Source organism: Streptomyces sp. NPDC026500, from assembly GCF_055567635.1.
In genome coordinates, this window is record NZ_JBVHQB010000026.1 from 59694 (window position 1) to 115270 (window position 55577).

Annotated in this window: 54 protein-coding genes and 7 pseudogenes (1 of these 61 only partly in view); 40 read left to right on the forward strand and 21 right to left on the reverse strand. The window is 69.7% G+C overall.

Translation table 11 applies throughout. The annotated features are described in order from the left end of the window. Window positions 1–128: 128 nt before the first annotated feature. Both ACZ4N5_RS35245 and ACZ4N5_RS35250 read left to right on the forward strand, forming a co-directional pair. Window positions 129–416 (forward strand): nitroreductase family protein, encoded by a 288-nt coding sequence (locus ACZ4N5_RS35245; RefSeq protein ID WP_467761106.1) that lies wholly within the window; start codon window positions 129–131, stop codon window positions 414–416. Further along, entirely contained in the window at window positions 397–744 is a 348-nt protein-coding gene (locus ACZ4N5_RS35250) for a nitroreductase family protein (RefSeq protein WP_467761107.1), read from the forward strand. Before ACZ4N5_RS35245 ends, ACZ4N5_RS35250 begins: the two co-directional genes overlap by 20 nt. Before the next feature lie 784 nt (window positions 745–1528). Here the strand turns inward: ACZ4N5_RS35250 and ACZ4N5_RS35255 are convergent. Then, window positions 1529–1841 (reverse strand): annotated as a pseudogene (locus ACZ4N5_RS35255) (integrase core domain-containing protein); the annotation flags it as partial. A gap of 193 nt (window positions 1842–2034) precedes the next feature. On the opposite strand from ACZ4N5_RS35255, the gene ACZ4N5_RS35260 reads away from it, so the two are divergent. Then, window positions 2035–2601, forward strand: coding sequence for a hypothetical protein (locus ACZ4N5_RS35260; RefSeq protein ID WP_467761108.1), 567 nt, complete (start codon window positions 2035–2037; stop codon window positions 2599–2601). 155 nt (window positions 2602–2756) lie between these two features. Here ACZ4N5_RS35260 and ACZ4N5_RS35265 read toward each other — a convergent pair whose 3' ends face one another. Continuing rightward, a complete protein-coding gene (locus tag ACZ4N5_RS35265; protein WP_467761109.1) occupies window positions 2757–4526 on the reverse strand; it encodes a hypothetical protein in 1770 nt (589 codons plus the stop codon). Between the two features lie 89 nt (window positions 4527–4615). On the opposite strand from ACZ4N5_RS35265, the gene ACZ4N5_RS35270 reads away from it, so the two are divergent. Genes ACZ4N5_RS35270 through ACZ4N5_RS35280 form a run of 3 tightly spaced genes read left to right on the forward strand, consistent with a single transcriptional unit; the run spans window position 4616 to window position 9791 of the window. Beyond that, window positions 4616–6373 (forward strand): FHA domain-containing protein, encoded by a 1758-nt coding sequence (locus ACZ4N5_RS35270; protein WP_467761110.1) that lies wholly within the window; start codon window positions 4616–4618, stop codon window positions 6371–6373. Further along, the gene (locus tag ACZ4N5_RS35275; protein WP_467761111.1) at window positions 6370–7947 is read left to right on the forward strand and encodes a serine/threonine-protein kinase; all 1578 of its coding nucleotides are present in this window, start codon (window positions 6370–6372) and stop codon (window positions 7945–7947) included. Before ACZ4N5_RS35270 ends, ACZ4N5_RS35275 begins: the two co-directional genes overlap by 4 nt. 32 nt (window positions 7948–7979) lie before the next feature. Then, window positions 7980–9791 (forward strand): hypothetical protein, encoded by a 1812-nt coding sequence (locus ACZ4N5_RS35280; protein ID WP_467761112.1) that lies wholly within the window; start codon window positions 7980–7982, stop codon window positions 9789–9791. Window positions 9792–10133: 342 nt separating this feature from the next. Here ACZ4N5_RS35280 and ACZ4N5_RS35285 read toward each other — a convergent pair whose 3' ends face one another. The 6 genes from ACZ4N5_RS35285 to sqr all read right to left on the reverse strand — a co-directional run bounded on the left by ACZ4N5_RS35285 (window position 10134) and on the right by sqr (window position 15057). Then, the gene (locus ACZ4N5_RS35285; RefSeq protein ID WP_467761113.1) at window positions 10134–11105 is read right to left on the reverse strand and encodes an LLM class F420-dependent oxidoreductase; all 972 of its coding nucleotides are present in this window, start codon (window positions 11103–11105) and stop codon (window positions 10134–10136) included. A gap of 1077 nt (window positions 11106–12182) precedes the next feature. Next, on the reverse strand, window positions 12183–12296 hold the full coding sequence (locus ACZ4N5_RS35290; protein ID WP_467761114.1) for an SHOCT domain-containing protein: 114 nt from the start codon (window positions 12294–12296) through the stop codon (window positions 12183–12185). Window positions 12297–12599: 303 nt separating this feature from the next. Further along, a complete protein-coding gene (locus ACZ4N5_RS35295) occupies window positions 12600–12932 on the reverse strand; it encodes a PIG-L family deacetylase (protein ID WP_467761115.1) in 333 nt (110 codons plus the stop codon). A 1-nt stretch (window position 12933) separates the two neighbouring features. Next, the gene (locus ACZ4N5_RS35300) at window positions 12934–13407 is read right to left on the reverse strand and encodes a DsrE/DsrF/DrsH-like family protein (protein ID WP_327433549.1); all 474 of its coding nucleotides are present in this window, start codon (window positions 13405–13407) and stop codon (window positions 12934–12936) included. Between the two features lie 40 nt (window positions 13408–13447). Then, window positions 13448–13765: a TusE/DsrC/DsvC family sulfur relay protein gene (locus ACZ4N5_RS35305; RefSeq protein WP_467761116.1), complete on the reverse strand. Its 318-nt coding sequence runs from the start codon at window positions 13763–13765 to the stop codon at window positions 13448–13450. A 50-nt stretch (window positions 13766–13815) separates the two neighbouring features. Further along, window positions 13816–15057, reverse strand: coding sequence for a type III sulfide quinone reductase, selenoprotein subtype (gene sqr, locus ACZ4N5_RS35310; protein ID WP_467761117.1), 1242 nt, complete (start codon window positions 15055–15057; stop codon window positions 13816–13818). Between the two features lie 275 nt (window positions 15058–15332). Between sqr and ACZ4N5_RS35315 the strand changes: the two genes are divergently transcribed. From ACZ4N5_RS35315 to ACZ4N5_RS35360, 10 genes are all read left to right on the forward strand, one after another. Further along, on the forward strand, window positions 15333–15785 hold the full coding sequence (locus tag ACZ4N5_RS35315) for an OsmC family protein (protein ID WP_467761118.1): 453 nt from the start codon (window positions 15333–15335) through the stop codon (window positions 15783–15785). Next, window positions 15782–16135 carry a hypothetical protein gene (locus tag ACZ4N5_RS35320; RefSeq protein WP_467761119.1) on the forward strand — a complete coding sequence of 118 codons (354 nt, stop codon included), beginning with the start codon at window positions 15782–15784 and terminating at the stop codon, window positions 16133–16135. Before ACZ4N5_RS35315 ends, ACZ4N5_RS35320 begins: the two co-directional genes overlap by 4 nt. An 89-nt stretch (window positions 16136–16224) precedes the next feature. Further along, window positions 16225–16512, forward strand: a complete 288-nt coding sequence (locus ACZ4N5_RS35325; RefSeq protein ID WP_467761120.1) for a metal-sensitive transcriptional regulator — start codon at window positions 16225–16227, stop codon at window positions 16510–16512. Window positions 16513–16867: 355 nt separating this feature from the next. Next, window positions 16868–17272 carry a DUF302 domain-containing protein gene (locus ACZ4N5_RS35330; protein WP_467761121.1) on the forward strand — a complete coding sequence of 135 codons (405 nt, stop codon included), beginning with the start codon at window positions 16868–16870 and terminating at the stop codon, window positions 17270–17272. 785 nt (window positions 17273–18057) lie between these two features. Further along, window positions 18058–18264 carry a phosphatase PAP2 family protein gene (locus tag ACZ4N5_RS35335; protein ID WP_467761122.1) on the forward strand — a complete coding sequence of 69 codons (207 nt, stop codon included), beginning with the start codon at window positions 18058–18060 and terminating at the stop codon, window positions 18262–18264. A gap of 293 nt (window positions 18265–18557) precedes the next feature. Continuing rightward, window positions 18558–19916, forward strand: coding sequence for a rhodanese-like domain-containing protein (locus tag ACZ4N5_RS35340; protein ID WP_467761123.1), 1359 nt, complete (start codon window positions 18558–18560; stop codon window positions 19914–19916). A 47-nt stretch (window positions 19917–19963) separates the two neighbouring features. After that, window positions 19964–20329 carry a rhodanese-like domain-containing protein gene (locus ACZ4N5_RS35345; RefSeq protein WP_467761124.1) on the forward strand — a complete coding sequence of 122 codons (366 nt, stop codon included), beginning with the start codon at window positions 19964–19966 and terminating at the stop codon, window positions 20327–20329. Next, window positions 20326–21069 carry a sulfite exporter TauE/SafE family protein gene (locus ACZ4N5_RS35350; protein ID WP_467761125.1) on the forward strand — a complete coding sequence of 248 codons (744 nt, stop codon included), beginning with the start codon at window positions 20326–20328 and terminating at the stop codon, window positions 21067–21069. The genes ACZ4N5_RS35345 and ACZ4N5_RS35350 overlap by 4 nt, the downstream gene beginning before the upstream one ends. 190 nt (window positions 21070–21259) lie before the next feature. Further along, window positions 21260–21835 (forward strand): rhodanese-like domain-containing protein, encoded by a 576-nt coding sequence (locus ACZ4N5_RS35355; RefSeq protein WP_467761126.1) that lies wholly within the window; start codon window positions 21260–21262, stop codon window positions 21833–21835. Window positions 21836–22682: 847 nt separating this feature from the next. Further along, window positions 22683–23216, forward strand: a complete 534-nt coding sequence (locus tag ACZ4N5_RS35360; RefSeq protein ID WP_467761127.1) for a hypothetical protein — start codon at window positions 22683–22685, stop codon at window positions 23214–23216. Here the strand turns inward: ACZ4N5_RS35360 and ACZ4N5_RS35365 are convergent. Next, the gene (locus ACZ4N5_RS35365) at window positions 23167–24081 is read right to left on the reverse strand and encodes a universal stress protein (RefSeq protein WP_467761128.1); all 915 of its coding nucleotides are present in this window, start codon (window positions 24079–24081) and stop codon (window positions 23167–23169) included. The two genes, ACZ4N5_RS35360 and ACZ4N5_RS35365, sit on opposite strands and share 50 nt — an antisense overlap. 258 nt (window positions 24082–24339) lie before the next feature. On the opposite strand from ACZ4N5_RS35365, the gene ACZ4N5_RS35370 reads away from it, so the two are divergent. After that, complete coding sequence (locus tag ACZ4N5_RS35370; RefSeq protein ID WP_467761129.1) at window positions 24340–25158, forward strand: universal stress protein; 819 nt, start codon at window positions 24340–24342, stop codon at window positions 25156–25158. 331 nt (window positions 25159–25489) lie between these two features. On the opposite strand, the gene ACZ4N5_RS35375 is transcribed toward ACZ4N5_RS35370, so the two are convergent. Next, the gene (locus ACZ4N5_RS35375; RefSeq protein ID WP_467761130.1) at window positions 25490–26167 is read right to left on the reverse strand and encodes a CBS domain-containing protein; all 678 of its coding nucleotides are present in this window, start codon (window positions 26165–26167) and stop codon (window positions 25490–25492) included. Between the two features lie 24 nt (window positions 26168–26191). After that, on the reverse strand, window positions 26192–26593 hold the full coding sequence (locus tag ACZ4N5_RS35380; RefSeq protein ID WP_467761159.1) for a Crp/Fnr family transcriptional regulator: 402 nt from the start codon (window positions 26591–26593) through the stop codon (window positions 26192–26194). A 545-nt stretch (window positions 26594–27138) separates the two neighbouring features. Here ACZ4N5_RS35380 and ACZ4N5_RS35385 point away from each other — a divergent pair. The 5 genes and pseudogenes from ACZ4N5_RS35385 to ACZ4N5_RS35405 all read left to right on the forward strand — a co-directional run. Beyond that, window positions 27139–28209 (forward strand): zinc-dependent alcohol dehydrogenase family protein, encoded by a 1071-nt coding sequence (locus ACZ4N5_RS35385; RefSeq protein WP_467761131.1) that lies wholly within the window; start codon window positions 27139–27141, stop codon window positions 28207–28209. 807 nt (window positions 28210–29016) lie between these two features. Beyond that, window positions 29017–29886 carry a universal stress protein gene (locus ACZ4N5_RS35390; RefSeq protein ID WP_467761132.1) on the forward strand — a complete coding sequence of 290 codons (870 nt, stop codon included), beginning with the start codon at window positions 29017–29019 and terminating at the stop codon, window positions 29884–29886. A gap of 150 nt (window positions 29887–30036) precedes the next feature. Further along, window positions 30037–30951, forward strand: coding sequence for a P-type ATPase actuator domain-containing protein (locus ACZ4N5_RS35395; protein ID WP_467761133.1), 915 nt, complete (start codon window positions 30037–30039; stop codon window positions 30949–30951). Between the two features lie 367 nt (window positions 30952–31318). Then, window positions 31319–32044, forward strand: coding sequence for a hypothetical protein (locus ACZ4N5_RS35400; RefSeq protein WP_467761134.1), 726 nt, complete (start codon window positions 31319–31321; stop codon window positions 32042–32044). 156 nt (window positions 32045–32200) lie between these two features. Continuing rightward, window positions 32201–32679 (forward strand): annotated as a pseudogene (locus tag ACZ4N5_RS35405) (transposase); the annotation flags it as partial. Between the two features lie 2 nt (window positions 32680–32681). On the opposite strand, the pseudogene ACZ4N5_RS35410 reads toward ACZ4N5_RS35405, so the two are convergent. Further along, window positions 32682–32905, reverse strand: a pseudogene (locus tag ACZ4N5_RS35410) (helix-turn-helix domain-containing protein); the annotation flags it as partial. 83 nt (window positions 32906–32988) lie between these two features. Beyond that, window positions 32989–34167, reverse strand: coding sequence for a PP2C family protein-serine/threonine phosphatase (locus tag ACZ4N5_RS35415; RefSeq protein WP_467761135.1), 1179 nt, complete (start codon window positions 34165–34167; stop codon window positions 32989–32991). A gap of 1174 nt (window positions 34168–35341) precedes the next feature. Between ACZ4N5_RS35415 and ACZ4N5_RS35420 the strand changes: the two genes are divergently transcribed. From ACZ4N5_RS35420 to ACZ4N5_RS35430, 3 genes are read left to right on the forward strand one after another with little or no spacing between them, the layout of a single operon-like run. Beyond that, the gene (locus tag ACZ4N5_RS35420; RefSeq protein WP_467761162.1) at window positions 35342–35842 is read left to right on the forward strand and encodes a hypothetical protein; all 501 of its coding nucleotides are present in this window, start codon (window positions 35342–35344) and stop codon (window positions 35840–35842) included. After that, window positions 35764–36282, forward strand: coding sequence for an AMP-binding protein (locus tag ACZ4N5_RS35425; RefSeq protein ID WP_467761160.1), 519 nt, complete (start codon window positions 35764–35766; stop codon window positions 36280–36282). The genes ACZ4N5_RS35420 and ACZ4N5_RS35425 overlap by 79 nt, the downstream gene beginning before the upstream one ends. Next, window positions 36279–38699, forward strand: coding sequence for a SpoIIE family protein phosphatase (locus ACZ4N5_RS35430; RefSeq protein WP_467761136.1), 2421 nt, complete (start codon window positions 36279–36281; stop codon window positions 38697–38699). The genes ACZ4N5_RS35425 and ACZ4N5_RS35430 overlap by 4 nt, the downstream gene beginning before the upstream one ends. Before the next feature lie 232 nt (window positions 38700–38931). On the opposite strand, the gene ACZ4N5_RS35435 is transcribed toward ACZ4N5_RS35430, so the two are convergent. Continuing rightward, entirely contained in the window at window positions 38932–39162 is a 231-nt protein-coding gene (locus ACZ4N5_RS35435; RefSeq protein WP_467761163.1) for a hypothetical protein, read from the reverse strand. Between ACZ4N5_RS35435 and ACZ4N5_RS35440 the strand changes: the two are divergent. Next, window positions 39145–39405: pseudogene (locus ACZ4N5_RS35440) on the forward strand (IS3-like element ISRhosp5 family transposase); the annotation flags it as partial. The gene ACZ4N5_RS35435 and the pseudogene ACZ4N5_RS35440 sit on opposite strands and share 18 nt — an antisense overlap. A gap of 118 nt (window positions 39406–39523) precedes the next feature. Then, window positions 39524–39694: a hypothetical protein gene (locus tag ACZ4N5_RS35445; protein WP_467761164.1), complete on the forward strand. Its 171-nt coding sequence runs from the start codon at window positions 39524–39526 to the stop codon at window positions 39692–39694. A gap of 213 nt (window positions 39695–39907) precedes the next feature. Here ACZ4N5_RS35445 and ACZ4N5_RS35450 read toward each other — a convergent pair whose 3' ends face one another. Continuing rightward, window positions 39908–40792: a helix-turn-helix transcriptional regulator gene (locus tag ACZ4N5_RS35450; protein WP_467761137.1), complete on the reverse strand. Its 885-nt coding sequence runs from the start codon at window positions 40790–40792 to the stop codon at window positions 39908–39910. A gap of 212 nt (window positions 40793–41004) precedes the next feature. Here ACZ4N5_RS35450 and ACZ4N5_RS35455 point away from each other — a divergent pair, with 212 nt between their 5' ends. From ACZ4N5_RS35455 to ACZ4N5_RS35480, 6 genes and pseudogenes are all read left to right on the forward strand, one after another. Beyond that, window positions 41005–42021 (forward strand): zinc-dependent alcohol dehydrogenase family protein, encoded by a 1017-nt coding sequence (locus tag ACZ4N5_RS35455; protein ID WP_467761138.1) that lies wholly within the window; start codon window positions 41005–41007, stop codon window positions 42019–42021. A gap of 29 nt (window positions 42022–42050) precedes the next feature. Continuing rightward, a pseudogene (locus ACZ4N5_RS35460) lies at window positions 42051–42461 on the forward strand ((R)-mandelonitrile lyase). Between the two features lie 53 nt (window positions 42462–42514). Continuing rightward, window positions 42515–43180: an SDR family NAD(P)-dependent oxidoreductase gene (locus tag ACZ4N5_RS35465; RefSeq protein ID WP_467761139.1), complete on the forward strand. Its 666-nt coding sequence runs from the start codon at window positions 42515–42517 to the stop codon at window positions 43178–43180. 198 nt (window positions 43181–43378) lie between these two features. Next, entirely contained in the window at window positions 43379–43732 is a 354-nt protein-coding gene (locus ACZ4N5_RS35470) for a cyclophilin-like fold protein (protein ID WP_467761140.1), read from the forward strand. A gap of 26 nt (window positions 43733–43758) precedes the next feature. Then, window positions 43759–45015, forward strand: coding sequence for an MFS transporter (locus ACZ4N5_RS35475; protein ID WP_467761141.1), 1257 nt, complete (start codon window positions 43759–43761; stop codon window positions 45013–45015). A 79-nt stretch (window positions 45016–45094) separates the two neighbouring features. After that, a pseudogene (locus ACZ4N5_RS35480) lies at window positions 45095–45860 on the forward strand (SDR family NAD(P)-dependent oxidoreductase). Window positions 45861–45956: 96 nt separating this feature from the next. On the opposite strand, the gene ACZ4N5_RS35485 reads toward ACZ4N5_RS35480, so the two are convergent. Together ACZ4N5_RS35485 and ACZ4N5_RS35490 are read right to left on the reverse strand one after the other, a co-directional pair. After that, entirely contained in the window at window positions 45957–46535 is a 579-nt protein-coding gene (locus ACZ4N5_RS35485; protein ID WP_467761142.1) for a Mom family adenine methylcarbamoylation protein, read from the reverse strand. A gap of 286 nt (window positions 46536–46821) precedes the next feature. After that, a complete protein-coding gene (locus ACZ4N5_RS35490; RefSeq protein WP_467761143.1) occupies window positions 46822–47043 on the reverse strand; it encodes a hypothetical protein in 222 nt (73 codons plus the stop codon). 148 nt (window positions 47044–47191) lie between these two features. Between ACZ4N5_RS35490 and ACZ4N5_RS35495 the strand changes: the two genes are divergently transcribed. The 5 genes from ACZ4N5_RS35495 to ACZ4N5_RS35515 all read left to right on the forward strand — a co-directional run bounded on the left by ACZ4N5_RS35495 (window position 47192) and on the right by ACZ4N5_RS35515 (window position 50809). Next, entirely contained in the window at window positions 47192–48007 is an 816-nt protein-coding gene (locus tag ACZ4N5_RS35495; protein ID WP_467761144.1) for an oxidoreductase, read from the forward strand. Window positions 48008–48081: 74 nt separating this feature from the next. Further along, a complete protein-coding gene (locus ACZ4N5_RS35500) occupies window positions 48082–48759 on the forward strand; it encodes an alpha/beta hydrolase fold domain-containing protein (RefSeq protein WP_467761145.1) in 678 nt (225 codons plus the stop codon). After that, on the forward strand, window positions 48756–48992 hold the full coding sequence (locus ACZ4N5_RS35505; RefSeq protein WP_467761146.1) for an alpha/beta hydrolase: 237 nt from the start codon (window positions 48756–48758) through the stop codon (window positions 48990–48992). The genes ACZ4N5_RS35500 and ACZ4N5_RS35505 overlap by 4 nt, the downstream gene beginning before the upstream one ends. Window positions 48993–49065: 73 nt before the next feature. Continuing rightward, window positions 49066–50079: an NADP-dependent oxidoreductase gene (locus tag ACZ4N5_RS35510; protein WP_467761147.1), complete on the forward strand. Its 1014-nt coding sequence runs from the start codon at window positions 49066–49068 to the stop codon at window positions 50077–50079. 133 nt (window positions 50080–50212) lie between these two features. After that, on the forward strand, window positions 50213–50809 hold the full coding sequence (locus ACZ4N5_RS35515; protein WP_467761148.1) for a TetR/AcrR family transcriptional regulator: 597 nt from the start codon (window positions 50213–50215) through the stop codon (window positions 50807–50809). On the opposite strand, the gene ACZ4N5_RS35520 is transcribed toward ACZ4N5_RS35515, so the two are convergent. The 4 genes and pseudogenes from ACZ4N5_RS35520 to ACZ4N5_RS35535 form a co-directional block, all read right to left on the reverse strand. Next, a complete protein-coding gene (locus ACZ4N5_RS35520; RefSeq protein ID WP_467761149.1) occupies window positions 50810–51064 on the reverse strand; it encodes a hypothetical protein in 255 nt (84 codons plus the stop codon). It abuts the gene before it with no gap. 243 nt (window positions 51065–51307) lie between these two features. Further along, window positions 51308–52225, reverse strand: coding sequence for an NADP-dependent oxidoreductase (locus ACZ4N5_RS35525; RefSeq protein ID WP_467761161.1), 918 nt, complete (start codon window positions 52223–52225; stop codon window positions 51308–51310). Between the two features lie 821 nt (window positions 52226–53046). Next, a complete protein-coding gene (locus ACZ4N5_RS35530) occupies window positions 53047–53742 on the reverse strand; it encodes an IS3 family transposase (protein ID WP_467761150.1) in 696 nt (231 codons plus the stop codon). Continuing rightward, window positions 53685–54227 (reverse strand): annotated as a pseudogene (locus ACZ4N5_RS35535) (IS3 family transposase); the annotation flags it as partial. The gene ACZ4N5_RS35530 and the pseudogene ACZ4N5_RS35535, both read right to left, overlap by 58 nt. Before the next feature lie 309 nt (window positions 54228–54536). Here ACZ4N5_RS35535 and ACZ4N5_RS35540 point away from each other — a divergent pair. After that, window positions 54537–55028 carry a transposase gene (locus ACZ4N5_RS35540; RefSeq protein WP_467761151.1) on the forward strand — a complete coding sequence of 164 codons (492 nt, stop codon included), beginning with the start codon at window positions 54537–54539 and terminating at the stop codon, window positions 55026–55028. 259 nt (window positions 55029–55287) lie between these two features. Then, window positions 55288–55577: the 5' end (the start) of a transposase gene (locus ACZ4N5_RS35545; RefSeq protein WP_467761152.1), read on the forward strand. 685 nt of this gene lie beyond the right edge of the window; the window shows 290 of its 975 coding nt (coding positions 1–290); the start codon lies at window positions 55288–55290; its stop codon lies beyond the right edge, outside the window.

Consider the following 55577-nt stretch of genomic DNA (forward strand, 5'->3'; position numbering starts at 1 on the left):
GTTTACCCCTCGCGCCCGGGGGCCCCCGGGTCACCCAAACCCCCGACCCCACTGTGTGGGGCCGGGGCTCACACCCCCCCCCGCCACCACACCATCCGCACAACCGAAGCAAGAGAGAATCCGTGAGCATGACCGACCGCGAACCGCAGGCCCTCGATGTCCTCGACGACGCCGGACGAAAGGTGCTGTTCACCGAGGCCCGCACCGCGAACACCTTTGCCGAGGTGGCCGTTGCCGACGACGAACTCGCCATGATCTGGGAACTCGCCCGCTGGTCGCCGAGCGCCGCCAACGGCCAGCCTCTGCGCGTGCTCTTCGTGCGCACCCGCGAGGGCAAGGAGCGACTTGTCCGGCATCTCGACGAGGGCAACAGGGCCAACGCTCAGTGCGCCGGTCGTGGCGATCCTGGCGTATGACGTCGACTTCCACGAGCAGATGCCGACAGTCTTCCCGGCTCGCGGCGACATGCTGCGAGCGGCGTTCGCCGACCAGATCGACACGCGCGAGGGCATCGCGGGCTACAACTCGGCGCTACAGACCGGGGTCTTCCTGCTCGCGGTCCGCGCGGCGGGGCTCGCGGCCGGTCCCATGGCGGGCTTCGACAAGGCCGGCGTGGACGGGGAGTTCTTCGCCGGTACCAGCTGGCGCTCGCAACTGGTGGTCAACATAGGTCACCCCGGTGCCGACCCGTGGTTCCCGCGGCTGCCCCGCGTGCCCGTCGAGGACGCCGTCGCCTATGCCTGAGGGCACGGACACCCGCCCCTCAAGGGGTGGGTGGGGCCGGTCACCGGCCCCGGCCCGGAAACGACCCGAGTTCGCCCCGCCGGACGACCGCCGACATCGCCCGGAATGCCGCGCCGACCTCAGTCAAGCGGTAACCGGCTCTGTGACATGCCTTCTTGGGACGCCGCCCGCGAACCGGACCAGTGACCGGACTTCGGCGGAGGATTGAGCAGTGCGCTGCCGTTCGGAGTGGCCCTGGACGACGTTGTGAACGGCTGCGCGCACGGGCGGGTACGCCGTACGTTTGCCCCATGGACGCGCTCACCTGGATCTCGGCGGCCGTGGCGTTGGCCAGTGCCGCAACGACGGCGTTCTTGGGGTACGGCAGTAGCGGCGGATAGTCGCTGTAGAGCGGCTCAACTACATGAACCAGTACGGCGCACCGCTCGCCTGGGCGGCATTCGATTTGCAAAGCCGCCTGTACAACATCCTGTATGGCAGATACTGAGCCCTCTTCCTCACGCAGGGAACGGAGGAAGACGCGGAACTCGCCCGGCGCAGCACGGTGTTCGTCATCCGAGTACCTGGGCTGGGTCGAAATCCTCCGGCGTGAAGTGCAGTTTCTAGACCTCGGCAGCAGCGGCCCCAACCGCCGGGTCATGACGCAGCTGTCCCAGGTCGCTGAGACCTTCAACCGGTCCACCCGGCGCCGCGACGAACTGCGGCTGTTCCGCATCCAGCAGCGCGCCATCGGCAGCGTCATGATCCACCCGGACAGCGAGCCGGGCCGTCGACGCTGCCTGGACTACGCCGAGTTCTGTGACGCCCTCGATGACAATGACCGCTTCAGAGCAGCGGTGTGGTGTCGGCGTTCGTATTCGTCGGGGCTGAGGTGCCCGTTGGCGGAGTGTTCGGCGACGGGTGTTGTAGCGGGTCAGCCAGGCGAAGACGGTCCTGCGGCAGGTGTCGGCGTCACCGTAGTCGTGGGCGCCCTGGAGGGTCTCGCGTTTCAGGGACGCGTGGAAGCTTTCGCAGGCCGCGTTGTCGGCACTGGTGCCGACCGCGCCCGTCGACCGTGTGACCCCGAACTGGTCGCAAAGGCCGGCGAAGGCCCGGGATCCGTTATTGGGCCCCGTGGTCGAAGGGGATTCGGAAGGGCATGTAACAGGCAGGCGTATATACAACTCCCGGCCGCTGTCGTCGGGTTGCGGGCAGGCCACCAACGGCTCCGCCTCGCTCGCGGCCTCGCGAGGCAGGGCGAAGCTCCTAACGCTCATCACAACTCAGCCACATAATCTCCATGATGAACACATGGGGGTCATGATCGCGCTCATGAAACGCACCCTCACCGTCGCAGCCGCCGCCCTCCTCCTCGCCGGCCTCGCGGCCTGCGGCAGTACCAAGACAGACGCCAGCGGATCGTCTGCGAGACCCGAGGCCGCGAAGCCCAGCTCCACCGCGAGCAAGGCCGCCGAGAAGAGCAAGCCGCTGACCGCCCGCACCGCATTCGACAAGCTCTCCGCCGACGTCACCACTGCGAAGCTCACCGGCACCGTCACTGCCGAGAACGACCCGAACGACCTGCTCGGCCGACCCAACCAGTACACGTCGAAAGTCACCTTCACCGACAGCCGTATCTCCGCCGACGACGTGAGCGGCACCGAGAAGGGCGACGCCGACCGCGGCGGCTCGATCGAGGTGTTCGGCAATGCCGTAGACGCCAAGGCTCGCGCCCAATACATCCAGACGGTGACGAAGTCGATGCCTGCCCTGTCGGAATACGACTACGTCCATGGCGCCGTGCTGGTGCGTGTGTCGCACCACCTGACGCCGAAGCAAGCCGGGGACTACAAGTCGGCGACGGCCAACCTCGGCTGAGGCCCGGCGGGCAGTCGGCAGGCGCTCTGGACGATCCAGTACTACGTGCCAGACCCGCAGTACGGCCGGGCTCGGCGTCGTCGGCGACGTGGTCCAGCGCGCAGAATCATTCGACGCTGCCGCGCTGGTGCCGGGATGAGCACGTGCGCAGGTGCTCAGGCGTCGCTCAGGCCCTCGGCGTCGGCGACGTGCGTGGCATCATCGGCCGCGGCGTCCCCTCGGCCGGTGCAGCGGGCCGCCTGGACGGCCTCGCCAGTGGCCGTATCCGATCGGTGCGCGGTCGAGATGGCCGACCCTCCGGAGGCATATTCGCCCAGGGTGCGCTGCTCCGGCCTTGCGCGCGTCATGCCATGCCCCTTATAACCGTCCGTGCAGGCATCGGTGGGGATGGCCGGAAATGGCAGTTGCCGCCGGCCAGGGGGATCCTCAGCTCCGCCGGGATCAGACAGCAGCGTACGCAGACCCACGCAGACCCACGGAGACCCGAGGACATGACCGACAACGCCTTTCGCGATGCCATGACCCGCCTTGCCGTCGACCCCGCCTTCAGGGCCGAACTCGACGGTGACACCGAGGAGGTGGCCCGAAGACTCGGCCTGACACCCGCGCAGGTCGGCGAGCTCCGTGCCCTCCGCGTCGAGTCCGGCACCGCCGGGGGACCGGCCGCACTCGACCCGCGGCTGTCCAAGTCGTCCCTGTTCTTCGGGGGCGCGGCGCACGCGCTGGCGCACCATGACGTTCCGGATGTCCCGGCCGACCACGTGTCCGGTGACCACGCCTCCGTCGGCCACGCGCCCGACGTGGCTTTCCCCGCTGACGGCCACGAGGGTGCGGGCGGCTTCGACGTCTCCGCCACCGGCGCCCAGAGCCTGCTCGGCGGCGGGCTGGTCCAGGAGTCGCCGGTCGACGTGAGTGGCGGACTCGGTGAGTTCGGCGACTTCGGGGGGTTCGGGAACGAGGACGGAATGGACCTCGGCGGGCTCGGGGGGCATGTAGGTGGGGGTGCCGAGGGCGCCTCGGACGGCGGCTTGGGCGGCTTCGGCGGGTTCGGTGACGGTGGCTCCGACGGCGGGTTCGGTGCTGGCGGTGCCGGCGGCGGGTTCGGCGACGGTGGCTTCGGTATCGGCGGCGCCGATGGCGGTCTGGGCGGGTTCGGCGACGGTGGCTCCGGTACCGGCGGTGTCGGCGGCGGTCTCGGTGATGGCGGGTTCGGTGACGGCGGTGCCGGATCCGGTGGCGACCTCGGCGGGTTCGGCGACCTCGGGGGTCACGGCGGTGGCTTCGGTGGCGAGGGCGGCGGCGACGCCGGTCACTTCGGGCACGGCGGCATCTACGACCGCGGCGAGGGCGGTGACGGCGGCGGGGACAGCGGTGGCGGTGAGGGTGGCGGCGGAGACAGCGGTGGCAGCGGCGGTGGCGGCGACCAGGAGAACACCGGACGCCGGCCCGGCGGCGGTGAGGGCGGCGGTGGCGGCGGCGAAGGCGGCGGTGGCGGCGGTGAGGGCGGCGGCGGAGACAGCGGCGGCGGTGGCTCCTCCGGCGGCGAGGGCGGTGGCCACGGCGGATCCGGCGGCGGCGACGGCGGCGGGGATGGCGGGGGCGGCGAGGAGGGTGGCGGCCACGGTCACGACGGCGGCTCCGGCGGCGGGGGCGAAGGCGGCAGCGGCGGTGGCGGTGGCGGTGGCGACCAGGAGAACACCGGCCGACGCCCCGGCGGTGGTGGTGAACCCGGTGGCGGCGACGACGGCAGCGGTGGCGGCAGCCAGGAGAACACCGGACGTCGGCCCGGCGGCGGCGGAGAACCCGGCGGTGGCGACGGCGGCGGTGGCGAAGGTGGCGGTGGTGGCCGCGCGGGCATCCTCGGCGGCGCCGAGAGCGTACGCGGCGGTGTGAGCACCCCTGGCCTCGGCGGCATCGCCACCCACCTCTCGCCCTCCGCGCCCGGCACCGACACTGACGGCGGCTTCTCCGGCGGAACGTTCCTCAGCGGCTCCGGCGCGGGCTGAGCCGACGCATGCTCTGCCACGCCTGCCGCGTCCACGTGCGGCGCGACTTCCCGTACTGCCTGTACTGCGGCACACTCCGCCGCGGCGCGGCACCGACGTCGTACGCCGCGCCGCACCTGCGCGGCGTCGACGACCCCACCCTGCTGGTCCCGCTCACCGGCCCGGTCACCACACTGGGCCGGGGCGCGGACAGCGACGTCGTCCTGCCCGACGGCAGCGTGTCGCGCCGCCACGCCCGGATCGTCCGCACTGAATCGGGCTTCCGGATCGAGGACCTGGACTCGTTCAATGGCACGGCCGTCGCAGGCGTCGACCTGCACGGCGGCGCCGCCCACCTCGCCGACGGCACCGAGTTGTCCGTCGGCGACGTACGCCTGGTGTTCGAACAGCCCCGCGACGCCCACATCGGCCAGCGCACCCAGGTCGTGGGCACCCAGCTCACCCAACTCCCCACCGCAGGGCCGGAGGTGGCACCGGAGGCGAACGGCCCGCTCACCGCACGTCCCCGCCGCCGCTCCGGCTGGGCGCTCAAGCAGGTGCCCACCGACCGCGGCGAACCCCGCTGGGTGCTGAACAACACCCGCACCGGCGTGTATCTGGAGCTGGACGAGCGCGAGGTCTTCCTCTGGCACGCCGTCGACGGCGAGAACACCGTACGGGACCTGCTGTTCGCGTACGCCGACCGCTTCGGCGAGCTCGCCCTCCCGCGTATCGAGGCGGCGCTCGCCGCGTTCGCGAACGCGGGGCTGCTGCGCGGCCTGCCCGGCCGCACCGAGGAGACGGAACGGAAGGGCTGGCGCCGCGCGGGACGGGCCGTGTACCGGGCACTGCTGAAGCTGGAGATCTCGGTCCCCGGCCTCGACCGGGTCGTGACTCGCCTCTACCACGCCTTCGGCTGGCGCTTCTTCACCCGGACGGGCGTGACCCTGGTCTGGCTGTCGGTGATCGGCGGCCTCGCCGCGTTCTTCGCCGCGCAGGGCCGGCAGCACCTGCTGGACTTCGGCGGGGCGGGCGTCTGGGGCCCGGTGCTCCTCGCCGCCGGATACGTGTCCGCCCTGGTCGTCCACGAGCTGACGCACGCGCTGGCTGTGAAGTCGTACGGCCGCAAGGTCAGGCGCGGCGGGTTCCTGCTCATGATGGGCATGCCGTTCGCGTTCGTGGACACCAGCGACATGTGGTTCGGCACCCGCTGGTCACGCGTCGTCGTCGCGCTGTCCGGGCCGCTGTCGACGGCGGCACTGGCCGGCTGGTGCGCGGCCGGCGCGGCCTTCCTGCCCGCCGGACCGGCCTCGGCCGTCCTCTTCCACCTGGCCTTCGGCCTCTACCTGAACACGCTCTACAACTTCAACCCCCTGATGCCGCTGGACGGTTACCAGGCCCTGACCGACGCACTGCGCGTGCCGCGGCTGCGCGAGGAGGCGAGCGCGTACTTCCGCAAGGGGCTCTGGCAGGACCTGCGCGCGGGCAGCCGGCCCGGCCCACGGCAGGCTGGCATGGCCGCGTACGGCCTCGCGGTCGTCGCCGGTACGTACGGCTTCCTCGTTCTCGCCCTGCTGGCCTGGCGCTCCCGGATCGGCGACCTGCTGGACGGGTGGCTGTCCCCGCCGTGGACCACGGTGATCGAGGCGGTCGTGGTCGGCCTGGTGGCCTTCCCCGTGTGGTCCGCGCCGGTGCGGTGGCTGACGCGCCGTGTGCGCCGCCGCCGTGACGCGAAGGGTGCGGCGCCGGTGCCGACGGTGGGCGCGGCCGTGGAGGGGGCGGCATGACGCAGGGTCCGGGAAGGGCCGAGGGCGGCGAGTGGGCCGTCCCCGGCTACGAACCTGTACGCATGCTCGGCGAGGGCGCCGGCGGACGGGTCGTACTGGCACGGCACACCCCGACCGGCGTGCCCGTCGCGATCAAGTATCTGAGCGAACGCCTGCGCGGCGACCGGGAGTTCCTCACCGGATTCCGCGCGGAGGCCAGGCTGCTGGGTGGGCTGCGGCACCCGTGCGTGGTGCGGCTGTACGAGTACGTCGAGGCGCGCGGCGGTGCCGCCATCGTGATGGAGGCGGTGGACGGCGTCAGCCTCCGCCGGCTGCTGCGCAGGCACGGGACGACCGGCCCCGAGGCCGCCCTGGTCCTGCTCAAGGGCTCGCTGCTGGGTCTTGGCGCGGCCCACGCGGCCGGGGTGGTGCACCGCGACTACAAGCCGGAGAACGTGCTGGTCCGCGCCGACGGCACGAGCGCGCTCGCCGACTTCGGCATCGCCGTACGCACCGGACGCGAGACCGAGGCCGCCGGCACGCCCGCATACATGGCGCCCGAGCAGTGGCAGGGCGAGCCGGCGGGACCGGCGGGCGACGTGTACGCCGCTGCGGTCGTGTTCCACGAGTGCCTGACCGGGCGCCGCCCGTTCACCGGCGACGACGTGACCGCGCTGCGCCTGCAGCACCTGCGGGCCCCCGTCCCCCTGGACGACGTACCCGACCCGGTACGCGGGCTGCTGCGCAGGGGACTGGCCAAGGACCCGGCGGACCGGCCGGGCATCGAGGCGTTCCTAGCCGAGCTGGAACGATCCGCCACCGACGGGTACGGCGCCGACTGGGAGGAGCGCGGCCGCCGCAGACTCGCCGAACTCACCGCGCTGTTGGCCTTGTTGTTCCCGTTCACCGCGACGCTGACGCTCGACGCGCCGGCCCGCGCCCTGACCCTGCTGGGGCGGGTGAAGCGCAGCGGATGGAAGGCCGCCGCCGGGGCGGCCGCGCTGGCGGTCGTGGCGGGCGGGGCGACATCCGTGGCGGCCCGTCCGCACGACACGGCGACCACGGTGGCCAGTTCGGTGCCGTCGGGGACCAACTTGACCACGCCACCCGCCACTTCGTCCTCCGATTCGCCGACTGCCGTCCCGAGCACGGCCGACGGCACGCCCTCGGCCACCCCCTCGGCCACCCCGGAGAGCCCGTCGGCCTCGCCCACGACCTCCGGGAGTACGGCCCCGCCGGCGGAGCCGCCCACACCGACGACCGCGCCCCCGGCCTCGCCCACACCCGGCACGGTCACGATCACCATCGGTTCCTGGCAGCGAGGGCAGACCCCGGGGACGCTGATCGCCGACGTCACCGTCGACACCACCGGGACCGGGCCCGTGACCGTCACGGCGGACTACTACGTCGACACGCCCGCCGATTCCTATGGAAACCGGACCAAGGTGCTGTCCGGCGGCACGCATTACCCCGTGACCTTCGAGGCGGACTTCTCCAACCACCCGTGCCGGGGCACCTGGATGGTCACGCTCACCACCACTCCGGCCGCCGCGAACGGACCGCAGACAGCCTCCCTGGACGCTCCGCCGTGCTGAGCGGCGACGAGCGACGGCGAGAACGGATCGACATGACGACAACCACCACGGTCGCCGGGCGCCCCCTGTCGGGCTGGACGCGGGACGCACGCCACGGCACCTGGCACGCGCTGCTCCCGGGCCGGTCCGGCGAGTCCGAGCTCGGCGCGCTGCGCATCGACCGTGCCCTGCTCGCACCGGAGGGCACGCGTGAGCGGCTCGCGGCGGCCGTGCTGGCCGTCGCGAAGCTCCGGCTGCCCGGGGTGCTCGGCACGGTCGACCTCGTCGCGGAGGCCGGGGAGGTGTGGCTGATCACCGCCCGGCCACCGGCTCCCACCCTCACGGACCTGCTGGCCCGCGGGGGCAGGGGCCCCGACGCGGGCAGCGCGGCCAGTGTCCTGAACGAGACCGCGCAGAGCCTGCTCGCCCTGCACGCGGCCGGCCTCGCCCACGGGGGGCTGGACGCGGACACCGTCGTCCTCGCCCCGGACGGCGTCGCCCTGCTCGCCGAGGCCGCGCTGGGCACGGTGCTGGGCGACACGCCGGACTCCGCGCGCCGCGAGGCCGACATCGCGGCCTGGGCCGGCCTGTCCCGCACCCTCGGCGAGGCCTGGGCGGCCACCGGCACCCCCGCGGCCGCCCTGTTCGCGCACTGTTCCGCCACCGCCGGTTCCGAGGGACTCGCGGCGGCCCGAGCAGCACTGGTCGCCGGGCGCGCGGCGCTACCGGCGGGCTTCCTGCGCCGTACGGAACTCCGCGCGGCGGTGGCCGCGGCGAACCCGGCGATCACCACGACACCGACGGCGGACGAGACGGGGGCGGACGCCCAGCGCGTGCGCCCCCAGGAGGGGGGATGCGAAGCCGCCGGTTTCGAGACCGCCGGTTCCGAGGCCGACGGTTTCGAAGCCGCTGGTTTCGAAGCCGATGGTTTTGAAGCCGCTGGTTTCGAAGCCTCCGGTTGCGACGTCGCTGGTTTTGAAGCCGCAGAGTCCGAGGGCGCGGAGTCCGAGGGCGCGGGTGCCGTGGACACGGGTTCCGAGGGCGCGGGTGCCGTGGACACGGGTTCCGAAGGCGCAGGCCCCGGGGACGTGGTCCCGGAAGTGGACAGGCCCAGGCACGCCGTGCCGGACGAGCAGCTCACCATGCCCAGCCGCACCCGCTCCGCCCCGCACCAGCCTCGCTTCGTCCCGCACCAGTCCCGCTCCGCCCCGAACCAGCCCCACCGCACTGCCTCGGACGACAAGGCCACGGCCTCGGATGACCAGGCCACCCTTCTCGGCAAACGCAACCGCACCCCCGCCGGACCTCTGACAGCGACCCCCACCGAGGCAACGACGCCACCCCCGGCCGGCGAAGACGACGGCGAGATCCTCCTGCGCTTCGGCCCCGGCGTCCCCGTCGAGGCCCAGGACGTCCTCCGCGCCCAGTGGCGCACCGCACCCGTACCACCTCACCGCCGCCCCCACCGTCGAAGATGGCGTGCCTGGATCGCCACGACCGCCTTCCTGACCGCCGCGGCCGTTCTCCTCTGGCTGCTGTTGCGCCCGTCCCCCGCCCCGACGGTCACCGCTGTCGAAGTCCGGGCGCCCGCAGGGCGGTTGCACTGCGGACAGACCGCCGATCTGGTCGGCGTCGTGACCACCGACGGCCGCGGCGGCCCGGTGACGTACCACTGGCTGCGCAGCGACGGCCACGACTCCGGCGAGCTGGTCCACATGGCCCGCCGGGGCGACCGCATGGTCACCGTGCACCTCCGCTGGACGGTCCGCGGCCCCGGCAGCTTCCGGGGAACCGCCCGCCTGCGGATCGCGCACCAGAGCAAGCCGACCGAGGCGGAAGGGACCTTCAGCTACGCGTGCTCCTGACTGACCCGGCCACCGCCTCGACAGCCGGACCAGCGGCGAGCAGCGTCGCGAGCGCCGCGTCCTCATAGGTGAACGGGGTGCGGCCCGGGGACGCTGTCCTCGCCAATACTGTTGGCGCCCTGGCGGCCACCACGGCGTTGACCGTGGCGTCGTGTGGTCGATCTCCTGGAAGCCGCGGGCGTCAGGCCGGGCGAGGCATCAGCGGTGCCAGTACTTGACGCCGCAGGTGGCCGCGGATGGCACGCGAGGAATACGGCCAGAACGGCAGGGGCCGGGTCCGTGGTCTGCCCTGGCCAGTGCGGGGCACCGTCTCGAAAGCAGGGGAGGCTGGGTGAATGGACGTCAGGTCAGATGCGGCATGACTTCGGTGGCGAAGAGCCGCATCGAGTCCAGCTGGGTGGCCTCGTGGAAGTAGAGGACGAAGTACTCGATTCCCGCGTCCACGAGGGCGCCGAAGGTCTCCACCAACTGCTTGGGTGTGCCCACGGCATTGTGTTCCGCGAGCTCTGCGCGGGTTTGCCCTTTCAGGTGGGGGGCGGTCATCCTCGTGATCCCGGCCTCGTCGGGGGCGACGAACACGGACAGCGTGGCCGTGCGCAGGATGTCGTCGTAGGCGCGGCCGACGTCGGCGCAGTGGCGCGCGAGCACGTCGAGCTTGTGGCGGTAGAACTGCGGATCGGTGTGGTCGGTCAGGTTGCAGGCGTCCGCGTACTGCGCGACCAGGCGCAGGGTGACCTTCTCGCCGCTGCCGCCGATCAGCAGCGGGATGTGCGGCTGCTGCACGCCGGTGGGCACGTTGACGGCGTCGCGGACCTGGTAGTAGCGGCCTTCCAGGGTGCTGCGCGGGGACCGCAGCATGGAGGTGACCACCTGGGCGGCCTCGCCGAGGCGGCGCAGCCGCTCGCCGGTGGTGGGGTAGGGCGCGGGATAGCCGTAGGCCTCGTACTCGCGCTGGTCCCAACCGGCACCGAGGCCGAGCAGGGCACGGCCGCCGCTGGCGGCGTCCAGGGTCGCCGCCATCTTGGCCAGCAGGGCCGGGTTTCGGTAGCTGTTGCAGGTCACCAGTTGTCCGAGGCGGACCCGGCGGGTCTCGCGGGCGAGTGCGGCAAGGCTGGTCCAGCACTCGAACACGGTCTCCTCTTCCGCTTGGACCGGCTGGAGGTGGTCGTACAGCCAGACCGAGTCGAAGCCGAGCTCCTCCGCCTCACGGGCGACAGCGACCAACGCCTCGAACTGCTCGACCGGGTCGGCGAGATGGCCGAGATCCAGCCGCCAGCCCTGCGGCACCACCGCGCCCCAACGGATTTCCGACATGCCCGCACACCCTCTCGCCCGTATCCGCCACGGTCCTGTCGGCACCACGGGGGAGGAAACTGACACGACCGTCGAGGCTAGCCCGCGCTCAGCACCCCTGCAAGTTCTTGCAGCAAGTGCATGTAACGTTGCCCCGTCGCTCCACTGGTGTGATCCCCGCGGAGGCGACACCCCGTGACTCCGACCCGGCGCGAGAGTTGCAGCAGGCCGGTGCGACGTTCAACCAGCTTTTGGACTCGGCTGACGCTGACGACTTGCCTGCCGGAGCAGCGGAAGCCGTTGGACCAATGAGCAGTTGCTCTACCACATGCTGTTCGGCTACATCGTCGTGTAGGCGCTGCTGCTCCTGGTGCGTCTATTTGGTCAAGGACCTGATGACCCTCGAAGACGTGTACCGCTATCCCACTCAGCACTTTGACTTCCACCGCGACCAACTCACCTTGGGCACCCCGTCCTGACCCGCACCGCAGGGTTGTGGGCTGCACGACCGCGTGCCGTGGCCGATCGCACGCTGCGGCCGTGAAGGCACTGAATCAGTCCTGGCAGCCTGCAGCTTGATGCCGCCTCGGCTTCCGCGAATGCGGGTGCGGGATCGGCGGTGGTCTCTGCTGGTGTGCAGTAGGCGCTGCCCCGCCGCCCACACGGTGCACCCGGACGTCACACCTTTCTGCCGAACAGCCGGGTGATGTCGTAGACGAAGGAGCAGCCCGATCAGTGTGATCAGCGTGGCGATCACGGCGGCCGCGGCGCTCACCTCTCGCCTGCGCTTGGGCGGTCAGGGCCAGCTCGGTCCGGTGTGGTGGTCGTGCTTGTGCAGCGGGTCCTCGTTCCTGTCGGCGCGGTGCTGATCGTGGCTGCCGTACATGTCTTGGCCAAGGACGCTGCGCATCGTGAGGAACACCATCAGTGGCCAGGTGGCGGCGAGGTCGAGCCATGGGGATCCAAGCGATGATCGAGGACCCGGACGCCGACGACGTCGATCGCGGCGGCGAGGGCCTACATGCCGCAATTGCGCTGGTCCATCATCGGCCTCCTTCGGCCGAGGGCATCGGCCGCAACCGGCGCGGTCAGCGGGCTTCAGGGTTTGGTGAGAGGTTCGGCGCGCAGTGCGTTCAGGCGGCGCTGGTAGTCGTCCTCGTCGATCTCGCCGCGGGCCAGCCGCTCACGAAGGATGTCCTCGGCGGAGGCCATGGCCGGAGCGTGGGTGTGCTCTTGGGGCCGGTTGAGGTTGCGGAAGAGAAGCACGGCGACTGTGATGATCAGCGCCCAGAAGAGGATGCTCGACGACCCGGCACTCGGTCGGCTCCCGCCCGGTGAAGGATGTGCCGAACTCGGTGTTCAGCCGGTCCGCCACGTCCTGCGGCAGGGGCCAGGCCAGGGCAGTGATACCGGACGGGCGGGCGGCGAGCAGGGCGGCGTCGGTGGCTCGCCGTTCGTCCCGGTGTCCCGTGACGCCCCCCCGTGTCGCACACGAGTAGGTGGCTCGGATGCTCCTCACGGATCAGGCGAATCACCTGCTCGATGAGTCGGTGCGGCGGGACGTCGTCCAGACCGCCGTCCGGGTGCTCGGCCAGTTTCCACGGGCTGGACGCCCAATTCCCTTGCGATGCAGGCGAGTTCGTCCGAGCGGACTTTATGCAGGTCGCCGGGTCTGCCGTGCAGGGTGGACGCCTTGCCGTGGGTGAAGCAGAGCACCGCTGTGGGTACGCCGCCGTCGGACAGCAGGGTGAGGAGGCCGCCCAGCCCGAACGACTCGTCGTCGGGATGGGCGTCCACCGCCAGCACGCGCCGTACTCCGTCCGGCAGGCCGGGGAGGGTGCCGGCCATCTCAGGTGTAGATGATCTGGCCGCCGGCCGCGCGCTCGTAGAACTCGCCGACCGTGATGATGCCCTGGACCTGCTCGACGAGGTCGTCCTTGTCGAGTTCGAAGAGGTCCACCGACGCCTTGCAGGCGTAGATGCCCGCGCCGGTGTCCGAGATCATCTCGATGAACTCGGGGATCGGCGGGATGTCGAGCTTGTCCATCTTGCGTTCCATGTAGCGGGTGATCAGGTCGGGCACTCCCGGCATGCCGCCCAGCAGGGTGGGCAGGTGCAGGCCGGGGTTGCCGACGGTGGCCAGCTTGATGTGCTCCCAGCGCTTCTTCGTGATGGCGTCGAGGCCGAAGAAGGTGAAGAACAGGTCGGCATCGATGCCTTCGGCGCGGGCGCCGTTGGCCATGATCAGGGCCGGGTAGATCCCTTCCAGGGATCCCTTGGAGACGATGATCGAGACCTTCTCGATCGTGGCGGTTACGGCCATGACGGCACGCTCCTCGATGGCAGGGACGATGGCTGGGATGTCAGATGCAGCCGCGCGGCTTGGGGATGCCGGCGATCTTCGCGGCGGTCTTCGCCGGGCCCTTGGGGAAGAGCTGGTAGAGCTCCTTGACGCTCACGCCGGAGGTCTTGCCGAGGACGCGAACGGTGGGGCCGGTGCCCTTTTCCGCGTATTGGGCGCGCATGAAGCGGATGACCGTCCAGTGCTGGTCGGTCAGCGTCTCGATGCCTGCCTCGCGGGCGATCTGCTCGGCCATGGGTTCGGTCCACTGCGCGGGGTCGGTGAAGAAGCCGTCGTCGTCGACGGGGACGGCTGTCTCGCCGTAGGTGGCGGTGGGCATGGCTGCGTTCTCCTTCATTCAGACGTTCAGACGTTCAGACGTTCAGACGTTCAGGCGTGGACGTGGTGCTTGCCGCGATCGGGCATCGCCGAGTCGATGCCGGGCAGTTCCCGGCCGGGCAGGAGGCTGTGCCAGTACAGCCACTCGAAGGCGAGCTTGCCGAGGTGGTTGGCGTGCGACTCCTTCAGCAGCGGCAGTCCGACGGCGGCCGGGAAGTGACCCGGCAGCGGTTCGGTGTCGTAGTTGAAGTCGATCAGCAGCGCCTTGTGGAAGCCGGTCTCGACGAAACAGTTGGTGTGTCCGTCGAAGGTGGCGTCCAGCGGCTGTCCGGCCAGGAAGCGGCCGATGTTGTGGGTGAGCGTCTCCCCGGCGAAGTGCGCCACCGAGCCGGCCTTGGACGCCGGCAGTCCGGCCGCGTCGCCGATCGCGAACACCTCCGGACGCTTGGGGTGTTGGAGGGTGTGCTGGTCGACGGGGATGAAGCCCAGTTCGTCACCGAGGCCCGGGGAGCGGCCGACGTACGATGCGCCGCCGTGCAGCGGCACGACCACTGCCAGGTCGAACGGGACTTCGCGCGCGTCGTACGAGACCAGTCGGCCGCCTTGGCCGTCGACCTCTCCGAGCGTGAACTCGGTGACCAGTTCGATGCCCTTCTGCTCCAGCAGCCCGCCGAGCGCCTTCGCCGCGACCGGCTTGGTGAAGGCGCCGTCCAGTGGGGTGACATAGGTCAGCTCGACCCGGTCACGGATGCCGCGCCGCCGGAAGTACCAGTCGGCCAGGAAGGCGAACTCCAGTGGCGCCACGGGGCATTTGACCGGCAGATCGGCCACGTTCACCACGACGCGCCCGCGCTCGAAGCGCTCAAGGGCGTGGTGCAGTCCGACGGCTCCGGGCAGGTCGTAGAAGGTGAAGACCTTCTCGCCCCAGCCGGGGCCGATCAGCCCCTCGGTCTCCTCCGGGAGGAGTGCGGCTCCTGTGGCTACCACGAGGACGTCGTAGGTCAGCCGTATGCCGCCGCCGAGGTACACCGTCCGCGCGTCCAGGTCGACCCGCTCGATCTTCGCCCGCTTGTAGTCGACGGCGGTGTTCAGCTGGCGCGGGCGGGACCGGACGAGGTGGTGCGGCTCAGCCATGCCGAAGGGGACGAACAGCAGGCCGGGCTGGTAGACGTGGTCGTCGTCCTGGTCCACGACGGTGATCCGGCATGCGCGCTCGTCGTACATGCGGCGCAGCCGGTTGGCGGCCAGCGTGCCCGCGGTGCCGCCTCCGAGTATCACGATGTGTGTGCCCATGTCCCCACTGTCGTAGGGGAGATGAGGCCCGGGCATGGGCCACTGGTCCCACGCCGGTACCCACCCGGGTATATCTTCGCTCCGCCTCTCCGGCCCCGCACGCTGCACGCCTGCCACGTATGCACCGAAAAAATACCCACTAGGGTATACCTTCTAGGTGGTCGGTGCGAGGGCCGAACGGGCCCCGTCTCACCCCGTCGGCCTCTCGATCAGTGGTGCGGTTCGCGGTCGACTGGAACTGGCAGCAGTCGACGCCGAAGAGAAAGGGCCCGGCCATGACCGGCACCGCACCCCAGGCCATCACCCCGAACCAACCGCCGCAGGCGGAGGCGCACCGCTTCGAGGTCACTCACGTCGACCGCGACATCTACACCGTGGACATCCGCGGCCATCACTTCCAGGTCGACCAGCCTCTCGAAGCCGGCGGCTCGGACATCGCGCCCACTCCCACCGAGTTGTTCGCCGCCTCCCTGGCCACCTGCGTCGCCTTCTACGCGGGCCGTTTCCTCCACCGCCACAGCCTGGACCAGGCCGGACTGCGCGTCCGTACGGAATTCACTATGGCCACCGACCGCCCTGCCCGGGTGGGCTCCTTGCACGTCACGATCATTCCGCCGCCCGGGCTGACCGAGCAGCGCCGCGCGGCCCTGCTCGCCGTGGCCTCGCGCTGCACGGTCCACAACACCCTGCACCAGCCACCCGAGATCGACATCAAGCTCGCGTCATGAGCACGCCGATCGCCGCACCTGTGACACCGCTCGTGGACCGCATCCGCCGCGGCCTGATCGGCGATGACGAAGTACTGGAGGGCCCCTACGGGCCGCGTCGTCTCGTCTACGCCGACTACACCGCCTCCGGCCGTTCCCTCGGTGCCACTTCCATGGGCGCCCCGAAGCCCGGGGTTCAGCCGTTGCGCAGAGCGGCGAAATGCGGCGCCCCAGGCGTCGGTGACGAGGACGCGGCGCTCGCGAGTCTGTCGCGACTCGGGCAGGGCGCGGCGGGAGCACCCACGTCCATGGCGCCGAGTTCACGGAGCGAGTGCGTGCCCTGCAAGGCATCAATGGCGGCAGGTGACTGAGCCGGCCTCGGCCCGTGTGGTTATTCACGGTCGACGCCGTCCCGAAACGGGACGTACAGTACCCCTAGGGGTATTTTCGAGGAGTGATCGTGGAACTGGAACTCGCGGGTGCGGACCTTAAGGCCGTACTGAACCGGCTGCGCCGCGCGCAGGGTCAGATCTCCGGCGTGATCCGGATGATCGAAGAGGGGCGCGACTGCGAGGAAGTCGTCACGCAGCTCGCCGCCGCCTCACGCGCACTCGATCGGGCGGGATTCGCGATCATCGCTACCGGCCTGCAGCAGTGCGTGGCGGACATCGACTCCGGTCGGCAGAACGGTGAGGACTCGGTCGTCATGCGCGCCCGGCTGGAGAAGCTGTTCCTGTCGCTGGCGTAAGAGTTCATTCCGCTGAGGCCGCAACAGGCCAGCGGCGACCAGCATGAACCCGGCGACCGCCGGCAGCCACAGCGCGAAGATCCGGCGACGCGTAGACCTGGAGGTCTTCGAGGACGCACGCCGGACGTTCCACCGGCCGACGATCACGACCGTGCCGACTCCGCCACCGGGCGCACGCCTCACGACATTGGCTCCCCGTGAAGAACTTCCTCGGGGCCAATGGCCGTGACACCGATCCACGGACTCCCGGAGAAATCCACATCGGGCCGGAACGACCTGAAAGCACCTGCCGAGCACCTGCTGATGAAGGGCGTCTCGTCCCGCGCCCTGCGAGCCGAAGAGAAGGACCGACGCCATGCGCTACGACCGCACAGTGCACCTCGACACCGACTTCGCCACTACCGTCGCCCGCACCCGCGACGCCCTCGCGGAGCAGGGGTTCGGGATCCTCACAGAGATCGACGTCACCGCGACCCTCAAGGCGAAGCTCGACCAGGACATGGAGGACTACGTCATCCTCGGCGCCTGCAACCCACCCCTCGCGCATCGCGCCCTGGAGCCCGACCGCTCGATCGGCCTGCTGCTCCCGTGCAATGTGGTCGTCCGCAGGGACGGCGACCGTACGGCCGTCCAGGCCCTCGACCCGAACACCATGGTCGCTCTCAGCGAACTCGAGGCTCTGCGCCCCGTCGCCGAGGAGGCCGCCCGTCGCCTCGATGCCGCCCTCGCGTCACTTACCGCAGCCGATACCGACAGCTGAGATCCCTGGACGAGTAGAGACCCTGCTTTTCGCTGCCACCTCGGCCACCGGGCGAATCGTCGATGAACCTGACGCACCTTGAACGTCCCGGTCCACCTGACAGCGTGGGTGACCAGGTGCCACAAGACACCTGTGAGCAGCACCAGGCGATTTGGGCGCGGCGGCCGGGGGCATCAGCTGAAGTCATCGACGCGGCAGCGGTGACCGACAGCCGCAGAAACGCCCCTCACCACCCGAATCACGCCTCAGCGCCTGTCCCGGGCGCCAGCGGCGTACACGACGGGTCGGCTCTTCTCCGCGGCAGAAGGGCTTGATCACACGTACTGGCCTACACCGCCGGCAGGGCCTGGATCGAGGCGCTGCGCATCGACCACGCCAACCACTTCCTGGGTCTGCGCCTGAACGACTACGTCTCCCTCGCGCCGTTCACCGGGGCGCTGGAGTACCTGATCGCCACCCGCCGCCCTCGCCCGAGCGACAACGCTCCGTACCCCGGCGCGGTGGGGGGGCGACGAAGCCATGCCGCCGGTCGCGACCGGCGTTTCTGGCCGCGAGAGAGCCTGACCGCGGCTCCGGGGACCGACATATCCACGCTCCAGCCAGCGCCTCTTCCCGAAACCGGCGCCTCGACCCCCGCTGCCGCCTCCCCGCGGCGCCCCTGGACAGGCCCCGGCCGTGGGCAGAGCCGGCCTGCACCGGCCCGCTGAGTGGGCCGACACCCCCACCCGCAACGCAGCGCCCGCCCACCGCGCCGCCGCCCTCCGCTGCGTGCACTTCAGGCCGTCTTGGCTTTGGCATTCTTGGCCCGCCGCACCTGGGCGTGGGTGCTGAGCGTCTGGTATCCGATCGCGGCCTTCGCCGTCATCCCGGCCACCGCGAACCACTTCGTCGCCGATGCCGTCGCGGGGATCGGCAGCCTGGCGGTCGGCTTCTTCGTCCAGGTGCTGCTCACTGGACTCCCCGTCTGCCCTGCGCCGCTCCGGCATGCCTGAACGGTCGGCCAAGCCTTGACCCAGCGTCTCCATGGGCCCACAGCTCGGCCACGGCCGTCCGGCCGGCCCACAGGTCGGGGCGGGCGTCACGGCCTGACAGCCCGGTGACCGCGGCGGCATCGGCCTCCTGAGCGGCCATTGCTGGAATTGCGAGACCTTGCCGCGCAGGCGAAGCGGCCCGCAGTCGACGGCCGGACCGAGGCCGAAACCCGGACCGGAATATACCCCCGGGGGTACCAATGTTAGAGTGCATATACCCCGGGGGGTACATTCAGCGGGAAGGAAGCATCTCCGTGTTCTTCATCGACACCATTGAGCTCGAGGGCCTGGGCAACCGCAGCTACCTGGCCGGCGGCACGCAGACGGCCGTGGCGGTGGACCCGCCGCGCGATGTCGACCAGGTACTGGCGGCCGCCGCGCGCCGGGGGGTACGGATCTCGCACGTGGTGGAGACGCACATCCACAACGACTACGTCACCGGCGGTCTGGAACTGGCGCGGGTCACGGGCGCCTCCTACCTGGTGCCCGCCGGGGCGCGCGTGTCGTTCACGCGGGTCCCGGTGACCGACGGCGACACCGTCACCGTCGATGGCGAGCTGGAGCTTCGGGCGGTCGCCACCCCGGGCCACACTCCCCACCACACCTCCTACGTCCTGCAGGACCAGGGGCAGCCGGTGGCCGCCTTCACCGGCGGCTCCCTGCTCATCGGCACGGTGGGCCGTCCTGACCTGGTCGAGCCACGTCTGACCGAAGGGCTGGCTCGCGCTCAGCATGCCTCCGCACATCGCCTGGCGGCCGAACTGCCGGACGAGACGTCCGTGCTGCCCACGCACGGCTTCGGCAGCTTCTGTTCCTCGGCGCAGGCCGAGGGGGACGCCACCACGATCGGCAAGGAGAAGGCGGTCAACGCGGCTCTGACGACGGACGTGGACTCGTTCGTCGCGCAGCTCCTCGCGGACCTTGACGCCGTCCCCGCCTACTACACGTACATGGGGCCGGCCAACGCCGCCGGTCCCGCGCCCGTGGACCTGACCCCTCCGGCTGTCGCGGACGCCGACGAGATCGCCGTGCGACTCGCGGCCGGTGAGTGGGTCGTCGACCTGCGCAACCGGGTCGCGTTCGCGGAGGGCCACGTCGCCGGGTCGTTCAACTTCGAGGCAGACGGCAAGATCGCAACGTATCTGGCCTGGATGATCCCGTGGGGCAAGCCGGTGACGCTCCTCGCCGAGTCTCCGGAACAACTGGCCGCCGCGCAGCGGGAACTGGTCCGGGTCGGTATCGACCGCCCCGCGGCCGCCGCCACCGGCACGCCGCAGCAGTGGACAGCCGAGGGCGACGCGCTCGCATCCTTCCCCCGCTCCACGTTCGCCGGTCTGGCCGAGCGGGGCACGGACGGCATCGTCGTCCTGGACGTGCGGCGCGAATCCGAACGGGCCGCCAGTCACATTGAGGGCTCTGTGCACATTCCGATCCACCAGCTGCACAAGAGGCTCGGCGAGGTACCGGCCGGCACCGTCTGGGTGCACTGCGCCGGCGGCATGCGCGCTGGTATCGCCGCCTCGCTGCTGGACGCGTCCGGCCGTGCCGTGGTGGCGGTCGACGACGGCTTCGACAACGCCGAGGCCGCCGGACTGGCCATCGGCACCGGCTGACCGCAGCCGACTGGCCCGTACCCGAGAACTCTTCGAGAGGTTGTGTGATGTTCCTTTTCCGTCGCGGCGCGAACCGCGTCACCGTGGACGAGGCCCACCGGCGCACCCAGGGTGCCAACGCCCCGGCTGTCCTGCTGGACGTGCGCGAGCAGACCGAGTGGAACGTCGGACACGCACCCGGCGCCATCCACGCGCCGCTGTCCCGGCTGGCTGCGGGGGCGGACCTGCCGAGCGTGGCCCAGGCGAGGCCGCTGGTGGTGATCTGCCGCAGTGGGCGGCGCTCACAGCAGGCCGCCGAACTACTGGCTCAGCGCGGCTCCGACGCCGTCGACGTCAAGGGCGGTATGCAGGCGTGGGCCGCCGCCGGACACGCCGTCATCGACAAGCACGGGAACGACGGCTCGATAGCATGACCGCCCTGATCCTCGCGCTCGTCGCCGGCGGCGTCATCGGCCTGGCCCTGGGCGGACTCGGCGGAGGCGGCAGCGTCCTCGCCGTCCCCGCCCTGATCTACCTGCTCGACTTCACCCCGGCGCAGGCGACGACGGCCAGCCTCATCATCGTCACCCTCACGTCCGTCACAGCACTCGCCGGGCACGCCCGGGACGGCAACGTGGCCTGGCGCACGGGGCTGCTCTTCGCCGCGGCCGGCATCGTGCCCGCGGTGATCGCCGGAGCCGCCGCCGGCCACCTGCCCAACGCCATGCTGACCGTCGCCTTCGCCCTCATCGCGGCACTCGCCGCCCTGCGCATGCTGCGCCCCGCGCATAACGAGCCATCCGGCCCGGTGAACCCCCGCAAGGCCGCGGCAGCCGGCGCCGGGCTCGGCGCGGTCACCGGATTCCTGGGCGTGGGCGGCGGCTTCCTGGCAGTACCGGCGCTGGTCGGCGTGCTCCGACTGACCATGCGCCGGGCGGTCGGCACCAGCCTCCTGGTCATCACGATCAACTCAATGGCAGCCCTCACCGCACGGGCCGGCTCCGGCACGCACCTGGACTGGGCCGTCATCGCACCGTTCACCGCGGCAGCGATCCTGGGCGCCTGGGACGGCAAACGCCTTTCGAAAAAGCTCAAGGGCCAGACACTTCAGCGGGTCTTCGCCTACGTGCTCCTCGCGGTCGCCCTCTTCATGCTGGTCGATGTGCTCGTCTGACCCGCCCACGGTCACAGGCCCCAAACACCCCGAAGACCCGCCGCCGCGCCCGGTGCAGCCCCTCGGCACCGATCGACAGCACTCCCCACCGGGTGACCGGGTTCCACGACCACCGCGTCCTCACCCACACCCCATCGGCACGAGAAGTCCTCCGTCCAAGACACCCCAACGCACAAGGATGACAACAACCATGACCACCCCCACCACCCTCGACCCCCGCCAGGCCCGCGCCCGCCTGCACGAACTCACCATCATCGACGTCCGCACCCCCGGCGAGTACGCCGGCGGCCACATCTCCGGCGCCCTGAACGTCCCCCTGGACCAACTCGACCGCGCGCTTCCCGACCTCCGCACCGCCGCCCAGACCGGTGAAGTCCTCGTCGTCTGCGCCTCCGGCGCCCGCTCCGAGAACGCCTGCCGGATGCTCGCGGAGAACGGCATCCACACTGCCACGCTCACCGGCGGCACCGGCGCCTGGGCCGCCCAGGGCCACGACCTGCACCGCCCCGAGGGCAACCAGAAGGCGACCTGGGGCATGGAGCGCCAGGTCCGCCTCACCGCCGGCTCCGTCGTCCTGCTCGGCCTGGCCCTGGGCGAGTTCGTCCACCCGGCCTTCCGGCTGCTGTCAGCCGGCATCGCCGGCGGCCTGGTCTTCTCCGCCGTGACCAACAGCTGTGGCATGGCCGCAATGCTCGCCAAGCTTCCCCACAACCGGCCCCGCAAGGCCGACCTCGACGCGACGCTGGCCCGCCTGCGCAACAGCTGACGCGGGCAGGGCTGCGACCACTCCCGAATGTGTTCGTACCGACCCTGGTACGGATCACAGCCGCCCAGACCACACTATTCAAGGCGGCGGTCACGGTGATCGAGAGAGCCTCTCAACCACCTTTCAGCCGCTATGAGTTCAGCGACCTCACACTCCACGCTCATGGGTCTGACGGACGGCTCCGTCAGGCGTGGAGGGGCGGGAACACCGTAGTTGACGAAGGTCCGACCGAAATCGGGCGGGCCTTCGTTTGCCTTTGTGGCCAGCTGCCTGACCCCCTCGCCAGTCCCGCTACGGCCGCCGCACTGGCACTGTGCGCCGAAACTGCACCCACGATGCTTATGAGCGGATACCTCAGATTTTCGGCGTGCCGGCCGTCTCTCCGCTGGCGTCCCTCGCCCTCGGCACGACGGTACGGCCCGGTCATTACAGCCCGTCAATTCGTCGATCGGAAATCAAGTCGTCGTCAAAGCCAGCCGCCAAGTGCGATCAGCCCGTGGTGCACCGACGGCTCAACGAAGGGATTGGGCCGGAGTGAGGGCCCGTACGCCAGCTCCGTCATGTCTATGCGCATGGCGTACGCCGGTTGTCGAGGAGCCGAAGGCCGACGATCCAATCAGCGGCCTCGCTGACGGCGTACTCGCGGCGCAGAGACCAATCCGCGGCATAGACGGCGGCCACCACCCGAAGTGAAGCCGCGGATCCGGTGACGACGTCGACCAGGTGCACCTGCCCAACTCCACCGCACGGTCGGCGGTGTCGGTGTAGAAGGCTGCCGACTCCGTGACCGCGATCTCCGCACGCTCCGACCGAGGACTGTCGGATGCGCCTGGCAGGATGCCGGGCCATGAGCCCGACACCAGAGATGACGCAGAAGACCCTGACCGAACGCGGCTTCCGCGGCTTCATGCCGTTCCGTGAACTGCCCGACAGCAACGTCCCCACCGGGGACGGAATCTACGTGGTGCTCCGCACGGACACCTCGCCCCCGTTGTTCCTCCCCACCAGCCCTGCCGGGCACCTCAAGGGCCGCGACCCGTCCGTGACGGTCGATAAGCTCGGCAATGCCTGGGTAGACGGGGCAACGGTCGTGTACATCGGCAAGGCCGCGGGCCAGGACGGATTGAATCAGCGGCTTGCCGACTACCGCCGCCACGGCACCGGTCTGCCGGCCGGACACTGGGGCGGCCGCTACATCTGGCAGCTGGTCGACTCGGACGCACTGCTGGTCGCCTGGCGACTGATGACCGAGGACGACGCGGGTGAGGCTGAGCAGGACTTGATCGACGAGTTCAAAGAACTCCACGGAGGAGCTCTGCCCTTCGCCAACCTCAGAAACAACTCCCGAAAGGGTCCGGAGACGGACACCAACATCGACTGACCCCGGTCACCCTGCACCACCCAAGGGCCGCGCGTCGACACCGGCCGCAGCTCTGTCGCGTGCACGCCGGGGCGTGGTGGCTGCGTCGGCCCACGATCAGGAGTTCGGCGCGCTCGGCGGCTGCTACGACGACCCTGGCGGGGCTTTCGAGGCGGATGTCCTCCGTCACGGCCACGCCCGGAAACTTCTCGCGCCAGGGGCGGAGTGCCTGGCTCAGATGCTTCTGCGAGTCCTGGATGATCTCCTGGGTCATGGTGTGGTCCACGCCCCACGGGGCGTACGCGTGGATCGGGACGCCGCGGCCGTGGACGGCGCGGAGGGGTACGCCCCCAGCTGCTGCGGTGGTGAAGGCGAATTCGAGCAGGTCGTCGCACGGGCCGTGCAGTTTCAGCCCCATCACCACTTCGCCTGCTGCACCTGACTGAGGCGTCGAGGGCCGTTCTGCACGCTTGTCTGCTCGTACGAGGACCACGGGCCCCTCGGCGCTTGCCACGACGGACATGCCGATGTCACCGAGGAAGTAGCTCTCCACAGAAGTCAGGCCGCGCGAGCCGAGCACGAGTATCTCCGACTCGGACGCCGCTTGGATCAGTGCGTCCTGCGCGTCGTCGGCGACGAGGTTGCCGACGACGGTGAGGCCCGGGTGGTGCGCCTGGAGTTCCGTCTGGGCGTTGTGCATGAGCCGCTTCGCCCAGTAGTTCTGGTCGATTTCCGAGGGGACGGCGGTCGGTTCCGGTGCCAGCAGGGGCCACGCGTGCAGCAGGCGCAGGGTGAGCTTGCGCCGCTGGGCTTCGTCGGCGGCCCAGTGGGCAGCGGCGAGGCTCTCGGGTGAGCCGTCGAGGCCCACGGTGAGGACTCGTTCCATGGCGACTGTCTCCGTCTCGTACGAAGCTGGAAGGACGGTGAGTGTGGCCGCTGTCCGGACTGCTGCGGTCTCGGTGAGTCTTTGGCCGTGCGAGAGCGGGCTGTGGGACGTAACCGGAGCAGCGCATGAGCATCTGTGTCGGCGCGTCGAGCACGGCGCTTCTCCCTTGAGGAGTACCCCAGATCGCCTCGCAGCGCATGTGGCCCCGGGACGCGGTGAAGGGACGGACATGAAGTCCGGCATGAGGAGGCGGAAGCAATGGCGGTTCCCCTGGTGGTCGGCATCGACGGGTCCGAGGCGAGTCTGGAGGCGGTGGACTGGGCCGCGGACGAGGCGGCCCGGCACGAGGTGCCGCTCCGTCTCCTGCACGCGGCCCCTGCGGACGACGACGCGTCAGACCTGGTCGCCGCAGCCTCGGAGCGCGCCGGCAAGAGTGCTCCTGCGGTACAGCTGTCGAGTGTGGTGCTCTCCGAGGACGCGGCGTCTGCGCTGGTCGGCGAAGGACGCAACGCCCTCGCTCTGGTGGTCGGGTCCAGAGGGCTCGGAGGTCTCACCGGGCTGCTCCTCGGATCGGTCGGCCTGGCTGTGGCGGCCCGTGCCGACTGCCCGGTCGTCGTCGTACGTGGCGGGGTCGAGCACCGCCACAGCCGGTTCGGGTGCGTCGTCGTCGGAGTCGAGGCCGGGGAAGGCAGCGGTACGGCCGTGGAGTTCGCGTTCCGTGAGGCACACTTGCGGCGCTGTCGGCTCCTGGCGGTGCACGCCTGGAGCGTCCCCGTGGGGAACCCCGGGCCTCCGGCCCTGTCCGGCTACGCTCTCAAAGCCCTCGACCGCCCGCCTGCCCAGGTTCTGGCCGACGCCCTGCACCGCTCCGAACAACGGTATCCGGACGTGCCGGTGAGCAGCGAAGTGGTCGAGGGCCCGGCACGACGGGCGCTCCTGGATGCCGCGTCCGCTGCTGATCTGCTGGTTGTCGGAGCCCGCAGACGACAGGGGCACGTCGGTCTTCAGCTGGGCCTGGTCAACCATGCGGTGCTGCACCACGCGCCGTGTCCGATCGCGGTCGTTCCGCAGATATGACCAGGCGGAGCCCTGAGGGGCCGGTGGTCTGTCGGCGAGGGCCTTTGGCCCTGTGGACCGAGATCGGCCGCCATGGGAACGTGGCGAGGGAAGCAGCCGTGGTGGGGGACGCACCACGCAACGGCTGAAGGCCAGACCATGAGCGCACAGGATTCGCCGCACACGCCCGGCCCTCTCAGCCGCACCGAAGAGCACCCGCCCAAGGGCACGAACCTGTACGGGGCACCGCATTACTTCGGTCGAGAGGCGAGTGAGAACCTGCTCGACCGTGCAGTGACTCGCGCCGACGCAGACCCCCGTTCGACCCTTGTCGCTGGGCCGCACTGCCGACTCAGCGCGCGTCCCGTGGCCCGGCCGGAGTTGCGGACTCGCCGGTGAGTTGGGGCTCGACGTCCACGACGCCCTCCACGGCGCGCACGAGGCGCACGGCGACCGAGATGAGCGAGGTGTCGCGGATGTGTCCGCGGAGGGTGACGACTCCCTCGTGCACGTTCACGTGGATGGCGTGGCTAAAGGCCGGGAAGAGGTACGACACCACGGTGCGGCGGACCTCCTCCTCGATGTCCTCGTCCGGCCGAAGGAAGACCTTCAGCAGGTCTGCACGGCTGACGATGCCCTGCAGCATGCCGATGTCGTCGACCACGGGCAGACGTTTGACGTGCCGGACGGCCATGATCCTGGCTGCCTGGGCCAGGGTGGCGTCAGGGTGGACCGTGATGGCGGGGGCGCTCATGAGTTCTTCTGCCGTTGCTGACCCAGCCTTGGCGACGTCGGACAGACGCCGACGTTGTTCGACGAGGCTCGGGTCGCTGTCACGGAACTCCTCCTTGGGCAGCAGGTCGGCTTCGGAGACGACACCGATCACGCGGCCTTCGCCCTCAAGGACGGGCATGGCGCTGACCTTCCACTGCTCCATGATTCGGACCATCTCTTTGAAGGGCGCGTCACGTCCGACAGACACGACCGTCTGAGTCATCACATCGCTCACGATGTGCGGGGTCTGCGGCACTGCGAAGCACCTCGTCTCGCCTTGTCAGGGAACCTCGCCCGCACCGTGGGGCGCGTACAGGTCGAGCAATTGCACCCGGGCTGACCTGAGTCGGCGCGCGAGCACGCCGGAGACATACGTACACAGCTCGTGATCCAGCCCCGGGTCGTTTGCGCACATCTCACGAACTGGCGACGCGTCGAACTCGTAGGCACGCACCGGGCTGTTGGCCTCGGCCCCCAGATGCCAGTGATGGGGAGGGACCAGCCAGGACCAGCCCAGCAGCCTTCCGGCACCGAGGGTCTCGAGGATCGCTGCCTGCCTGCCAGGCACTTGAAGGTCGAGAGCGACCGTGCCCGTGTGGATGATCCAGAAGCGGTCGGCCTTGCCGCCCTCGTTGAAGATACGCTCGCCTGCCGCGAACGACACCTCACGAGCGAGCGCCATGAGCTGTTCGCGATGCTCCTTGGTCAGGGTGCCGAAAACGCCGGTCCTCGCAACCACGATGGTCGTCCCTTCTCCGTGACCTCGAAGTGGAGAGGGGCTCCTGTCCGGTCACGGACGTCTCATCACGCGGCCGATGCGAAAGGCATGGCGGGGGTGGGACCCAGCGGCGTCTGCTCCCGGCCGCATGACTCCACCATCGCCGCAAACCGGCGTGGCGCAACCCGGGCGGAGGCACTCCGACGCTCGAAGCGCGTGTCGCGGTGGGGCCAGGGCGGTGCGACGGTCGTGATGCACGGTGCGGTGGGTCGCTCGGCCCGAAGGGCCCCGCCCGCTCAGGCGATGGGGATCGGCCTGCCCCTGCGGACGGCGGCCGTCAGGGGCAGGCTGGAAAGACGAGCTCACTCCGTTCGAAGGCGGCCGCCCAAGTGGCGTCCCACCACCATCGACGTCGGTGGTTCCGAGGGGCAGCGGGTGTCCGCGCGTAAGGGACCCGGTCGCTGTTGGACCCCGCGACCAGCACCTGGAAGGTGCAGGAAGGGATCGTCATGAAAGCACTCGTGTTCCACGGCTCCGGCGAGTCCGCCTGGGAGGAGACCGAGGATCCCGGCCTCCAGCAGGCGACAGACGCGATCGTCCGGGTCGACGCCGTGACCATCTGCGGGACCGACCTGCACATCCTCAAGGGTGATGTGCCGGAGGTACGCCCCGGCACGGTGCTCGGGCATGAAGCTGTCGGCGAGGTCGTCGAGGTGGGCAGTGACGTGCGCAGTGTCCGCCCCGGCGACCGCGTCCTGGTCTCGTGCATCACGGCGTGCGGCCGCTGCCGATTCTGCCGGGAAGGGGCATACGGACAGTGTCGCGGTGGCGGAGGCTGGATCCTCGGCCATCTGATCAACGGGACCCAGGCCGAGTACGTCCGTGTGCCGCACGCGGACCTGTCCGTGTACCCGCTTCCCGGTGCGGTGGACAGCAAGGACGCCGTCCTGCTGGCCGACATCTTCCCCACCGCCTACGAGGTGGGTGTGTTGAACGGACGGGTACGGCCCGGAGACACCGTCGTCGTGGTCGGAGCGGGACCCATCGGGCTCGCCGTGATCGCCACCGCCCGGCTGTACACGCCCGAGAAGGTTATTGCCGTGGACCTCGCGCCGTCCCGGCTGGAGGCCGCGAAGCGTCTCGGCGCCGATGCCGTGGCCGTCGCGGGTGAAGAAGCCGAGCAGCTGGTCGCCGACCTCACCGAAGGGCTCGGAGCCGATGTGGTCATCGAAGCGGTCGGGGTGCCGGAGAGTTTCGAGACGTGCACGCGCATGGTGCGGCCTGGCGGGCATGTGGCCAACGTCGGCGTGCACGGCAAGCCCGCGACGCTGCACCTCGAAGACTTGTGGATCAAGAACGTGACGATTACCACCGGCCTGGTCGACACGCACTCCACTCCCATGCTGCTGCGCATGCTGGCCGCTGGCCGTCTTCCTGCGGCGTCCATGGTCACTCACACTTTCCCGCTGGACCGTATGGAAGAGGCGTACGACGTCTTCTCACGGGCCGGCGACACCGGTGCGCTCAAGGTAGTTCTCGGCGGGGAGCAGCACGATGCCCTGACGATCCGGGCGTCATGACAGGAGGAAATGGTGGCCTGCGGCCGTGCGCTGCGGCGGCACTGCCCCGCGACTGCGCGACGGCCTTGCACGGGCCGATCTGGCGGCGGAGCGGAGCGAGGACGCGGTCCGGCGGCGGTGGGCCGCCGGGCACGTGCTCGCCGCCGGTGTTTCCCGCCGCACCGGGCCTTTCTGAGAACCGGTGGCTCAGCCCGGGGGTCCCACGGCTGTCACGGGAACGCCGCGTGGATCTCCTACTCGGTGGCGGTGTGGGAGACCAGGAGGGACTAATCTCCCCTCGGATTGTGAACGTCGCTGTGGGGACGGTCGCTTGTCCGTCCACCCTGGCGTCGTACGCACCTCGATGTCAGCCGACACCGACGAGTCGTTCGCCTCCAGACAGCCCATCCCGCGTTACGGGGAGCCGGACGAGGTTGCCGAGGTTGCCCGCATGGCGTGTTCATCGTCGCCGAAGCCACCTGCTCGACGGGCACCGAGTTCGTCCCGGACGGCGGCGCGACCACCGGCACTCCGGCTGTTCTGCCGCCGCCCGCTGACGAGGTCGCTGGGCTCCGCCGGCCCGGCCGCGTGGGGCGGCGTGCGAGCCGATCCAGGGAAAGAATGGCATGGGGCAGGCCACATGCAGAACCTTCGGCCCCTGCACAGAGGCTTGCTGGCCCTGGCCCTCGTGTGGCCGCGACGACAGCGTGAACGGCGCGCCCCGTCCAAGCGTGTCACCGGACGGGGCATGGCCGAGGGCATTACGGCGATGCCGAGCCCACTCGTTGCAGGGCGTTGCCCACGACGGCATGAGGTGCAGGAGGAGCCATGAAGGACACCGCTGTAAGCAATGAGGTGATCGTCGGGATCGATCCGCGCCAGCAGTCCGTTCCGGCGCTCGCCTGGGCGGTCGACGAGGCTGTCCGTAGGAGGTTGCCCCTCCGTCTGGTCGTGGCGGTACCGCCCCTGCCCGGCGGGCACCACATCGACGCACCGTGGCGTCGCACGATGCTCCGGGTCGAGGGCGAAGGCGCGCTTGCCGAGGCAGTCGCCACGGTACAGGCGCTGCATGCGGAAGTGCCCCTGGCGACGGAACTGCTCGACGGGATGCCATCGGTGATGCTCTGCCAGAAGGCGGCGCAGGCCCGGATGGTCGTCGTCGGTTCCCGTCGGCTCAGTCGACCGGAGGAGCTCTTCAGCGCGGGCTCGGTGGCCGTTCCGGTCAGTGCCCAGGCGGACTGCCCGGTCGTTGTGGTCAGGGAGCCGGAGCACGCGGGGGAGCGGCATCCCCATCTCGTGGTGGGTGTTGACGGCAGCGAATCCTCCAGGGCCGCCGTGGAGTTCGCTGTAGAGGAGGCAGCGCTGCATGGCGCTGCGCTGCGCGCCGTGTGGGTGTGGCGGCGGCCGGTGGTGTCCTTCGGCGACGAAGGGGTGGGGCTTGAGGAACGGCAGCGGATCCTGTCCGAGACCGTAGCGGGATGGGCGGACCAGTACCCGGATGTGGAGATCACCCGTGAGGTACTGCGCGGCCATCCGGTGGAGGAACTGGCTCTCGCTTCGGTCGGCGCCCTTGTGGTCGTTGTCGGCAGGCATGGGCGCGGGGGGTACTCCGGGATGAGGCTGGGGTCGGTGGTTCACGGCCTGCTGCACCGGGCGGAGTGCCCGGTGATCACCGTGCCGGAGTCCCGGCATGGCTGAGCCGGGACTCGGGCCGTCGAGTGAACCGAAGCCGGACGGGAGAAGCCGCGTCACCTGCCCGGACCGACACCGCTCCGGCGTCGGGCGCCGGTGATCGGGCTCAGCCATGAGGAGGCGGCGCGTCGCCTGACTAGGTACGGTCCCAACGAAGTGACCGCCGAACGCGCTGTTCCTCTGTACCCACGCGTGGTGGCGCAGCTCCACGATCCGCTGATCATGGTGCTGCTCGCGGCCGTCGCCCTGACCCTGGCGATCGGCGATCACGCCGACTCCGTCGTGATCGCACTCGTCATCGTGGCGAATACGACCGTGGGCGTGGTGCAGGAGATCAGAGCCGATCAGGCGGTCGCAGCGCTGTCGGCAGCGAGCGCGCGTGTGCTCCGTGACGCGGCCGGGACGGAGGTGCCGTCCTCGGCGGTGGTGCCGGGCGACGTCCTGTTGCTCGGCGAGGGCGACATCGTGCCTGCCGACGCCCGGCTCACGGACGCGTCGTCGCTTCTGATCGACGAGTCCATGCTGACCGCCGAGTCCGTGCCCGTCGACAAGGCTGTGCCGTCCCGCGGGCCGGATTCCTCCGGGCAACCGGAATTGGATTCCTCAGGGCCCCAGCAGGACACTGCGGCGTTGCGCGCCGGCACGATCGTGGTCCGCGGCAGAGGTGTGGCACTGGCGACGGCCACCGGGAAGGCCGGCGCGCTCGGAAGAATCGCCGAACTGCTGGACACGCGTCCCCAGACCACACCGCTGCAACACCGGCTGGCCGCACTGGGGCGGGTCCTCGCACTGGTCACGCTCGCATTGTGTCTGCTGGTCTTCGTCCTGGGGCTCGTCCGGGCCACCGCCCCGGGGAGGATGGCCGTGACGGCGATCAGTCTTGCTGTGGCCGCCGTACCCGAGTCGCTGCCAGCCGTAGTCACCCTGGCTCTGGCCCTCGGCGCACGTCGCATGGCCGTCCGGCATGCGCTGGTGCGCCGCTTGCCGGCGGTGGAGACTCTGGGATCGGTGAGCGGCTATCTTGCCGCGCGTGCAGGCGGGCGCGGGCAAAGGCGGTGGTCGTCGACGTGAGGGCGGTGCGGTGAGGCGCTGCGAGCCGGCGGTGAGGGATTGACGCCGATCGGATCCATGAAGTCGGCAGGTCAGCGGGCCGGGCTCGCTCGTGACGGTTGGGGCGCTGACGGAGTCGTGGCCGGTGGGCGCCGGGACCGCACGTTCATGTCGGCCGTGTCCGCCCTACTCCAACTGGAAGCGGTGGGCGGTGGTGGCGTCGCGGGCGAGATCGCGGTGACATTTCCCCACGGGAGACGTGTCGCTTCCTACTTCGCATGGGTGTGGGCGAGGCACGCGATCTCGTTTCCACCGAACGAGTGTTGGTGTTTGCCTTGGAGGGCGTGCCCCGCTGCCCTTGGTGCGAGACGAGGTGCAAGCTACTGGCATGCCCGATGACGAGGCGCAACTCACCCCTCCGGAGCCACTGCTGCAGGTGATCGCCAACCTCTCGCGGTTCCATCGAGAGCATGAGGAGTACTACTCGCAAGCGCCTTTGCAGCAGGCGGGCGAGCTCCAGGCGCGGTCTCGGGCGCTGAAGTCACTGGCCGACCGGTGGAGCGTGGTCGAGGCCGGTGAGCAGACGTCGCCGATCGCGTTCGCCGGCACGGAGGACCTGAATGCGCCAGGGCTCGTAGCGGAGTCGGGAATCCTCTTCATGGAAGGGGAGGGCGAACCTGCCGAACTCCAGAGGCTGAAGCGCCAAGTCGCCCTGCTCGCCGATGAGACCCAGCAGGGCGGTGACTGGCTGGCCCAGGCGATGGAGCAGGCTTGGGGCATGGCGGGAAACTTGGCTGCCTATCCGGTCCTTGCCGACCTGCTGGGAGAGCGGCACCGGATCATCGCCAATGACTGGCAGTCGGCGGGCCTGCAGGCTCTGGTCGCGCGGCTGCTGCGCCGGGCCCTGGACCTGCTGGCCCAGGTCGACTTCTCGCCAGCAGCACTTCGGGCCGATCTGCGAGGCGAGCGGAAGGCCCCTCCCTACCTCTATTCGGCTTCCGAGCTGCTCGACAGGGCTGCCGACCTGATGGCGGAATCAGCGATTCTTGTGCATGAGAACGAGAGGCGCTGGCGCGTGTTCCGTGCCCGAGTTCGCGAGATGCAATCCGAGTAGCCTGGCGACCGCGGTACTGCCATTCGCCAGCTTTGGAACTGTGACGTTTCGCAAGCAGGGGTCTGATGCATGTTTGGGTGACATCTTGACCTGCCCCAGGTCCTGGGTTCCAGTTCTGGTGGCTAACTGACAGTCCTTCACGGAAGGCTGGCAGTCATGCCTCGCCCTTATCCTCAGGAGTTCCGGGCACGTGCCATCGCGCTGGTGCGGGCAGGAAAAGAACAGAAGCAGACCGCCGTTGACCTCGGCATCCATCCGGTCACGTTGTCGAAGTGGTTGCGCCAGGACGACATCGACAACTGCCAGCGCCCTGGCAGGGTCTCGGAGAAGTCCGCAGAGCTGCGAGCAGCGCGGCGACGAATCCGCGAGCTGGAAACCGAGCTCGAGGTCGTCCGCAAGGCCGCCAAGTTCCTCGGCGAGGACAAGCCGGCCCCAAAAGGCTCTACCCGGTGATCGACCGTCTCGTCGATGCCGGGGCACCGGTCGACCGATGCTGCCGGATCCTCGGGGTCGCCCGGCAGAACTACTACAAACACAAGCGCACCCCGACCACACCGCGGCAGCTGCGACGGGAGTGGCTGACCGGGCTGATCTGGGAGGTCCACGTCGCCTCACGCGGCACCTACGGCTACCGCCCACTCAGCTTGGGCAGTGAGACCGGTCCGGCGGACCGCAGCCCTCCGCGTCGGCGTCGCGCCAGGCCCGGCGCCGGCGCTGCACCGAGCACACACTCACCCGTAAGTCCTTGGCGACCTCGACATTGGATGCGCCGACCGCGAATCGCTCGGCGGCCTCCATCCGGATGCGCTCGCGAAACGCCTGCCGTGCAGGCGTCAGCCCATGACCCTGCGGATATCTCACACAACCGGCATACCGCGAAGATCATACGTCGTCAGCCCCCGGCGACAACACGCCTCAAAGGTCAGTAACTGCAGTTTCGCAGCTCACAGCGGCCTCTGTCCTACGTCCGCCCGATCGGATGGCGGCTCCGGTTCGCCGTTGAGCCGGTCCACGAGAAGCATCGCCACATCGTCCGCCAAGTCACCGTCGGTGTGACGGACCAATGCCTGGTGCAGATGTTCCAGGAACTCCGGCGGGGGGGTGCTGGAGCGTATCCCCTCCATAGCCTCCGGCAGAGCGAAGAATTCGCTGTCGCGGTTTCGAGCCTCTATCACGCCGTCGGTGTACAGGAGCAGACGGTCACCGGGGAGGAACGAATAGCTCTCAGCCTCGGGGGGAGAGCCCGTGAGGAGGTCCTCCATTCCGAGAGGTGGCATCGGCGAGGTTGGCATCAGCGTCGTTGCCTTGCCCTGGTGCAGTAGCAGTGGCGGGGGATGCCCACGGTTGACCAGCTGCACCACGGGTGCGTCAGGCACCTGTGCGATGAGCGCCGTGACGAACCCTTCCAGTAGAACTTCCTGATCGTACGCGCCCGGCACGGCGACTTCCCGTCGCAGCGCGGCCGCACAGTGGTTCATGACCTCCACCAACTCGTCCTCGTAGTGCACGGCTTCCCGGAACGCGCCCAAGGCCACCGCGACGGCTCGCACCGCGGCAAGCCCCTTGCCGCGGACGTCCCCCACGATCATCCGGACGCCGTACCGGGTCTGCACGGCCTCGTACAGATCACCGCCCACCTGTGCGCCCGTCCCGGCCGCAAGGCTCAGACTGGCCGCCAGCACGAAGCCCAGTCGCGCGGGTACGGGCCGCAGCACGACCTCCTGTGCCGCCACGGCGATCCGACGAACCTGGTCGAGCTCTCTTTGGCGGCGCGCATGCATGGCGCTGCTCGTGAGGAAGCCCGCCACGGAGACCAGAGTCAAGGCAAGGAAGTTGGTATAGACCTGAAGATTGCCCCATGCCTGGTTGTAGGTAGCCGTAATCACGCTGATTGCCAGCGCGAAAGCCGCTGCTGCGGCGGTCCCCCTGGGACCCAACGTCACTGCCGCCAGCGCCGGGATCGCGGTGAGAAAGGGGCCGGTATAGATGAAGTGGGCAGGCGTGAGCTCGATGACCAATACGCTCAGTCCGATCAAGAAGGGCACACACTGCATCAGGGCCAAGAGCACCGGGCCATGACCGCCTGCCTCTAGCCGAAGGAACGAGCGCAAGAGCGCCTGCATACATCCAGCTTGCCTTGCCGAAGCTCACGCCTCCACTCCGTCGCCCGTCGCCTGCTGCCCGACTGGAAGGCCAGCGATGGACGACTCATGTACTGGTGCTGGCGCGCGTCCTGCCCCTCTGGGTAACGCCGGCGGGAATCCACATCTCAGAGCCGCGCCATCGGCTACTCATCTCCCGCTCCAACTCCTCCTCCCGGCTTTGGGCGAGGCCGAGCGGCCTCGCTATCGCTGGCCCGGCGAGCCGGATATCGGTAGCGTGTCCGCGGCCTTGGCTTGATCCAGGAAGGGATTGTAGGCAGGGGGAAAGAGAGCCGAACCCACAGAATGTGTCGAACGTTCTATTGAATATCCGGGACGTGAGGATGCATTCCTGACTGCCGAGCATTGCGTCCCTGGCTTCATCTATCAACATGACTGAATAGCTTCCTGTGAATCACAGGCGTGCAGGCTGCGAAGCTGCCCACCTGTACGCCGTGCCGCGAGTGGTCGTCTTCTTGCTGCTTCGGTCACCGGTGCAGTTCAGGGCCACCCAGTGACCGTGAAGGGTGAGGTGTCGGCTGGCAGTGGCTCTTGATCCCCTCTGTCTGAGAGGGAGGTGGTGTATTCACGTCACGCGTGGCGTAGCGGGGTTCTTGAATTTGTGCTTTCCCATGGGCATTGTCAGTGGAGGCGCCTACTTTTCCCAAGTGGGCGTGGACAGGCGGCCCTTGGCGTTTTCATGGGGGAGTGGGGGAGCGGTGGCACCAGCAGAAGAGAATTCTGCCGCAGTGGACGGCGTGCCGATGCTCGTGAAATCGTGGAAAGCGCGCGGGCTGGCACGTCCAGCGCTTCTACCGCCAGGTCCTGGCGGGAAGGATCACCGCACGGGAAGTCCCGATCGTGTCGCTGAACCGCATCGTGTCCCACCTCAAGCAGCTCGCTACGGCCCTCGGTGCAGGCGAGTTCGACACCGCCCGCTCGCCCGCTCGCCCGCTCGCCCGGTTCCGCTCGCGTGCGCTCCGCCGCCGACCAGGCCGACGCTTGGGACGCCTTCGCCGGCCAGTGCTACCTGGCCGCGCGCCGGGTGCAACGCGGGCGCCCCGTGCCTCCGCAGATCCACTCCACATGCGCCGAACTGCCTAGCGCAGACACCCAGGGTGCTGCTGACACCCTGCGCACCGGACCAGGAGACGCCATGCCGTACCCGCCCGCGCAGGTACGCGAAACCCTGGTGAACACCGTCGCCGACGTCCAGGGCGCCAAGCCCACGCTGGTCGCCGCCACCGATGACCTGAGCGAACTGGACGGCTTCGCCTCCATCCAGATGTTGGAGACGGTGTCTAAGACGTCGAGTTCGTCCCCGCAGACCTGGAACCGGCCGTCCTGCGCTGCGTCGACGGCCTGGTCGGCCTCGTCCTGCGCACTGCCGGGAGGCGGAGGTGGCCCGGTCCCGGTCATGAGCATCCGCCCGCAAGCCATCGTGATCCACGAGCTCCTCGACGCCCCCACCGTAGGCCGTAGCGCCCCGGCAGTGGTGCGGCTTCTGTTCGGGGCCTCCCGGCTTGGCGTGGTCTCTCCGTCCTGCACGAGCAGGTGCGCAGCGACGTGGTGCGCCACGTGCTGGCCGACTGTGAGCCGGCTCTCGCGGTCGCCGCGTCGGCCGCCACCCGGGATGCCGTCCGTGAGGCAGGCGTAGCAATGACCGCCTTCGAAGACCTGGACGCGGCACCGCTGACCGGGCTGGGGCCCGACGCCGGGAGCGGTAACGGTCGCGCGGACAAGGTGGACGTCGCCGACGGACCGGTCTCCGTCGACCCGGTCTGCCTGATCTACACCTCCGGCACCACCGCGAGGCCGAAGGCCGTGATCTCCGCCCGCCAGCAGATGATGTTATGCGCGGGTCACGGTGCCTGCCGTATGCCCTTATGCACGCCACGCCGTGCCACACGGCGGGGGAGCCGCGGCCCCCAGCGGGTTTCAATAGGCTTACATGGCTTCAGCAGGTCAGCGTGCATTGGGGAACGCAGAGCCACCGCCCCGGATGCCGTCATGCCGGTCACCGGCCGCGGTCTGGACCGGCGGCAGAACATCGGTGACCGAGTACAAGGTGGTGTCCAGCGGTGGAGGAGCGGATGAAGGAGTTCAGCGAAAGCCACGACGATCCGTTCGCCTTGCACCACGCCGCCTTGGCGGTGCTCGACGAGCGGGGAGTCGTGGTCGGATGGAACCGGCGGGCCCAGGAACTGCTCGGCCATCCGGACGCAGCCGTGATCGGTCGTCCGGCGTTCGAGGTCCTTGTCGATCCTCGTGATCTGGCGACTGTCACGGAGGCCGCGGCAAACTGCAGGAGAGCCGGCGGCTGGTTCGGCGTGCTCAAGGTGCGGCACCGCGACGGGCGACTCGTCGAAATGGGGCTCAGGGCTCATGCGCTCTCACGCCATGACCGGGTCCGTGAGTGGATTCTTGCCGGCGTACTCGCGGCTGACCTCCTGGAGTGGCAAAGAGACCGCGCGGTTCTCGATGGGTTGTACCGCCGGAGCCCGGTCGGCCTGGTCGTCCACGGCCCCGACCTGACTCTTCTCCGGGTCAACCGGGCCATCGAACGCGTCACCGGCGTCCCGGCAGCAGACTTCCGGGGGCTGCCCACGGGCTGTTTCCTCGTCGCCGATGACGCTCGCAAGGCCGTGGACCGTGTGCGCCAGGTGATGGAGACCGGAAGACCGCTGGTCTACTCAGAGCAGTTCGTTCGCCTGGAGCGGGACCCGGGACAGGAGCGGGTCGCGATGGTCTCGTCCTTCCGGATGGAGGACCCCTCCGGCCGCATCCTGGGTGTCGCCGAGATGATCGAGGACATCACCGAACGCCATCGGGCCCAGCGTCGGCTCGCGCTCCTCGACCAGGCCGGCAGTCGCATCGGAACCACCCTCGACGTGGCAGAGACCGCTCGTGAACTCGCCGAGGTGATGGTGCCGCACCTCGCCGACCATGCGTCAGTGGACCTGCTTCAGCCGGTGACGCGCGGTGAGGAACTGGCGCAAGCCATGGCAGGGCCTGTGGTACGAGTGGGTGCCTGCAGCGTCGGCGCCCAGCAACCCGGCCCGCCCCACCCCGAGGGTGAACCGGTGGAGTTCGGGCCCGACACACCCCAGGCCAGATGCCTGGCCGAAGGGCGGCCCGTCCTGGAACCAGTTCTCCATCCCGACTGGTTCTCAATGAAAGGCCGCCAGGGGGTCCACGCTCCGGATCTGGGCGTCCACTCGCTGATCGTGGTACCTCTTGCCGCGCGTGGCCTGGTGCTCGGCGTGATGACCCTGTGGCGTTCGCTCCGCCCCGATCCCTTCGAGGCGGACGATCTCACCCTCGCCCAGGAACTCGCCTCGCGCGCTGCCGTTGCCGTCGACAACGCCCGGCGCTTCACCCAGCAGCAGCAGACCGCGTTCACCTTGCAGAGCAGCCTTCTGCCGCGGGCGGTTCCGGACCAGTCGGCCGTCGAGGTTGCCCTGCGCTACCTGCCGGCGAGCGCGGCACCAGGCTTGGGCGGCGACTGGTTCGACGTCATTCCGCTGTCCGGGGCCCGGGTCGCCCTCGTCGTCGGCGACGTGGTGGGACGCGGCATCCATGCCGCTGCCACCATGGGCCGGCTGCGTACCGCCGTACATACGCTCGCCAGCCTCGACCTGGAACCGGACGAGGTCCTCTCCCGCCTGGACGACCTGGTCAATCTGCTGGCCGCCGAACAGGAGGGGTCCGGCGAACGGCCCGTGGGCGAGCAGGTCGTCGGCGCCACCTGCCTCTACGCCGTATACGACCCGGTATCCCGGCGCTGCTCCGTGGCCCGTGCCGGCCACCCGCCGCCGGTGGTGACGGCTCCGGACGGACAGGCGGCACCGCTCGACCTGCCCGCCGGCCCGCCGCTCGGCCTGGGCGGGCTGCCGTTCGAGGCCCGGGAGATCGACCTGGCCGAGGGAAGCCTGCTGTGCCTGTACACCAACGGAGTCATCGGCGAACGCAACATCGATGCCGACGTCGGCCTGACCAAACTGTGTGCGGCGCTCTCCCGCCCTGCGGACGCGCTGGAACGGACATGCCAAGCGGTGGTCGACTCGCTCGTGCCATCGCGCCCCATCGACGACGTCGCTCTGCTGATCGCCCGCACCCACGTCCTGCCACCGGACGATGTCGCCTCGTGGAGTCTGCCGCTGGAGCCTGCCAGCGCCGCCCGGGCCCGGGCGTTGACCTCGGCCAAGCTGACCGAATGGGGTCTGGAGCACTTGGCGTTCACCACCGAGTTGATCGCCAGCGAACTGATCACCAATGTCTACCGGTACGCCAGTGGTCCTGCGACCCTGCGGCTGATCCGTGAACGGTCTCTGGTGTGCGAGGTCAGCGACACCAGCCACACCGCACCACACCTGCGCCGCGCCCGTACCACCGACGAGGGCGGGCGCGGCCTGTTCCTGGTGGCCCAGATGACCGAACGCTGGGGCACCCGGTACACCCGCGAAGGCAAAACGGTGTGGACCGAGCAACCACTGGCCGGCACGCTCACCTGACCGTCGCAGGCCATTTCGGTCGCGGCCTCGCACAGCGGCACGCGTGCAGGCATCCGGCTGCCATGGGGCCCCGTGCCGGGGCTTGGGCCCCTGAGCGGACTGCGGCGGCGCCGGGGCGGCCTGCCCGGTCCGCCCCCGCCACCTCATTCGGCTGCAGCGAGCAGACGTGCCTCGCTCTCGGGCCTTGACCCAAGGCCGGGTAGTTAACGGATTCGCGCTGGTGGCAAGGGGTTTATGAGGTGCCTTGGCTGGTGTAGGCGGCGGGTCCGGCTTTGTGGATGAGTCCGTTGCTGGCCCATCGGTCGAGTTGTCGGCGCATGGTGCCCAGGGAGACGTCGCCGAGGTGGCGGGCGAGGTCACGCGGGTGCCAGTGGCGGTCGGGGTCGGTGTCGAGGACCTCCACGACACGCTGTCGGCGGCGGTCGTCCGGCGGGGTGTGACGGACGGCGAACGGATCAATCACAAGCGCGTCGCCCGCCTCATGCAGGCCATCGGTCTTGCTGGACTACGGCTGCGCAGGAAGCACCGCACCACTGTTGGGGATCCGGCCGCCGCGAAGGCAGCCGACCTCATCGGCCGCGACTTCACCGCTGCGGCCGTGAATACGAAGTACGTCGGCGATATCACGTATCTCCCACTGGCCGGCGGGAAGTTCCTGTATCTGGCCACGGTCATCGACCTCGCCTCCCGGCGCCTGGCCGGCTGGGGCGATCAGATCGACGCGGACACCGACGCCGGCCTCGACCCCTACCCCATCGCCGCCCGCGAACAGCAGCGCAAGGCCCACCTCACCCCGCGCGGCCAAGCAGCAGGACCTGGCCCGCGTGCGCGCCGAACGCGACGATCTGCGCGGACAGGCACAGCTCCTGGCTCGGATCGTCCACGTCCTGGAGATAGAGAACAGCAAGCTCAAGGAGACCAACGCGGCCCTGGAGCAGCAGGTGGCCGCCCATGCCTCCGTCCCCGACCTCACCCGCCGGCGACGACGGCCCTGACCCCGGCGTCAACGCCGAGCGGCGGCACCCGCCCGGGTGCCGCCGCTCTTTCGCACGGAGTCCTACGCTGTCTGCCGGCTTCTGGTCTTGGCCGCCGAAGCGATGGCACAACATGGCACGTGCCGTCGACGACCAGGTGCGCGGCCGCCGTGCGCTCACGGGCGTCGTCTCCGATCCGCTCCGGCGGCGCACGCCTCTGGAACCGGGTGGTGGTCAGTCGGCGCTCTGCTCCGCGGGCGAGCTGACGTTCTGAGTGGCGGCCCAGGAGGCGAGGAGGCGCAGGCCCTCTTCGTGGGACGAGCCGGGTTCGGCGGTGTAGATGGTGAGAGTGAGGCCGGGTGCGGCGGCCATCTCGAGCCCTTCGTAGGCGAGGGTGAGGTCGCCGACGGTGTGGTGGTGGAAGCGTTTGGTGCCGGTGCCGTGGTGGCGGACGTTGTGGGCGCCCCAGCGGGTGCGGAAGTCGTCGCTGCGGGTGGACAGCTCGCCGATCAGGTCGTGGAGGTCCTTGTCGTGGGGGTTGCGGCCGGCTTCGGTGCGCAGGATGGCCACGGCGACGTCGGCGGCCTGGTCCCAGTCGGGGTAGAAGCGCCGGGAGGCGGGGTCGAGGAAGTTGAAGCGGGCCAGGTTCGCCTGGTTGCCGGCCGTGGCGTAGACGTCGTCGTAGAAGGCGCGGGCGAGCTGGTTGGTGGCGAGCAGGTCCATGCGGCCGTTGCGCACGAAGGCAGGGCCGGCGGTGACGGCGTCCAGGACCCACGGCAGGCTGCGGTGCGCCTTCCACTGCGCGGTGCGGCGCCGCGGGCGGGTGAGGACGTCGGATCCGTCGGCAGCGTGGGCGAGGTTCAGCAGGTGGGCGCGTTCGGCTTCGTCGAGCTGGAGGGCGCGTGCGACGGCTTCGAGGACGGCCGGAGAGACACCGGCGAGGTTGCCGCGCTCCAGCTTGGCGTAGTACTCCACGCTCACATCCGCGAGCGCGGCGACCTCACTGCGGCGCAGGCCTGGTACCCGCCGCCGATTCCCGGACGGCAGGCCGGCCTGCTCGGGAGTGATCTTCGCGCGCCGCGAGGTCAGGAACTCGCGGACCTCTTCTTGGTTGTCCACGCTTTCGACGGTACGTCCCGCCCGCGTCCATAGGGATGTACTGGCAGTACACCCCTTGATGGTGTCTCGCTCCCCGCGCGAAGAGCGGGTTACCTGGATGACGTGGTGCTTTTCGCCCGGTCATCACGACGGGATCTTGCACCTGGCCCTGCACTCGGCGGCGACCCCGGCATCCGGGATCGCACGCCTCGGCACGCGAAGGAAGCTCTCTCATGCGCGGCGCAGTCATTCACGCCCCCGGCGACGTCCGCTTCGAGTCCCTGGACGACCCGAAGCTGCTCCACCCCACCGACGCGATCATCCGCACGGCCGTCACCTGTGTATGCGGCTCCGACCTGTGGCCCTACCGCGGCGCCGAGCCGATCGGCGACCCGCACCCGATGGGCCACGAGTACGTCGGCTTCGTCGAGGAGGTCGGCTCCGAGGTCACCGCGGTCCGGCCGGGGCAGTTCGTCGTCGGCTCCTTCGCCACTTCCGACAACACCTGCGCGAACTGCAAGAACGGCTTCCAGTCCAACTGCCTGCACCGCGAGTTCATGTCCACCTGCCAGGCCGACTACGTGCGCATCCCCAACGCCCAAGGCACCCTGGTGGCCACCGACAAGGTGCCGGGCGAGGAGTTCTGGCCGGGTCTGCTGGCCGTGTCCGACGTGATGGGCACCGGCTGGTGGGCCGCGGATGCCGCCGAGGTGCGGCCCGGCTCGACCGCCGTGGTCGTGGGAGACGGCGCGGTGGGCCTGTGCGCGGTGATCGCGGCCAAGGAGATGGGCGCGGAGCGGATCATCGCCATGTCCCGGCACGAATCCCGGCAGAAGCTCGCCAGGGAGTTCGGCGCCACCGACATCGTCACCGAGCGCGGCGACGAGGGAGTCGAGAAGGTCAAGGAGCTGACCGGCGGCATCGGCGCCGACAGCGTGCTGGAGTGCGTCGGCACCGCCCAGGCCATGAGCCAGGCCCTGCACTCCGCTCGGCCCGGCGGCAACGTGGGCTTCGTCGGCGTCCCCCACGAGGTCGCCGTCGACGGGCAGGAGCTGTTCTTCTCCCACGTCGGCCTGCGCGGCGGCCCCGCCCCGGTACGCCGCTACCTGCCCGACCTCGTCGACCGCGTCCTGGCCCGCCGCATCGACCCGGGCAGGGTCTTCGACCTCACCCTGCCTCTGGACCAGGTCGCCGAGGGCTACCAGGCGATGGACGAGCGCCGCGCCATCAAGGCCCTCCTCAAGCCCTGACCTCCTTCCGACCAGACAAGGAGCACTCCGTGCAGATCACCCGCAGCTCGATCGACACCGCCAAGGGCCCGGCCGACTGGTTCACCGGCGACGTCTACATCGACGCCGTCGCCGCAGCCCCCGCCCCCTCCCGGGTCACCGCCAGCCTGGTGCACTTCATGCCCGGCGCCCGCACCCACTGGCACCGCCACCCACTGGGCCAGACCGTCTTCGTCACCTAAGGGATTGCCCTGTGCCAGCGTCGCGGCGGACCGGTGGAGGTCATCCGGCCCGGCGACCGCGTCCTGTTCGAGGCCGACGAGGAGCACTGGCACGGCGCCGCCCCGAACCGGCTGATGGTCCACCTGGCCATCAACGAGGGAGACGACGACCACGCCGTCGTGCACTGGCTGAACCCCGTCACCGACGACGAATACACCGCCGCCCCGGCCACCCACTGACACCGCGGCCCACCGACCCTGCGTCCGCGCCGTCCTCACATGAAAGGCTCACCGTGACCACGTTCGCCCTCGTCGGTGCCGGCCCCGGACTGGGGCTGGCCGCCGCCCGCCGCTTCGGCGCCGCTGGCCACCACGTCGCCCTCCTCTCCCGCGACGCCGACCACCTCAACGCCCTCGCAGGCGAACTCGACGGCGACAGCATCCGGGCCGGCGGATACGCCGCCGACGTCCTCGACCCCGCTTCCCTGACCTCGGCTTTGGCCGCAGCGGCCGGGGAACTGGGGCCGATCGAGGTCCTCCAGTTCAGCCCGGTCCCCCGTGGCGACTTCATGAAGCCGGTCATGGAGACGACCGCCACCGACCTGGACGACCCGCTGGCCTTCTCCGTCAAAGGGCCGGTGACCTGTGTGCACGCCGTCCTGCCCGGGATGCGGGAGCTGGGCCGGGGCACGCTGCTGTTCGTCAACGGCGGCAGTGCCGTGCGCCCAAACCCCAAAGTGGCTGGCACTTCCATCGCGTTCGCCGCCGAGAGCGCCTACGCCGCGATGCTCCACGACGCCCTGGCGCCCGAGAACATCCACGCCGCCCAGCTCATCATTCCCGGAGCGATCCGGCCGGACGCCGATCACTCTAGCCCGAAGGCGCTGGCCGAGCGCCTGTACGCCATCCACACCGAGCGCGGCACCTTCCGGCACTACGCCGAGCCCATGCCCGCGTGACGAGTCTCAGGCCCCCCTCATGAACTCCGCAATCCGCCGTGCTCTGGTCCGCGCCGCGCCGGCAGCCGCCCGCTGCTGGCCGTGACCCCCTGCTCCGGCAACACGCAGGAGAACGCCCCGGCCCGCACGTCCTCCGCGTCCGCGGGGCATCAGACGACGACCTTCACCCCGCCATCCCCCTCCCAGAGGAGCACCCCCATGGAGCCGAAGGTCAAGGTCACCCTCGACGGCCGTCCCGTCGAGGCCACCTTGAACGACAGCCCCGCCGCCCGTGACTTCGCAGAGCTGCTGCCGCTCACCCTGGACCTTGAGGACTTCCACAGCACGGAGCGGGTCGCCGACCTGCCGCGCAATTTGGACACCTCCGGCGCCCCCGAACCGGCCGCCGCCAAGGTCGGCGACATCGCCTACTACGCCCCCTGGGGCAACCTGGCCCTCTTCTACCAGGACGGGCCCGCGCCTTCCGCCGACCTGCTCATCCTCGGCCGCCTCGACGTCAGCGCCGACCAGCTCGGCCGGGCGACACGCATCACCATCGAAGCCGCCTCCTGACCCCCCAGAGGAAGAGAAGTACCCCTATGCCTCCCGCAGCCAGCACCCGAGCGGGCAAGCTGCCCCTCGTCGTGTGGGTGCTCGCCGCCGGCACGTTCCTGATGGGCACCACCGAGTTCGTCATCGCCGGACTGCTCCCGCAGATCGCCGGCGACTTCGGCACCAGTGTTTCCCACGCCGGCCTGCTGATCACCGCCTTCGCGATCGGCATGATCGTCGGCGGGCCGACCATGGCCCTGGCCACCCTGCGCCTGCCCCGCCGCCTGACCCTCGTCTCGGCCCTGACCGTCTTCGCCTTCGGGCACGTCGTCGCCGCGCTCAGCTCCTCCTTCACCGTCGTCCTGACCGCCCGGGTGATCACCGCACTGGCCACCGGCGCGTTCTGGGCCGTCGGATTCGTCATCGTTACCGCAGCCGCAGGCCCCGCCCGCGCCACCCGCGCCGTCGGCGTCATGATGGGCGGCCTGACCCTGGCCAACGTCGTCGGCGTGCCGATCGGCTCCTTCGTCGGCCAGTACACCGGCTGGCGCGGCCCCTTCTGGGCCCTGGCCCTCCTCGCCGCCCTGGCCGCCGTGTTCGTCGGCCGGTTCATCCCCCGAACGGAGCAGCGGGCCGAGGTCTCGGTACGGGCCGAGGTCCGTGCCTTGCGGCAGGGCCGACTGTGGCTGGCGCTGGCCGCCGCCGTCCTGATCATGGGCGGGGTCCTGGCCACGTACACCTACATCACCCCGCTGCTGACCGACCGCGCCGGCATCCCGGCCGGGGCCGTCCCACTGGTCCTGATCGTCTTCGGGCTCGGCGCCCTGGGCGGAACCGCCATCGGCGGCCGGCTCGGCGACCGCCACCCCATGGCCACCACCATCCCCGCCGCCACCGTGACCGCCCTGGCCCTGCTCCTGCTGATCCCGCTGTCGACCGACCCGGTCACAGTCGTCGCCCTGGTTTTCCTGATGGCCCTGGCCGGGTTCACTGTCAACCCCGTCGTCACCTCCCTCGCCGTCCGCTTCGCCGGCGACGCCCCCACCCTGACCTCGGCGTTGACCACCTCCGCCTACAACACCGGCATCGCCGCCGGCTCTGCCTTCGCCGCAACGGCCCTGGATACCTCCCTCGGCCTGACCGGACCGGCCCTGGTCGGCACCCTCTCCGCCACCCTCACCCTCCTGCCGCTCATCGCCCTCGCGCTGACCGGCACCCGGCGGCAGACCCGGATCGTGGCCCAGCGCACCGCCCCGGCCCCCGTACACGACGACACCACCGCACCGGTGCCCTCACGGCACTGACCCACCCCTCGGGCCCCTCCACCACGGCCCGCCTCTCGACCCTCCACCACGGCCCGCCTCTCGACGGGAGAAGAACGACATGAACCCCACCTACGACTTCACCGGCCAGGTCGCCTTCGTCACCGGCGCCTCCTCCGGCATGGGCCTGGCCGCCGCCCGCGCCTTGGCCGAAGCCGGCGCTGGTCGGCCTCACCGACATCAACGAGGACGCCGTCACCAAGGCGGCGAAGGAGCTCACCGACGCCGGGCACCAGGCCCTCGCCCTGGTCTGCGACGTCACCGACGAGGACCACGTCGCCGCCGCCGTCGACCGCACGGTGGAGACCTTCGGGCGCCTCGACATGGCCTACAACAACGCCGGCGTCATGCCCCCGCCCACCGACGCCGCCGACGAGACCGCCGACCGGTTCGACCACGTCCAGGCCATCAACCTGCGCGGCATCTGGGCAAGCATGAAGCACGAACTGCGCCACATGCGCGACCAGAGCAGCGGCGCCATCGTCAACTGCTCATCCCTCGGCGGGCTCGTCGGCAACCCCGGCCGCGCCGCCTACCACGCCACCAAGCACGGCGTCATCGGCCTGACCAAGAGCGCCGCCCTCGGATACGGCTCCCGCGGCGTCCGCGTCAATGCCGTCTGCCCCGGCACCATCGCCACCCCCATGGTCGACGCCATGGTCGACGGCGGCGAACTCGACCGCGACCAGGCCGAAGCCGGCCAGGCCATCGACCGCGTCGGCACCGCCGAGGAGATCGCTCAGGCCGTCCTGTGGATGTGCAGCCCCGGATCCAGCTACGTCACCGGCATCGCCCTGCCCGTCGACGGCGGCTACACCGCCCAGTGACTGGCCGAGAGCGACTCGAGCCCCGAGGCCCGTGATCAGGTATTCGCGGATCTTCGGGCACGTCGAACACCCTCGACTGGGTGCTCATGGCGAGGTTCACCAACCGTCCGGCGTCTTCGGATAGGCGCTGAGTGTCGGCAGGCCCAGCCGGATACTCTCCCGCTCCCGTCGGTTCCAGCCAAGGCAGTACACGAACCGATGTACACCGCGGTGCCGCTGATTCCGGGCTCCCACAGCCACCAGCGCCTCCCGCAGCCATACCTTCGGGTCCACGCCGGCGCGAGGAGCTGGCGCTCCCAGCCGGATCAGCAGCTTCTCCGCATACTCGTGGCCCTGTTCCCGGCGGCGCACCTTCTGCGCCATGCGCTCGTTCAACACAACGCCGTTCGGCAGCAGCTTGCCGGTCCGCGGTGTCGCCCTGCCCCTGTAGAGCGCGTTCGTGGCCTGGTAAATCGTGCCGACGTGCCCGACAGCCACCAAGGTGCCGGAGGCATCCCTGCGCGGCACGGGATCGGCGAACGAGACGACCCCGCGCACGCCGAGCACCAGGAGGTCGTCGAAGCAGCGGGCCAGGAACCAGCTCTCGGCGTTGGCCGGGACCTCGTCCACGAGGACGGACCGCGAGCACTCCAGGGACTCGACGTACGGGACCTTCTGCGCACCGCGAGGGGACAATTCCGCACTTCAGGCCGTACTAGACCTATGGGTCGATCTGTTGACGGACTGGCGGAGCCGGGGGTGGCCGGACCGCGGCCGTCCGCAGCGGCGCGCTGGCCCAAGTCGGCTCGCCGGCTGGGTCCACTGCGTCTGCCGGTGCCGGCACGCCGTCTAACCCTGCCCAGGATCGCTCACGGGTGGCCCAGCCATGGCGTTTACCCCGGCCGAGAGCAACCCGGCCGAGATCCCGGCCCGGCGCGGGGCAGGCGCGACTGCGGGCCGCAAGGTGATGTCGGTGGCCGTGCTACTGAGCGCCGAGCGACTTGCCGACCGCGTAGACGATGTCGTCGTTGAGGTACTTGTCGCCGATGGTCACGTCGTAGGTGTCCAGGTTCGAGGTGATGGACGCGCGGGCCTGGGCCTTGACCGGAGCCGGGGCGTCCTTCAGCGCTGCGAGTGATGCGGCCAGGCCTTCGGTCTGCGAGGCGATGGTCTTCAGCAGTTCGTCGTAGCTCGGTGTGCCCATCTCTGCTTTCCCTTCATGCGACCCACGCCAAGCCGGAGGTTCTCGACCATGCGGTCGCCGGGGCAGCGCCTTGCCATTCGCCCCACACCGCCATAGCATTATGACCGTAAGGTAAACGATCGTAATTCAATTGCTCTGGGAGTCCGTCATGGCGACACATCGGCCGGTAGCACTGGTGACGGGGGCGTCATCGGGGATCGGTAACACAACCGCTCGCGCCTTCGCCGCAGCCGGGTTCGAGGTGATCGGAACCGGACGGAACACCTCGGGACTCACCCCGCCCGCCGGTGTGACCTTCCTCGACCTCGACGTGACCAGTGACGAATCCGTCACCGCCGCCGTCCAGGAAGTGATCGAACGGTTCGGACGGATCGACGTCCTCGTCAACAACGCCGGTCTGGGCTCGGCCGGCGCCGCCGAGGAGAACTCCGTCGCCCAGGCCCAGAGCCTTTTCAACCTCAACTTTTTCGGTCTCGTCCGCATGACGAAGGCCGTCCTGCCGCACATGCGCGCCCAGGGCCGTGGACGCATCGTCAACCTCTCGTCCGTCCTCGGCTTCATCCCGCAGCCCTACATGGCCCTCTACGTCGCCGCGAAGCACGCCATCGAGGGCTACTCCGAGTCCCTGGACCACGAAGTCCGCGAGCACGGCGTCCGCGTCCTGCTCGTCGAGCCCGGCTACACCCGGACCGCCTTCGACGCCAATGCCGCGCAGCCCGACACCCCGCTGCCGCTGTATGCGGAGAGGCGGCGTGTCTTCGACGAAGTGGTCGCTGCGGCAATGAAGACCGGCGACGACCCCGCCGTCGTCGCCAAGAAGATCGTCACGGCGGCCACCGCCCCGAAGCCGAAGTTGCGCTACACCGCCGGACCGCTCGCCTCACGCATCACCACCGCGCGACGCCTCGTCCCCGCCGGGATCTTCGACAAGCAGATCCGCAGGTTCAACCGGATGCCCGGCTGACGTCGCACCCGGCCCGTCGACCTGCAGTGCGCGCGAGAGGCGCGTTCAGCTCTCACCTGACAAGGAGCAGCACCATGGGAATCAGCGCGGAAGCACGGCAGTTCGCGCAGTTCCTCGAAAGCGTGCGCGCGAAGGCGTCGACGCCGGGCCTCGATCTGGCCGTCGTCCGCGACATCGTCGACACACATGCTTCGGCATCGACCGAGCCGGAAGGCGTCACCTACGCCGACGTGGACGCGGATGGCGTCCCCGCCCTGTGGGTCATCCCTGAGGGCGCCGATCCTGACAAGGCGCTGCTTCACTTCCATGTCGGCGGATCGGTCGCCGCCTCGGTGGCATCGGACCGCAAGGCCGCCGGCCACATCGCCAAGGCGGCCGGAGCCCGCTCGCTTGTCGTGGGCTTCCGCCTGGCGCCCGAGCACCCCCACCCGGCGCAGATCGACGACGCCGAGACCGCCTACCGCTGGCTGCTCGCGCAGGGCTACGAGCCGCGGAACATCGGCAGCACCGGCCACTCCATCGGAGGCACCCTCGCGGTCGCGCTGCCGCTGCGCCTGCTCGCCAAGGGCGAGGCAGCCCCCGGGGCGATCGTCAACATCTCGCCGTGGACCGACCTCACCATCAGCAACCCGACGGTGGACGAGAACGAGGAACTCGACAAGATGCTCAGCCGGGACATCCTCGAGCAGTTCCGAGCGGCTTGGCTGCAGGACCCCGGCGTGGACTCACCGACCCCGACATCAGCATCGTGAACGCCGACCTGATCGGCCTGCCGCCCACGGCCCTCCACTACGGCGAGTACGAGGCGCTTGCCGGCGAGGGCGCCGACTTCGGCCGCCGACTCGCCGACTTCAAGATCCTCTCCGAGGTCCGCCCGCTGCCCGAGGGCCAGCACTCGTTCATCCTGGGCGCGGGGCGCGTGCCCGAGGTGGACCGGGCGATCGGGCAGATGGGTCAGTGGCTTCGCCAGCACCTCGGCACCTGAGTGGAAGCTGCCCGGACATGCGCATCGTCCGCCGAGAAGGCAACCGAGAAGATCACGCAAAGGGATGGCTGACATGAAGGCATTCGTCGTCGAGAAGTACGGCAAGGACGGCCTGCGCGCCGCAGACGTTCCCGAGCCCACCGTCGGGGACGGCGACGTCCTGGTCCGGGTGAGCGCCGCCAGCATCAACCCGCTGGACAAAATGGTCCGCAACGGGGAGTTCAAACGACTCCTGAAGTACAAGCCTCCGTTCGTGCTCGGCCACGACGTCGCCGGCATCGTGACGCAGGTCGGGTCGGCCGTACGCAACTTGACAGTCGGCGACGAGGTCTACGCACGTCCCCGCGACCTGCGGATCGGAGGCTTCGCCGAGTTCATTGCGATCGACCAGGACGACGTCTCGCCCAAGCCGAAGTCACTCACCCTCCGAGAGGCGGCCGCGGTGCCCCTGGTGGCCCTGGCCGCCTGGCAGATCCTCGTCGACCGCGCCCACGTGATGCCGGGTCAGAAGGTGCTCATCCACGCCGGGGCCGGTGGCCTCGGATCGACGGCCATCCAGCTCGCCAAGCACCTCGGTGCCACGGTGGCAACGACCACCAACTCCCGCACCGAGAAGTTGGTCAGGAGCCTCGGCGCCGACATCGTCATCGACTACACGAAGGAGGACTTCTCGCAGGTGCTGTCCGGCTACGACCTGGTGCTGGACTCCCTTGGCGGGGCGAACCTCGAGAAGTCGCTGACTGTGTTGAAGCCGGGCGGCCTGGCCCTCGGTGTCGCCGGCCCACCGGACTCCGGGTTCGCCAGGCAACTCGACGCCCCTTCGTTCATGGGCGTGGCCATGAACGCGCTCAGCCGCAAGGTGCGCAAGCAGGCCAAGGCCCTGGGCGTGCGCTATGAGTTCTTCTTCATGCAGGCCAGCGGCGCCCAGCTCCGTGAACTCGGCGCCCTGTACGACAACGGACGGCTCCGCCCTGTCATCGACCGCACTTTCCCCTTCGACCAGACGCTCGAGGCGATGGCGTACGTCGAGCAGGGGCGTACCACGGCCGGAAAGGTCGTGATCTCGATGGCACCCGACAACGACTGAATCGGGCTGGCCGCAGAGAAGGCGTGGCGGTGCTCCGGATGCCGTTCGCCTACCATTGGAGTTCGTTCGTAATCCAATATGGTGAAGTGGGCGGAGGGTAGGCGGCCCTTCCGGCGCACGAAGGAGCGAGCGCGTGGCGCGTTACGGGAAAGAGCATAAGCAGGCGACCAGGCAGCGGATCATCGAGACCGCCGGCCGCCGGTTCAAGAAGGACGGTATCGACGGCTCGGGCATCTCGACGCTGATGGCGGACGCCGGACTGACCAACGGCGCCTTCTACGCCCACTTCGAATCCAAGGACAACCTCGTGGCCGCCGCGGTCGCGGACCAGTTGCGTGTGCAGTACGCGAACGTCATCGAGCAGGCGGCCCCCGGGATCGCCGGACTCGAGCAGATCGTACGGTGGTATCTGTCGCCCCAGCACCGTGACAGTCCCGACGACGGCTGCCCCTCCGCCGCACTCCTCGATGAGATAGGGCGCTGCGCGGACGAGACCAAGCAGGCGTACACCGACGGCGTGCTCGCCGTCATCGACGGTATCGCCGCTCGCCTGGCGCCTGCCGATCCGCGCTCGGTGCGCACGAAGACCCTCAGCGTCTACGCCATGATGGTCGGCACGCTGCAGCTCTCCCGCGCCCTGGCCGACCGGCAACTCTCCGACGAGATCCTCGAAGAGGGCATCCGCAACGCCCTCACTCTGCTCAGCGCACAACCGCCGGGCAGCGGCTAGCTAGATGAACAGAGGGCGCTGCATCTTGGGCGGGAGAATCCCGGCGTTGGCGGAGGCGAAGTCACGGGCGGTTTCCTCGAAGCCGGTCACCAGGTCGTCGAGTACACCGTGACCGCCCGCCGCACTCTTGGCACCGGCCCCGAGGCTCCCGCGCAGAACATCCGTGCCGCCCAGGCCGACCTTCTCGACGCACTGCCCGGGGTCCGTCTGCCAGACCTCGGCGAGTTGCGAGCCCGCGGAGTCCTCGGAGCCCACCCCGCAGCGCTGCCGAGCCCGCGACGATCCCTCGGGGCTGGCCGCACGGACGGCACGGCGCCGGATTCCTCCGGCTGATGTGCGGCCTCTGTTCCGGGGAACAGCCTCGAAGCCGGTCCCCGTCAGGGGCGACTACCGCAGCGCTCACCGCCGACACGGCGCCGCGTCGTGCCGACCACTGCTGCGTCGTAGGACTCGTTGACCCGCTCCGCATTTCCCGCGCCGGTCACTGTCCCCGAGTCCTCACGGATGAACGCGGATGATCGTCTTCCCCTTGCGTCGCTCGGTCGGGTTGAGGGCGGCGACGGCATCGTCGAGGGTCGAGACGTCACCGATGTTCGTCCGCAGCCGTTCGTCCCGCACCCGCTGCACGATCTCACCCAGTTCGGCACGATCGGCCTCGACAACGAAGTCCACCGCCAGGCCCTCAGCGGGTCGCGCCTCGACCGGGCCGACGATGGACACCAGCGTTCCTCCGGTCTTGATCAGGGCAGCGGACCGCTTCTGGACGTCGCCACCGATGACATCGAAGACCAGATCGACGTCGCCGACGTCTTTCAGCGCGTCGTTCTCGAGGTCGACGAACTCATGCGCGCCGAAGTCGAGTGCCTTCTCACGGTCGGCGGCGCGTCCGGTGCCGATGACGTAAGCGCCGGCCTCACGTGCGAGCTGGGTGACCATCGTCCCGACTGCCCCGGCTGCGCCATGGGCGAGGACGGTCTGGCCAGCCTGAAGGCGGCCGTGCTGGAACAGCCCCTGCCACGCGGTCAGACCTGAGATTGGCAGGGACGCGCCTACGGTGAAGTCGACGTCGCCGGGCAGCGGTGCGAGGTTGCGTGCTTCGATCGCCACGTACTCCGCAAGGGTGCCGTCGCGGTGCCAGTCGGCGAGGCCGAACACCCGCTGCCCGACCGACAGCCCCGTCGTGCCGTAGCCGAGGGCGGTGACCACTCCGGCCAGCTCGTGGCCGGGGATCGACGGTGTCCTCTCACGGCCGGCGCGATCGGTCCAGGTCGATGGCCACTCCATCTCGGTCGGGACGAAGCCCGATGCATGAATCTGAACGATGACGTCGTTGATCGATGCCTGCGGCTCGGGCCGCTCCACCAGCGTCATCCCGGCCGTCCCCGCAGCCTGGTCCGTCACCACGATCGCTTTCATGGGAATTGCCTCCTCGGTCAATTGTCTCTTTGGTGGAAACGTTGCAGGGATGGAAAGCCTGTTCGATATCCCCTCGGCGGGGCTGATAGGACGCGGCCGATCTGGACAGCGTCGGCCGGACTGCTATTCGCTCGTCGTCATGTCTCCGACCTTAGGAGCGGAGCAGCCCAAGGGTATGGTCCATTTTCATGGCGAAACCTTGGGCCACTTCAGCACCTTGAAGGCGGTGAGTCGATGGACGGCACGGGACAGCATCAAATGGACGGAGCTCACCACCTCCAGGAACTGGCGGACGACCGCAGCGTCGATACGGCCATCCGCAGCGCGGTCCACCGGCCGTAGCGAGCGGGAGATTCGCAGCAGAGGTTCGGCAGGTGTGCGGGCGCACCGACGAGGTTGTGAACTGGGCCCTGAAGTCAGTTGGGCGGGCCGCTACGTCGCTGCCTGCTCCGTGTGCCGGTCGGGCGCTGTATGCGTAGGGCGTATGGGGTCTTGCGTGCGGTCGGAAGGACGCCTGTCACGATCAGGCGCGGGATCTCCGTGGTACTGCGGGCGTGACTGAACACCCAGATGCTGTCTTCGATCTCGCCGTGGCCGGCGGAGTGGTCGCTGGCGTCGCCGACGAGCAGGAAGGCGAAAGGCGGTCCGGTGGCGGTGTAGTTCGCGGCCTGGGCGAGGTAGTCCCGCCGAATGACGTCCTGGGACCTGCATCGCGACGTGCGCCACTTGATTTCCGCTACGAACCGGCTGCCGACATCTGCGCGGCCGCTGGCCACATCCGACCTTTCCGGGGCTTTCCCCTGAGTCGTGGACACCGTTTGCTATGCGGCATCGGTCAGCGTAACCGTTCGCTGTTCGAAGGTGATCGGGCTGACCTGTCCGATCGCTGAATGCCTTCTCCTGGTGTTGTAGCGGGTGATCCAGCGGAAGACTGCGAGGCGGGCCTCGCGTACTCCTGGCCAGCGTTTCCGGCCCTGCAGGGTCTCCCGTTTCAGGGCCGCGTTGAAGCTCTCCGCGGCGGCGTTGTCCGCGCTTGTCCCGACCGCTCCGCGAGAGCGGATCACGCGGAGTTTGCGGCATGCCTTCGCGAAGTCCTTCGAGGCGTACTGGGCTCCGTTGTCGCTGTGGAAGACAGCCCCGGCCAGGTCACCGCCGCAGGTGCGGGCGGCGGCTTCGAGGGCGTCGGTGACCAGCTCGGTGCGCATGTGATCGGCGAACGCCCAGCCCGTCAGGCGCTTCGAGCAGAGGTCCAACACCGTGGCCAAGTAGAGGAACTGGCCGTCACTGACGGGCAGGTAGGTGATGTCGCCGACGTACTGGTGTTCGGTTCGCGCGCGGTGAAGTCGCGCTGCAGGAGGTCGGGGACCTGGGCCGCGTCGGGGGCGGGCACTGTGCGCAGGTGCACGCCGACGATGCCGGCCTCGCGCATCACGCGCTCGACGCGCTTGTGGTTGACCCGCCGGCCCTCGGCCCGCAGCTCGGCGGTGATGCGCGGGGAGCCGTAGGTACCGTCCCATTCGGTGTGGATCTCGCGGATCCGCCCGGTCAGCTCGGCATCGGAGAAGGCCCGCTCGACGCGGGCGCCGACGGCGGGCGTTGTCGTGGACACCCGCGGCTGATCTCGTACGCCCAGAACCGCTTTCACGGCCTCGCGCTGTGCGCTGACGAAGTCGAGCCCGGGGAAGTGCTCGCTGCGGGGCGTCGATGAGGGAGATAACGCGCGGCAGGCCGCAAGGGTGCGGGATTCGTTGGTCTGGTACTCCGGGTGTGCAGGCGAGGGCCAGGCCCGGGAAACGGTTGCCCCGACACGGTGTGCCTCTGCGCAGGGCTTCGAAGCGGGCACGTGGCCCTGCGGTGGAGCCCACCTTACGTACGACACTGTGCCGGTAATCGCGAGTACGTAGATGAAGCCCGTCCCCCTCAAGGACCGGTCCGGGACCTGGTGCTTCTTGATGTAGTGCCGCAGCCAACCGCGCGGGTCGTCGTATGCCAGATGCAACATCCCTGCCCTTTCGCTGTGTTGGTGCACAGTGAACCGGAAGGGTGTGACATCAGACGTAGGCCTGCAGCCGTCAGGCAGACGACCTGCGGCATCACCTCCCGGGAGGCGCCGCTGGACCCGGGCCGGACTCTCGACAAGATGCTGGCGTCGGCGACGCCGACGATCGCCCAGGCCGGGCCGCACATGCGCGGGCAGAGCCGTGCCGTCCTACCGCTACGCCCGGGACCTAGCTTGACTCTGTCGGGGATCTTGGAGTTTCGCGGTGCGGCAGCATGGTCAACGGGCATGCTCGGGTAGTTCCGATGACCGATGCAGCTGTCGAGGTGCCCGTTGTCCCTCCGCCCACGTTCCGGTGAGCAGGTCCCGCCTCTGACTGCGCAGGTCACGCGGGCGAGCAACCCGGGCGGTACGACGGCGATATGGGTGAGAGACCGCCTCGACGGGCTGTGGCACGACGAGGACTTCGCCGACTGGTACCCGCGTGACGGGCGTCCAGGTCTCTCGCCTGCTCAACTGGCTACCGTCAGTGTGCTGCAGTTCCTGCTCGGTCTGTCGGACCGGCAGGCCGCCGAGGCGATCCGCTGCCGCATCGACTTCAAGTACGCGATGGCCATGGAGCTGGATGACCCCGGTTTCCACCACAGTGTGCTGGCCGATTTCCGTGATCGTCTCGTCGAAGGCGACCGTGCTGACCGCTCCTCGACCTCGCGCTGGCCCGCCTCAAGGAGGCTGGCCTGGTGCACGAGCGCACAACCCAGCGCACCGACTCCACCCATGTCCTGGCCGCGGTGCGTGACCTGACCCGCCTGGAGCTGATCACCGAGGCAGTCCGCGCCGCACTGGAAGAAGTCGCCGACACCTCCCGCACCTGCTGGACGAACTGGTCGATGAGGACTGGGGGCGCCGCTACGGCCGACCGGTCCGCCTGGGAAAGAACCCCACCAAGCCCAAGACCAGGATCCTTGCCACCGGAAACGACGCCGTCCGGCTCCTGGAACACCTCTACCGGCCCGGAGCAGACTGCGTATCCGGCCCTCGTATCCAGGTCCTGCGCCAGATCATGGTGCAGAACTACCACCGTGACGCCGCAGGACACCTGCGCTGGCGCACCGCCGAGAAGGAAGGCGGACCCGGGCTGCCGCCCTCGTCCCGCGCGGTCGTCTCTCCCTACGACACCCCGGCCCGCTACGCACGCCACGGACACATCATCAGCTGGAAGGGGTTCTCCGCTCACCTGACCGAAACCTGTGCTCCCGACGGCCCCAACGTGATCACGGACGTGGCCACCACCGCGGCCACCACCCACGACAGCCAGGTCCTGCCCGGCATCCACACCCGTCTGTCACGCCG

Bases quoted from the DNA above. Each gene is read 5' to 3' on its own strand.
- ACZ4N5_RS35355 (WP_467761126.1), top strand. From the start codon at position 21,260: ATGACCACCCCCACCACCCTCGACCCCCGCCAGGCCCGCGCCCGCCTG.
- ACZ4N5_RS35495 (WP_467761144.1), top strand. From the start codon at position 47,192: ATGGCGACACATCGGCCGGTAGCACTGGTGACGGGGGCGTCATCGGGG.
- ACZ4N5_RS35400 (WP_467761134.1), top strand. From the start codon at position 31,319: ATGCCCGATGACGAGGCGCAACTCACCCCTCCGGAGCCACTGCTGCAG.
- ACZ4N5_RS35345 (WP_467761124.1), top strand. From the start codon at position 19,964: ATGTTCCTTTTCCGTCGCGGCGCGAACCGCGTCACCGTGGACGAGGCC.
- ACZ4N5_RS35390 (WP_467761132.1), top strand. From the start codon at position 29,017: ATGAAGGACACCGCTGTAAGCAATGAGGTGATCGTCGGGATCGATCCG.
- ACZ4N5_RS35320 (WP_467761119.1), top strand. From the start codon at position 15,782: ATGAGCACGCCGATCGCCGCACCTGTGACACCGCTCGTGGACCGCATC.
- ACZ4N5_RS35510 (WP_467761147.1), top strand. From the start codon at position 49,066: ATGAAGGCATTCGTCGTCGAGAAGTACGGCAAGGACGGCCTGCGCGCC.
- ACZ4N5_RS35330 (WP_467761121.1), top strand. From the start codon at position 16,868: ATGCGCTACGACCGCACAGTGCACCTCGACACCGACTTCGCCACTACC.
- ACZ4N5_RS35300 (WP_327433549.1), bottom strand. From the start codon at position 13,407: ATGGCCGTAACCGCCACGATCGAGAAGGTCTCGATCATCGTCTCCAAG.
- ACZ4N5_RS35380 (WP_467761159.1), bottom strand. From the start codon at position 26,593: ATGGCGCTCGCTCGTGAGGTGTCGTTCGCGGCAGGCGAGCGTATCTTC.
- ACZ4N5_RS35270 (WP_467761110.1), top strand. From the start codon at position 4,616: ATGCTCTGCCACGCCTGCCGCGTCCACGTGCGGCGCGACTTCCCGTAC.
- ACZ4N5_RS35470 (WP_467761140.1), top strand. From the start codon at position 43,379: ATGGAGCCGAAGGTCAAGGTCACCCTCGACGGCCGTCCCGTCGAGGCC.
- ACZ4N5_RS35350 (WP_467761125.1), top strand. From the start codon at position 20,326: ATGACCGCCCTGATCCTCGCGCTCGTCGCCGGCGGCGTCATCGGCCTG.
- ACZ4N5_RS35365 (WP_467761128.1), bottom strand. From the start codon at position 24,081: ATGGAACGAGTCCTCACCGTGGGCCTCGACGGCTCACCCGAGAGCCTC.
- ACZ4N5_RS35280 (WP_467761112.1), top strand. From the start codon at position 7,980: ATGACGACAACCACCACGGTCGCCGGGCGCCCCCTGTCGGGCTGGACG.
- ACZ4N5_RS35455 (WP_467761138.1), top strand. From the start codon at position 41,005: ATGCGCGGCGCAGTCATTCACGCCCCCGGCGACGTCCGCTTCGAGTCC.
- sqr (WP_467761117.1), bottom strand. From the start codon at position 15,057: ATGGGCACACACATCGTGATACTCGGAGGCGGCACCGCGGGCACGCTG.
- ACZ4N5_RS35360 (WP_467761127.1), top strand. From the start codon at position 22,683: ATGAGCCCGACACCAGAGATGACGCAGAAGACCCTGACCGAACGCGGC.
- ACZ4N5_RS35370 (WP_467761129.1), top strand. From the start codon at position 24,340: ATGGCGGTTCCCCTGGTGGTCGGCATCGACGGGTCCGAGGCGAGTCTG.
- ACZ4N5_RS35275 (WP_467761111.1), top strand. From the start codon at position 6,370: ATGACGCAGGGTCCGGGAAGGGCCGAGGGCGGCGAGTGGGCCGTCCCC.
- ACZ4N5_RS35475 (WP_467761141.1), top strand. From the start codon at position 43,759: ATGCCTCCCGCAGCCAGCACCCGAGCGGGCAAGCTGCCCCTCGTCGTG.
- ACZ4N5_RS35295 (WP_467761115.1), bottom strand. From the start codon at position 12,932: ATGGCCGGCACCCTCCCCGGCCTGCCGGACGGAGTACGGCGCGTGCTG.
- ACZ4N5_RS35290 (WP_467761114.1), bottom strand. From the start codon at position 12,296: ATGGCCTCCGCCGAGGACATCCTTCGTGAGCGGCTGGCCCGCGGCGAG.
- ACZ4N5_RS35430 (WP_467761136.1), top strand. From the start codon at position 36,279: ATGAAGGAGTTCAGCGAAAGCCACGACGATCCGTTCGCCTTGCACCAC.
- ACZ4N5_RS35490 (WP_467761143.1), bottom strand. From the start codon at position 47,043: ATGGGCACACCGAGCTACGACGAACTGCTGAAGACCATCGCCTCGCAG.
- ACZ4N5_RS35245 (WP_467761106.1), top strand. From the start codon at position 129: ATGACCGACCGCGAACCGCAGGCCCTCGATGTCCTCGACGACGCCGGA.
- ACZ4N5_RS35385 (WP_467761131.1), top strand. From the start codon at position 27,139: ATGAAAGCACTCGTGTTCCACGGCTCCGGCGAGTCCGCCTGGGAGGAG.
- ACZ4N5_RS35530 (WP_467761150.1), bottom strand. From the start codon at position 53,742: ATGGGACGGTACCTACGGCTCCCCGCGCATCACCGCCGAGCTGCGGGC.
- ACZ4N5_RS35540 (WP_467761151.1), top strand. From the start codon at position 54,537: ATGCAGCTGTCGAGGTGCCCGTTGTCCCTCCGCCCACGTTCCGGTGAG.
- ACZ4N5_RS35260 (WP_467761108.1), top strand. From the start codon at position 2,035: ATGGGGGTCATGATCGCGCTCATGAAACGCACCCTCACCGTCGCAGCC.
- ACZ4N5_RS35315 (WP_467761118.1), top strand. From the start codon at position 15,333: ATGACCGGCACCGCACCCCAGGCCATCACCCCGAACCAACCGCCGCAG.
- ACZ4N5_RS35415 (WP_467761135.1), bottom strand. From the start codon at position 34,167: ATGCAGGCGCTCTTGCGCTCGTTCCTTCGGCTAGAGGCAGGCGGTCAT.
- ACZ4N5_RS35285 (WP_467761113.1), bottom strand. From the start codon at position 11,105: ATGTCGGAAATCCGTTGGGGCGCGGTGGTGCCGCAGGGCTGGCGGCTG.
- ACZ4N5_RS35500 (WP_467761145.1), top strand. From the start codon at position 48,082: ATGGGAATCAGCGCGGAAGCACGGCAGTTCGCGCAGTTCCTCGAAAGC.
- ACZ4N5_RS35525 (WP_467761161.1), bottom strand. From the start codon at position 52,225: ATGAAAGCGATCGTGGTGACGGACCAGGCTGCGGGGACGGCCGGGATG.
- ACZ4N5_RS35305 (WP_467761116.1), bottom strand. From the start codon at position 13,765: ATGCCCACCGCCACCTACGGCGAGACAGCCGTCCCCGTCGACGACGAC.
- ACZ4N5_RS35420 (WP_467761162.1), top strand. From the start codon at position 35,342: ATGCCGTACCCGCCCGCGCAGGTACGCGAAACCCTGGTGAACACCGTC.